Source organism: Cupriavidus alkaliphilus, assembly GCF_014191175.1.
In the GTDB taxonomy this organism is placed as follows: Bacteria; Pseudomonadota; Gammaproteobacteria; order Burkholderiales; family Burkholderiaceae; genus Cupriavidus; species Cupriavidus alkaliphilus.
In genome coordinates this window covers 1-56,554 of the sequence record NZ_JACHWE010000001.1, presented here as the reverse complement: position 1 = coordinate 56,554, position 56,554 = coordinate 1, and the positions used below count along the sequence as shown (strand labels likewise).

Here is a 56,554-nt window from a genome sequence, read left to right as displayed (position 1 = left end):
TTCTTGAAGTTTCGCCTCATGCGATGTTATACACTCATTTTTGATTCTATAACAGATCAGACCACGCCGGACGCCGGCGAGCCACCACGTCGCGAAGCATGGCTGGCCAGCGACCAATGAGGATTGAGGCAGTTCTCAAATTGCCGTCTGCTGTGTTCGCGTCCCCGTGGGACTGGGCCCCGCGCAAGTAGGGTTGCGCCGGTGTCGCGCAAACGCCAATACGTCCCGTCGTCGCCTTTACAAAAAGTGACCCCATCGGCAAACTGCCCCGATCCCAAGAAGCGGGCTCGTCTCGTCCTGCCCTGTCCGCGGACACTGCTCCAACCACTGCGCACCTGCCATGACACTCGGACTTGCCCTGGCCCAGAGCCGGCGTATCGCGCCCGCCCTGCTTGCTCAGCTGGAGCAGGCCGCGCGTGAAAAGCAATCGCAGCTGATCGACGAGATCGTCGGCAGCGGCACCATGAGCGCGCACGACCTGGCGCTGTTCGCCGCTGACAAGTACCAGTTGCCGCTGCTGGATCTGGCCCAGTACAACCTTTCCAAGGTGCCGCCGGCGCTGGCCGGCAACCGTGAATTCCATGCCCACCGGCTGCTGCCGCTGGGCCGGCGCGAGAACCGCCTGGTGCTGGCGCTGTCAGATCCGTCCAACCAGGCCGGCCTGGACGCGATCCGCGACAAGTACAAGCTGCCGGTCGAAGCGGTGGTGGTCGAGCACGACAAGCTGATGAAGCATGTGCGCGCCGCCGGCGAGGCGCTGGGGACGCTGAAGAACATCTCGCCGGTGCAGGCCGAGCGCAAGCTGATCGAATACGACCCGGTCGCCGCCGCCGCCAACCCGCGCAACCGCACCACGGCCGACAACATCGACGACGCCCCGGTGGTGCGCTTCCTGCAGAAGCTGCTGACCGAGGCCTTCCACCGCGGCGCCTCGGACCTGCACTTTGAACCGTTCGAAACCTTCTACCGCATCCGCTTCCGCGTCGATGGCGTGCTGCAGGAGGTCGCGCGCCCGCCGCTGGATATCCGCGACAAGATCGCGACCCGCATCAAGGTGCTGTCGCGGCTGGACATATCTGAAAAGCGCGTGCCGCAGGACGGCCGCATGAAGCTGCTGATCGGGCTGCCCAAGGACAAGGATGCCAAGGAAACCGTCGAGAAGGCGGTGGACTTCCGCGTGTCGACGCTGCCTACGCTGTTCGGCGAGAAGATCGTCATGCGGATCCTGGAATCATCCTCCGACAAGCTCGACATCGACCAGCTCGGCTATGAGCCGGAGCAGAAGGCGCTGCTGCTGGACGTGATCAAGCGCCCCTACGGCATGGTGCTGGTGACCGGCCCGACCGGCAGCGGCAAGACCGTGTCGCTGTACACCTTCCTGAACCTGCTGAACCAGGGCGACATCAATATCTCCACGGCCGAGGACCCGGCCGAAATCCAGCTGCCGGGCATCAACCAGGTCAACGTCAACGACAAGGCCGGGCTGACCTTTGCGACCGCGCTGCGATCGTTCCTGCGCCAGGATCCGGACATCATCATGGTCGGCGAAATCCGCGACCTGGAAACCGCCGACATCTCCATCAAGGCCGCGCAGACCGGCCACCTGGTGTTGTCGACGCTGCACACCAACGACGCGCCGACGACGCTGACACGCCTGATGAACATGGGCGTGGCCGCCTTCAACATTGCGTCGAGCGTGCTGATGATCACCGCGCAGCGGCTGGCGCGGCGGCTGTGCACCTGCAAGCGCGAGGGCGAGATCCCGCGTGAGGCCTTGCTGGAAGCGGGCTTCCGCGAGCAGGACCTGGACGGCAGCTGGCAGCCCTACCATCCGGTCGGCTGCGAGCGCTGCAACGGCAGCGGCTACAAGGGCCGCTGCGGCATCTACCAGGTGATGCCGATCACCGAGGCCATGCAGGAGATCATCCTGGCGCACGGCACCGCGCTGCAGATTGCCGAGCAGGCGCGCAAGGACGGCGTGCTATCGTTGCGCGAAGCGGGGCTGCTGAAGGTCAGGCAGGGCGTCACGTCACTCGAAGAAGTGCTGGCGACCACGAATACGTAGGGAAGCACGACATAACGTAAAGACAAGACGCAGAACAAGCGTCATTTACATCGGGGGTCGATAACATGGCGACGCGCGCACCAGCAGCGGGCGCCCGGGCGGGGGCACCGTCACGGGCCAAATCGGGGAAGGGACGCAAGGCCCCCACCCAGTACATCTTCGAGTGGGAAGGCAAGGACCGCAAGGGCAAGTCCTTCACCGGCGAGCTGCGCGCCGAAAACCAGGCCGAGGTCACCGCCACGCTGCGCAAGCAGGGCCTGACCATCGTCAAGCTGAAGAAGCGCAAGGCCGCGCGCGGGCGCAAGATCACCGAGAAGGACATCGCCTACTTCACCCGGCAACTGTCGACCATGCTCAAGGCCGGCATCCCGCTGCTGCAGTCGATCGACATCATCGCGCGCGGGCACGTCAACCCCAACTTCACCCAGCTGCTGTCCGACATCCGCTTCGACATCGAGGCGGGCAGCAGCATGGCCGCGGCGTTCCGCCGCCATCCCAGATACTTCGACACGCTGTACTGCAACCTGATCGATGCCGGCGAACAGGGCGGCATCCTGGATTCGCTGCTGGAGCGCCTGTCGCTCTACATGGAGAAGACCATCGCGCTGAAGGGACAGATCAAGTCCGCGATGATCTACCCGATCGCGGTGCTGACCGTCGCCTTTGCCGTCACGGTGATCCTGATGCTGTTCGTGATCCCGGCGTTCAAGGGGGTGTTCTCCAGCTTCGGCGCCAACCTGCCCGCGCCGACGCTGCTGGTGATCGCGATCTCGGACTTCTTTGTGCAGTACTGGTACCTGGTGATCGGCGCGCCGGTGGCCGGCATCAGCTTCTATCTGCGCGCGCTGAAGAAGTCCGAGAAGGTGCAGCGCGCCACCGACCGCACGCTGCTGAAGCTGCCGATCTTCGGCAGCCTGTTCCGCAAGGCCGTGATCGCGCGCTGGACCCGCACCCTGGCGACGATGTTCGCGGCCGGCACGCCGCTGGTGGAGTCGATGGAGTCCGTGGCCGGCGCCGCCGGCAACTGGGTCTACTACGACGCCACCCGCGAGATCGAGCAATCGGTGCGCATCGGCACCAGCCTGACCAACGCGATGCAGGCGACCCATGTGTTCGACAACATGGTGCTGCAGATGACGCAGATCGGCGAGGAGTCCGGCGCGCTGGACAACATGCTGCTGAAGGTGGCGGAGTTCTACGAGCGCGAGGTCGACGATGCGGTCGCGGCCATCTCCAGCCTGATCGAGCCACTGATCATCGTGGTGCTGGGCGTGCTGATCGGCGGCATGGTGGTGGCGATGTACCTGCCGATCTTCAAGCTGGGACAGGTGGTGTAAGCGATGCAGTTTGTGTGGTCCGCTTCCCCTTATCCGACCGGCACCGCCCCGCTGCTGCACGCGCTGGCGGCGCTGCCGCCAGTCTTCCTGGTGGCGGCAGCGGCGCTGCTGGGGCTGGTGGTCGGCAGCTTCCTCAATGTGGTGATCCACCGCGTACCGCGCATGATGGAGCGCGAAGAGGCCAACTATATCGCCGAGCTGCGCGGCGACCCGCTGCCCTACCCCGGGCGCTACAACCTGATGGTGCCGCGCTCGGCGTGCCCGCATTGCGGCCACGCCATCGCCCCGTGGGAAAACGTGCCGGTGCTGAGCTACCTGTTCCTGCGCGGCCGCTGCTCGGCGTGCAAGGCGCCGATCAGTGCGCGCTATCCGCTGGTGGAGTTGGCCTGCGGCGTGCTGAGCGCGCTGGTGGCATGGCGCTTCGGCCCGGGCGCGCAGGCGCTGGCCGCGCTGGTGCTGGTGTGGGGGCTGCTGGCGCTGACCATGATCGACGCCGATACGCAATTGCTGCCGGACCAGATCACGCTGCCGCTGCTGTGGATGGGCCTGCTGCTGAACCTGGCCGGCCTGTTCGTGGCGCTGCCCGACGCGGTGATCGGCGCAGCCGCCGGCTACCTGGTGCTGTGGCTCGCCTACTGGCTGTTCCGGCTGCTGCGCGGCAAGGAAGGCATGGGCTTCGGCGACTTCAAGCTGATGGCGGCGCTCGGTGCGTGGTTCGGCTGGCAGGCGTTGCCGGCGCTGGTGCTGCTGTCGTCGGTGGCCGGCGTGCTGTTCGGGCTGGCCAATATCGCGCTGCGCCGCCAGGAGCGCGACACGCCGTTCCCGTTCGGGCCGTTCATCGCGCTGGCGGGGGTGGTGGTGCTGCTGTGCGGCCCCGGGGTGCTGCCGCTGTTTGCATGGTGATGGCCGCGCGGGCGTGACCGGGACACGGACGAGGCGGCCAAACCGGCCGAACCGGCCGAAGCTGGTATCGTTGCGGCAACGACGTCTGACACAAACCTCACATGCTGGAAATCGGACTGACCGGCGGCATCGGCAGCGGCAAGACCCGCGTGGCCGACATGTTCGCCGCGCGCGGCGCCGCGATCATCGATACCGACCTGCTTGCGCACGAGATCACCGCCCCGGGCGGGCGCGCCATCCCGGCGCTGGTCGAAGCCTTCGGCCCCGCCTGCCTGCGCCCCGACGGCGCCATGGACCGCGATGCGATGCGTGCGCTGGTGTTTGCCGACCCCGCCGCCAAGGCGCGGCTCGAAGCCATCACGCACCCGCTGATCCGCACGCTGACCAACGAACGCGCGCAGTCGATCCGCGATGCCGGCGCGCATCCCTACCTGATTTACGTGGTGCCGCTGCTGGTGGAGTCGGGCTCATGGCGCGAACGCGTGGGACGCGTGCTGGTGGTCGACTGCACCGAAGCCACGCAGGTGGCCCGCGTGATGTCGCGCAACGGCTTCAGCCGCGAACAGGTGCTGGCGATCATGGCCAAGCAGGCGACTCGCGGCGCTCGCCTGGCATGTGCCGACGACGTCATCGACAACGATGGACCGGTCGAGGCGCTGGTGGCGCAGGTCGACCGGCTCGACCGCTACTACCGTGAACTGTCGGCGGCGGGCACGGTCCATCCATAACGCGCGGAACCGGCGCTGTGGCGCATTGCATCATGCGTGCGACATTGTCCTCGGACCCTGTCTCGCATAGAATGCGCTGGAACATGCCGGGAAATCGCCGCATAGTGCCGGTATCCCACCGCATAGATCACCCTTTCCGGTATTTCCCGGGCCTCATTCTGCACCGGGCCGCCCCTGAAGCGCCCGACGCCCTGCACGGACACAGCACTTGATTCTGTACGAATACCCTTTCAACGAACGCATCAGGACGCTCCTGCGGCTGGAGGACCTGTTCGATCGGCTGGAATACTTCCTCGGCCAGGATCATGCCCAGCAGCACCATGTCGCGCTGACCACGCTGTTCGAGATCATCGACGTTGCCGGCCGCGCCGACCTCAAGACCGACCTGATCAAGGAACTGGAACGCCAGCGCCAGGCGCTGGCGCCGCTGCGCGCCAATCCGCAGATCGACCAGGACGCGCTCGACTCGGTCATCGGCGAGATCGAGCAGGGCATCGCCATGCTCAACCAGACCGTGGGCAAGGCCGGCCAGCTGCTGACTGACAACGAGTGGCTGACCAGCATCCGCAGCCGCGCCATCATCCCCGGCGGCACCTGCGAGTTCGACCTGCCCGCGTACTATGCATGGCAGCATCGTCCCGCCGAAGACCGCCGCGCCGACATCCTGAAATGGGCGCGCCCGCTGGTGTCGCTGCGCATGGGCACCACCATCGTGCTGCGGCTATTGCGTGAAGCGGGCCAGAGCGGCAAGGTGATCGCCACCGGCGGCAGCTACCAGCAGATGCTGTCGGGCCGCAGCTACCAGCTGATGCAGGTCTACCTGGACGATTCGCTGCTGGCCTTCATCCCCGAGATGAGCGCCAACAAGTACATGCTGTGGGTGCGCTTCACGCAGCAGGACGGCGACCTGCGCCCGCGCTCGGTCGATGCCGATATTCCGTTCCTGCTGAAACTCTGCAATTTCTGAAGCCTGCGCTGAACGCCATGCCTGCTGTCGTCAAATGCCCCACCTGCGGCACCGAGGTGGCCTGGGTGCCCGACAACAAATTCCGTCCCTTCTGTTCCGAGCGCTGCAAGCAGATCGATCTCGGCGCCTGGGCGTCGGAGAAGTACGTGATCGGCGGCAAGCCGGGCGAGACCTCGCCCGACCGGTCCGAAGACGAGGACGACTGAGGGCGCGACGCCAGCGCCCCCCTCAGTGCGCCGCCGCCAGCACGCGGCGGTAGAAGCCCACGCACACCAGCACGAACACCGCCAGGCCCAGCCACTGCGCGGTCGCTTCAAACCCGCCCCCGACCACGGCCAGCGGCGCATCGCTGCCTGACAGGCCGATCACCGCGGCCAGCATCACGCCGACCAGGCTTTCGCCGACGATCAGGCCGGACGCCAGCAGCGTGCCGCGCCGCTCGGCGTGCTCCAGTGCCAGTTGCACGTCATCCCCGCGCGCGGTGGCGCGGCGGCGCTCGGCGCGCAGCAACAGCCACGACAGCACCGCACCCACCACCAGCGCCGAACTGATCGTCGGCGGCAGGTAGATGCCGATGCCGACAGCCAGTACCGGCAGGCGCGCCGCGCCGCCGCGGCGGCGCAGGATTTCGTCGATGGCGATCAGCACCACGCCCAGCCCGATGCCGATCAGGATCATGTTCCAGTTGAGCTGGTGGGTGAAGATGCCGGTGGCGATCGCGGTCATCAGCGTCGCCTGCGGCGCGGCCAGCGCCTGGTTCGGGTCCATGCCCGCACGCGGCAGCGCGCCGGCGAAGCCATAGGCGCTGTAGAGCAGTTCCAGCACGGGCGGGATCACCGCGGCGCCGACCACGCAGCCGATCAGCAGCGCCACCTGCTGGCGCCACGGCGTCGCGCCGACCAGCCAGCCGGTCTTCAGGTCCTGCAGGTTGTCGTTGGCAATGGAGGCCACCGCCACCACCGCGGAGGTGGTGAAGATCGCCAGCGCGATCGCGAACTTGCCGCCCTCTGGCGTGGCCAGCAAGCCATCGGCCTGGCCCGCCAGCAGGATCAGCAGCGACACCAGGATCACCGCGATGATGCCGATGCCCGAAATCGGGCTGGCTGACGAGCCCACCAGTCCGGCCATATAGCCGCACGCCGCCGCCACCAGGAAGCCGAAAATGAACGCGAACACCACCGCATAGACCACCAGGCGCCAGCGCGCCCCGCCATCCAGCGGCGCAGGCGCAAGGAACCACGCGAACACCGTCACCAGCACCGCCAGCAGCGCCAGCATCACCAGCCCGATCCACTTCGCGGGCATGTCCTGCTGCGTGCGCGGCACGCTGCCCTGCCCAGCCGGGCCGGCCTGCAGCGCGCCGAACGAGGCGCGAATGCCATAGAGCATCGGCCTGGCCAATGACAGCAGCGTCCAGATCGCGGCGATGCCGATGGTGCCGGCGCCGATAAAGCGTGCGTGCTGGCTCCATACCATGGTGCCGAAGGCCGACAGCGTGGCGCCGTCCGGGCGCGGCGTGACCGCGGTCAGCCACGGCACCGCGACGCCCCAGGTCAGCACCAGCCCGAGCAGCATGGCCAGCCCGCCGACGATGCCGACCAGGTAGCCCGCGCCCACCAGCGCCAGCGAAAAGCCCATCGACAGCCGCACCACCGAGGCGCCCGCCGACAGCCAGAAATTGGCGCCCTCGGCCAGCACGCGCAGCCCGCCGGCGGCGAAGCTGAACAACCCCGCGACCAGGCCCCCGGCCATCAGGTCGGCGAGTCCGGTCGCCTGCGGCTTCCGGCCCGGCGTGGCTTCGGCCGGCGCGGCGCTGCCCACGCGCAGGATTTCCGCCGCGGCCACGCCCTCGGGATAAGGCAGCTCGCTCTGCACCACCATGGCATGGCGCAGCGGGATGCTGAACACCACGCCCAGCATGCCGCCGGCCGCGCAGATCGCCAGCGTCTGCCAGAACGGGAAGCCCTGCCAGTGGCCCAGCATTACCAGGCCGGGCAGGATAAAGATGATCGACGACAGGGTGCCCGCGGCCGAGGCCTGCGTCTGCACCATGTTGTTTTCCAGGATGTTGGCGCCGGGGAAGAGCCGCAGCACGGCCATCGAGATCACGGCCGCGGGGATCGCCGACGAGAAGGTCAGGCCGACCTTCAGGCCCAGGTAGATATTGGAGGCGGTGAACACGACCGTGATCAGCGCACCGAGGATGATGCCGCGCAGGGTCAGTTCAGGCAGGGAAACGTCGTCGGCGATACGATCGACACGTAGCATGCAGGTTCCTTTCCTGTGGACCGGGCCGACCAGCCCGGGCGGCGCACAAGCGGGCGCCGCGGCCGCTTGTCAGCGACGCGGACGGCAGGATCAGCCGTTGCGCGATTCCTCGTCCAGCCACGCCACCACGGGAATGGTGGCCGGCAGCAGCGGCCCCACCGTCACCGGCGTGCCCTGCCACGAGAACGCCTGGCCTTCGCGGCCGACGGGTTCGCCCTGCCAGGCCGTGACCTTGCAGAAATGCAGCCGCACATAGGCGTGCGGGTAGTCATGTTCCAGGATGTGCCAGCGCTCGCATTGCGTGACATCAAGCCCAAGTTCTTCGTGCAGCTCGCGCGCCAGCGCCGCCTCTACGGATTCGCCCGGCTCCAGCTTGCCGCCGGGGAATTCCCAGTAGCCCTCGTAGGGCTTGCCGGCCGGGCGCTGCGCCAGCAGGAAGCGGCCGTCGGGCTGCACCAGCACGCCGACCGCCACCTCGGTCACCTTGCGCGGCGGGTTGCCGCCCGTGGCTGCGGGGTTCTGCGTCGCCGCGCTCATGCCTTGGCGTCCCCGGCAACATCGGCGATGTACGGCTTGCCGTGCTTGCCGCCCCAGTCGCGCGCGAACTGCCAGGCCACGCGGCCCGAACGCGAGCCGCGCTCCAGCGCCCACACCAGCGCGTCGCCGCGCGCGGCGGCGATGTCCTCGTCGGTGCAGCCGAAGTGCCGCAGCCAGTGGCCGACGATAGCCAGGTACTCGTCCTGCTTGGGCGGGTAGAACGACAGCCACAGGCCGAAGCGCTCGGACAGCGAGATCTTCTCTTCCACCACTTCGCCGGGGTGGATCTCGCCGTCGTCGGTGTGGCGGTAGCTCTCGTTGTCCTTCATGTACTCCGGCAGCAGGTGCCGGCGGTTGGACGTGGCGTAGATCAGCACGTTGTCCGACTGCGCCGCGACCGAACCATCCAGCGCCGACTTCAGCGACTTGTAGCCCGACTCGCCTTCCTCGAACGACAGGTCGTCGCAGAAGATCACGAAGCGCTCGGGCCGCTGCGAGACCAGCTCGACGATATCGCCCAGGTCGCCCAGGTCATCCTTGTCAACCTCGACCAGCCGCAGCCCGTCCTTGACGAAGGCATTGAGGCAGGCCTTGATCAGCGACGACTTGCCGGTGCCGCGCGCGCCGGTCAGCAGCACGTTGTTGGCGGGCAGGCGCTGCACGAACTGGCGCGTATTGCCGACGATGGCGTCCTTCTGGCGCTCGATGTTCTTCAGGTCGTCCAGGTGGATCGGCGGCAGCTGGCGCACCGGCTGCAGGTAGCCGATATTGCCGAACAGGCTCTGGCGCTTGCGCCAGCGGAACGCGACCGCCTCCTGCCAGTCCGCATCGCTCAGTTGCGGCGGCAGCCATTGTTCGAGTCGGGCGAGAAAGTTGTCGAGGCGGGCGGCGAGGTCGGACATGGCGGCGGGGCGGTGACAGGCAGCGAAAATCGAGGCCCTTCCCGCGTGCGCGGGAAGGACGGACAGGCTCAGGAACGGTAGTCGGCGTTGATCGAGACGTAGTCGTGCGACAGGTCGCAGGTCCACACGGTGGCTTCGGCGCTGCCGCGGCCGAGCGCGATGCGCACGGTGATCTCGGCCTGCTTCATCACGCGCTGGCCGTCTTCCTCGCGGTAGTCGGGATTGCGGCCGCCGTCACGCGCGACCCAGACATCGTCCAGCCACAGGTTGACGCGGCCGACGTCGAGATCGTTGACGCCGGCATAGCCGACCGCGGCCAGGATGCGGCCCAGGTTGGGGTCCGAGGCATAGAACGCGGTCTTGACCAGCGGCGAATGCGCCACCGCGTAGGCGATCTGGCGGCATTCCGCCACGTCCTTGCCGCCTTCGACGCGGATGGTCATCAGCTTGGTCGCGCCTTCGCCGTCGCGCACGATCATCTGCGCCAGCTCCTGCGCCAGGCTGGTCACCGCCTCGCGCAGCGCTTCGAAGGCCGGGCCTTCGGCGCGGTCGACCACGGCGCCGGACTTGCCCGAGGCGATCAGCACGAAGGAGTCGTTGGTCGAGGTATCGCCGTCGATGGTGATGCTGTTGAACGAGTGGTCGGCGGCGTGCGTCACCAGGCCCTGCAGCACCGGCTGCGCCACCGCGGCATCCATGGCGATGAAGCCCAGCATGGTCGCCATGTTGGGGCGGATCATGCCGGCGCCCTTGCTGATGCCCGACATCGTCACGGTCTTGCCGTCGATCTGCACCGTGCGCGACGCGACCTTGGGCTGGGTGTCGGTGGTCATGATCGCTTCCGCCGCGGCCAGCCAGTTGTCGGCGCCGGCGTTGGCGATGGCGGCGGGCAGGCCGGCCAGCAGGCGGTCCATCGGCAACTGCTCGAGGATCACGCCGGTCGAGAACGGCAGCACCTGCGCGGCATCGATGCCCAGCTGCGCGGCCAGCGCGTCGCAGGTGGCGCGGGCGTTGGCCAGGCCCTGCTCGCCGGTGCCGGCGTTGGCGTTGCCGGTGTTGACCACCAGCGCGCGAATGCCCTTGCCCGGCTTGTCCGCAACCGCGAGGTGCTCGCGGCAGACCTGTACCGGCGCGGCGCAGAAGCGGTTGCTGGTGAAGACGCCGGCCACGGTGCTGCCTTCGGCCACGCGCACTACCAGCACGTCCTTGCGGTTGGCCTTGCGGATGCCCGCCTCGGCCCAGCCGAGCTCCACGCCGGCGACGGATTTCAGGTTCTCTGCCTGGGGCAGCGGAAGATTGACGGGCATGCAGGACTCCTCGATGTTGCTGCTAGCGACTTGCTTGTCTCAGACGAACATGCCCGCGATGGGCGGGCATGTTCGATTCCTCTTGCGCCACTCCCGTGCTGCGGGAAGCGGCGTCATACCGGATGCCCGGCCTGACTCAGTTCAGCTGAGCTTGCCGTGGCACTGCTTGAACTTCTTGCCCGAGCCGCACGGGCACGGATCGTTGCGGCCGACCTTGGGCATGCCCGCCAGCGCCAGCTCGGCGGCGGCCATGGCCGTGCCGGTGCGCGGCGACGGCGCCTCCTCGACCGGCTCGCGGCCTTCGGCGAACTCGTCGTGCTTGTACTGCACGTTCTCCAGGTGCGACAGGCCTTCCTCGATCTGCTCCGAGGCCTGCTCCAGCTCTTCCGGCGACTGGATCTGCACGTTGAAGGTCACGCGCGTGACTTCGTTCTTGATCACGTCCAGCAGGCGCGCGAACAGCTCGAACGACTCGCGCTTGTACTCCTGCTTGGGGTCCTTCTGCGCGTAGCCGCGCAGGTGGATGCCCTGGCGCAGGTGATCCAGCGCGGCCAGGTGCTCGCGCCAGTGCGTGTCGATGCTCTGCAGCATGACCGAGCGCTCGAAGCCGGCGAACGACTCGCGGCCGACCATCGCCACCTTGCTGTCGTAGCGCTCGGCCGCCGCCTTCATGATCAGGTTGAGCAGCTCTTCGTCCTCGATGCTCTGCGCGCCCTCGATGGTCTGCGCCAGCGGCACCTCCAGGCCCCAGTCCTCGCGCAGGCGCGTTTCCAGGCCGGCGATGTTCCACTGCTCTTCCATGGTGTCGGCCGGCACGTGGTCGCGGAACAGCTCGATCAGCACGCCCTCGCGCAGGTTGACCACCATCTCGCCGACGTCGTTGGCCTCGAGCACGTCGTTGCGCAGCTTGTAGATTTCCTTGCGCTGGTCGTTGGCGACGTCATCGTACTGCAGCAGCTGCTTGCGGATGTCGAAGTTGCGGCCTTCCACCTTGCGCTGCGCCGATTCGATCGAACGCGTGACGATGCCGGCTTCGATCGGCTCGCCCTCGGGCATCTTCAGGCGCTCCATGATGGCGCGCACGCGGTCGCCGGCGAAGATGCGCAGCAGCTGGTCGTCCAGCGACAGGTAGAAGCGCGACGAACCCGGGTCGCCCTGGCGGCCGGCACGGCCGCGCAGCTGGTTGTCGATGCGGCGCGACTCGTGGCGCTCGGTGCCGACGATATGCAGGCCGCCCGCGGCCTTGACCTGCTCGTGCAGCGACTGCCATTCATCCTTGAGCTGCTGGATGCGCGCGGCCTTGTCGGCGTCGGACAGGCCGGCGTCGGCCTCGATGAAGCCGGCCTGCTTCTCTACGTTGCCGCCCAGCACGATGTCGGTGCCGCGGCCCGCCATGTTGGTGGCGATGGTGATCATCTTCGGGCGGCCGGCCTGCGCCACGATCTCGGCTTCGCGCGCATGCTGCTTGGCGTTGAGCACCTGGTGCGGCAGCTGTTCGCGGTCGAGCAGGCCCGACAGGTATTCCGAGGTCTCGATCGAGGTGGTGCCCACCAGCACCGGCTGGCCGCGCTCGTAGCAGTCGCGGATATCACGCACCACGGCGTCGTAGCGTTCCTTGCCGGTCTTGTAGATCTGGTCCTGCAGGTCCTTGCGCTGGGTCGGGCGGTTGGTCGGGATCACCACCACTTCCAGGCCGTAGATCTCCTGGAACTCGTACGCTTCGGTGTCGGCCGTGCCGGTCATGCCGGCCAGCTTCTCGTACATGCGGAAGTAGTTCTGGAACGTGACGGTCGCCAGCGTCTGGTTTTCCTGCTGGACGGTGACGCCTTCCTTCGCTTCCACGGCCTGGTGCAGGCCGTCGGACCAGCGGCGGCCGGTCATCAGGCGGCCGGTGAATTCATCGACGATCACGACTTCGTCGTTCTGCACCACGTAGTGCTGGTCGCGGTGGAACAGGCTGTGCGCGCGCAGGGCCGCGTACAGGTGGTGCATCAGCGTGATGTTCTGCGGCGCGTAGAGCGATTCGCCCTCGCCGATCAGGCCCAGCTGCGACAGGATCTCTTCGGCCTTTTCATGGCCGGCCTCGGTCAGGTAGACCTGGTGGCCTTTCTCGTCGACGTAGTAGTCGCCCGGCTTCTCGACCCCGGTGCCGTCGGCCTTTTCCTCGCCGATCTGGCGCTCGAGCAGCTTGGGAATGCCGTTCATGCGCTGGTACAGGTCGGTCTGGTTCTCGGCCTGGCCGGAGATGATCAGCGGGGTGCGGGCCTCGTCGATCAGGATCGAGTCCACCTCGTCGACGATGGCGTAGTGCAGCGGCCGCTGCACGCGCTGCGACGGGTCGTAGACCATGTTGTCGCGCAGGTAGTCGAAGCCGAACTCGTTGTTGGTGCCGTAGGTGATGTCGGCGTTGTACGCTGCCTGCTTCTGGTCGTGCGCCATCTGCGACAGGTTCACGCCCACCGACAGGCCCAGGAAGTTGTACAGCCGGCCCATCCATTCGGCATCGCGCTGCGCCAGGTAGTCGTTGACGGTGACCACGTGCACGCCCTTGCCGGTGATGGCATTCAGGTACACGGCCAGCGTCGCGGTCAGGGTCTTGCCTTCGCCGGTGCGCATTTCGGCGATCTTGTTGTCGTTCAGCACCATGCCGCCGATCAGCTGCACGTCGAAGTGGCGCATCTTCATGACGCGCTTGCTGGCCTCGCGGCACACGGCGAAGGCTTCGGGCAGCAGCGCCTCGAGCGATTCGCCGCCGGCGTGGCGCTGCCGGAAGGCCTCGGTCATGCCGCGCAGCTCGTCGTCGGAGAGCTGCTCGAACTTCGGCTCCAGCGCATTGATCTGCGCCACCGTGCGGCGGTATTGCTTGATCAGCCGCTCATTGCGGCTGCCGAAGACTTTCTTGAGAAGGCCCGTGATCATCGATTGCTTTCACCTGCGCGGAACCGGGTGGCATCCCCAGGGAAGGCGGACTGCCCCGGCGGCCGGGCGCGGTAATGGATAGATTGGCGCAAAACGCCGAGTTTATCATGTGCCGGGGTCACGGCCGGCGGCGCGGGGCGCCGGCGCAGGCCCTGCCGCAAGCAGTTTGGGATGGTTGCGCCGGCTTCAATCCGGCCGCCCTCGCTTTCGGCCGGCGCTGCCTGCGTGCCCGCGCCGCCCCTTGCTAGAATGGACCCATGCGCCGCTTCACCCATCCCGCCCTGCAGACCCCCGCCGCCAAGCCGCTCAACGACTGGCTGGACAAGGCCGGCCCGGTGTCGACGCTGCTCCAGACCGCGCGCCAGCTGTCGGTGCTGGAGGCCGAGGTGCTGGCGTTGCTGCCGGCCGGCATGCGCGCGGGCCTGGCCGTGGCCGGCATCAAGCGCGACCCGTCCGACCCCAACGGCCAGGTGCTGCTTTTGCTGGCGGCCCATGGCGCGGCCGCGGCGCGGGTGCGCCAGGTCGTGCCGACGCTGCTCGCGCGCCTGCAGCAGCGCGGCTCGCCCGTCACCTCGATCCGCGTGCGGGTGCAGCCCGAGGTGCAGCGCCATTCCGACTGGGAGGTGGAGCCGGTGGCACGGCCGCGCACCGGCGGCCGCATGACGCCGACCGGGCTGGCCAATCTCGACCAGCTCGCGCGCAGCCTGCCCGATTCGCCTCTGCGCGACGCGCTGAATACGCTGCTATCCCACCACCGCTGAGCGACCGCGCTGCGTCCAAAAGCAAAAGAGCCGACCTGTGCAGGTCGGCTCTTTCTCTATGCGAGGAACTCAGGCGAAGGCTGGCTGGGCCTGCGGCAGGAACGCCGCCGGGGCTTCCTCGACGCGGTCGAATGTGACCAGTTCATACGCTTCCTGGTCTGCCAGCAGCGCGCGCAGCAGTTGGTTGTTCAGGCCGTGGCCGGACTTGTTCGCCACATAGGCGCCGATCAGCGGATGGCCGACCACGTACAGGTCGCCGATCGCATCCAGGATCTTGTGGCGCACGAACTCGTCGCCGTAGCGCAGTTCCTCGTTGTTGAGCATGCGGTGCTCGTCCAGCACGATCGCGTTGTCCAGGCTGCCGCCGCGCGCCAGGCCCATTTCGCGCAGTGCCTCGACCTCGTGCGCAAAGCCGAAGGTGCGGGCGCGGGCAATCTCGCGGACATAGCTGGTGTCGGCGAAATCGATCGAGAAAGTCTGGCCGGTCTTGTCGACCGCCGGGTGGCGGAAGTCGATGGTGAACGACAGCTTGAAGCCGAAGAACGGCTCCAGCCGCGCGAGCTTGTCGCCCTCGCGCACTTCCACCGGCTTCTTCACGCGGATGAAGGTCTTGGGCGCGTTCTGTTCTTCGATGCCGGCCGACTGCAGCAGGAACACGAAGGACGCCGCGCTGCCGTCCATGATCGGGATTTCCTCGGCGTCGACGTCGACATAGAGGTTGTCGATGCCCAGGCCGGCGCAGGCGGACATCAGGTGCTCGACGGTGGAAACGCGCGCGCCATCCTTCTGCAGCACCGACGCCAGGCGCGTGTCGCCGATGGCCGACGCGGCCACGGGAATCTCGACGGCCTCGGGCAGGTCGACGCGGGTGAAGACGATGCCGGTACCAGCCGGCGCCGGACGCAGCGTCAGCGTGACCTTGCGGCCGGAGTGCAGGCCGATGCCGACGGTCTTCACCAGGGATTTGATCGTGCGCTGTTTGAGCATGACAGCCTCAACAATTATTAAAATCTATCATGTTATCTTTTTGATTAAGGGATTTTACCACCACATCCGGGACGCTGCAGCCGGGTTTTGTTTCCGGCTGTTAACACGCCCGTCACAAGTTACGTATTATCCACGTTTACCCGGATGACTGTGTCAGCCACGCAACGCCGCCAGCACGGCCTCGGCGCTGCTGACGCGGAATTCGCCCGGCGCCTCGACGTCGAGCCGGGTCACCACGCCATCCTCGATCACCATGGCAAAGCGCTTGGCGCGCACGCCCATGCCACGCGCGCTCAGGTCCTGGTCCAGGCCCAGCGCGCGGGTCCACTCGGCGCTGCCGTCGGCCATCATCCGCACCTTGCCAGCCACCTGCTGCTCGCGGCCCCAGGCGCCCATCACGAAGGCGTCGTTGACCGAGACGCACCAGACCTCGTCCACGCCGGCGTCGCGCAATGCCCCGGCATGCTGCACGAAGCCCGGCACATGCTTGGCCGAACACGTCGGCGTGAAGGCGCCGGGCAGGCCGAACACCACGATCTTGCGGCCGCCGACCAGGTCCGCCACCTTGAACGCATTGGGGCCGAGCGCGCAGCCGTTGCTTTCGGTCTCGAAAAATTCCTGCAGCGTGGCGTCGGGGACGCGGGAACCGACAGTGATCATGGCTTTCTGGTTTTCCTTGGGTGTCTGAACGGGTCTATGAAGGATAGGACGGATGCGGGGCCGCATGGCGGCGCGTTGGCGCAGTGCAACCCAACGATCATAGGCGCCCGGCCGGCGCTGCCAAAGCCGGATCACATCCCGTGACATTCGGACGAATTTCGATACAGCTGAAGACGCTACAAAGACGTCCGCGCGGCGCACCTTTTGGGTGCGCCGCGCGGACGGCGATACATCCCGACCGGGAAGGCGGGAAACCAGTCCGGGGAGGCGGCCAGCGGCACGCCCGTCCCGGCGACGGGATGCGGGTGAAGCGCTGTCCGGCGCAAGGCGCGGCGCCGCCAGCAGCCCGGCGGTTCACGTCAGTCCATGCAAGGCACGCGCGGATGGGGAGCGCACGTGCATCGCGACCAGGCGACGCGTTCCGTCAGGCGGCCGGTGGAGGCACCGATGCCGCGCCAGGCAGGCTTCAGTCTGCCTGCTTGCGCAGGAAGGCCGGGATATCGTACGTATCCACACCCTTTTCCTGCAGCGCCGCCACGTGGGCCGATGCCGACTCACGCGAGCTGCGCCACACTGCCGGCGTATCCAGGTTGCTGTAGTCCGGCGAGCTGTGCTGCGCGGCGGTGGCGGCCATGTTGGCCATCATCTGCACCGGCATGTTGTCGGTGCCGGTCTTCAGCAGCGTCATCGGCTGTTGCTTCTTGGCCGAGCGGCCCAGGCCGGTCGCGACCACGGTCACGCGCAGCGCATCGCTCATCGAATCGTCGTACACCGTACCGAAGATCACGGTGGCATCTTCCGCGGCGTAGCTGCGGATGGTGTTCATGACTTCCTTGGTTTCCGACAGCTTGAGCGAACGGCTGGCGGTGATGTTGACCAGCACGCCGCGCGCGCCGGACAGGTCAACGCCTTCCAGCAGCGGGCTGGCCACGGCCTGCTCGGCCGCCAGGCGGGCGCGGTCGACGCCCGACACGGTGGCCGTCCCCATCATGGCCTTGCCCTGCTCGCCCATCACGGTCTTGACGTCTTCGAAGTCGACGTTGACCAGGCCGTCAACGTTGATGATCTCGGCAATGCCGGCCACCGCGTTGTGCAGCACGTCGTCGGCGCACTGGAAGCACTTGTCCATCTCGGCGTCGTCGCCCATCACCTCGAACAGCTTCTCGTTGAGCACCACGATCAGCGAGTCGACGCTCGATTCCAGCTCGCTGGAACCGTGCTCGGCCACCTTGGCGCGGCGCGCGCCTTCGAAGTCGAACGGCTTGCTGACCACGCCCACGGTCAGGATGCCCATCTCCTTGGCGACCTGCGCAACGATCGGCGCGGCGCCCGTGCCGGTGCCGCCGCCCATGCCGGCAGTGATGAAGACCATGTGCGCGCCACGCAGGGCGTCGGCGATCTGCTCGCGGGCCTGATCGGCGCAACCGCGGCCGACTTCCGGCTTGGCGCCGGCGCCCAGACCCGTATTACCGAGTTGCAGCACGCGCGAAGCGGTCGAACGCTTGAGCGCCTGGGCATCGGTATTCATGCAGATGAATTCCACGCCCTGTACGCCGCGGCTGATCATGTGCTGCACGGCGTTACCACCCGCACCGCCCACGCCAACCACCTTGATGATGGTGCCGTCCATCACTTCCGTTTCGATCATGTCAAAGTCCATCACTGCCTCCGAGAAAAATCAGTCCCCAGACGATGCGGCCTCCCCGCCGCAACCCCTGGTTTCTGAACAAGAAACCAAAAAAAGAAAATCTGAAAACTCTCACCTGACACGCAGGCCTGTCCGGTAGACCGTCCTGCCTGCGCACCGTTGCATCGTCAGCGCGTCAATTTCCGCATCGATCAGAAATTGCCGACAAACCATTCCTTCATGCGGGTCCACACCTGCTTGACCGACCCGCTCTGCACCGCCACCTTGCGCCCGCGCATGCGTTGCACGCGGCCTTCCAGCAGCAGGCCCATCACCGTCGCGTAGCGCGGGCTCTTCACCACCTCGTGCAGGTTGCCGCGATACTCGGGCACGCCGACGCGCACGGGCTTGAGGAAGATGTCCTCGCCCAGCTCGACCATGCCCGGCATCATCGCGGTCCCACCGGTGATGACCACGCCCGACGACAACAGTTCTTCATAACCCGACTCGCGCACCACCTGGTGCACCAGCGAGTACAGCTCTTCGATGCGCGGCTCGATCACCGCGGCCAGCGCCTGGCGGCTGAGCGTGCGCGTGCCGCGGTCGCCCACGCCCGGCACCTCGATCATGTCGTCCGGGTCGGCGATCGCCTGCTTGGCGATGCCGTACTGGATCTTGATGTCCTCTGCGTCCGGCGTCGGCGTGCGCAGCGCCATCGCGATATCGTTGGTGATCTGGTCGCCGGCGATGGGGATCACGGCCGTATGGCGGATCGCGCCCTCGCTGAAGATGGCGATGTCGGTGGTGCCGCCGCCGATGTCGACCAGCACCACGCCCAGTTCCTTCTCGTCCTCGGTCAGCACCGCCAGGCTCGACGCCAGCGGCTGCAGGATCAGGTCGTGCACTTCCAGGCCGCAGCGGCGCACGCACTTGACGATGTTCTGCGCGGCGCTGACCGCGCCGGTGACGATATGCACCTTCACTTCCAGGCGGATGCCGCTCATGCCGATGGGCTCGCGCACGTCTTCCTGGCCGTCGATGATGAATTCCTGCGTCAGGATGTGCAGGATCTGCTGGTCGGTCGGGATATTGACCGCCTTGGCGGTCTCGATCACGCGCGCGACGTCGGTCTGCGTGACCTCCTTGTCCTTGATCGCCACCATGCCGCTGGAGTTGAAGCTGCGGATATGGCTGCCGGCAATGCCGGTGAAGACCTCCGAAATCTTGCAGTCGGCCATCAGCTCGGCCTCTTCCAGCGCCTTCTGGATCGACTGCACGGTGGCCTCGATGTTGACCACGACCCCTTTCTTCAGACCCTTGGACTCAGACTGGCCCATCCCGATCACCTCGTAGCTGCCGTCGGGGCGCAGTTCCGCCACCACGGCCGCCACCTTCGAGGTGCCGATATCGAGACCGACCAACAGGTCCTTGTATTCCTTGCTCATCGGGTTTTCTCCGCGTTCTTGCTCTTCAGTCGCGTCGGATTGTTGTTGGATGTACCTGAAACCGTTGCGGCCGCCCCCGGCCTGGCGGCGCTGGTCGCCGCACTCGTCGCCGCGCTCGCCGCCTTCGCCTTGGCCGCTCGCTCCGCCTTTTCCGCCCGCACCGCCGCCGCGATCTGCGCCTCGGTCAGGAAGCGCGCGTTGGCGGCGCGGATGGCGAAGCCGTTGGGATAGCGCAGGTCGGCGTACTCGATCTGGCTGCCCCATTGCTGCGTAACCTGCGGCCAGGCCGCGACGAAGCGGCGCACGCGCTGGTCCATCGCGGTGCGGTCCTCATCGTTCTGCTCGCGGCCCAGCTCGACCTCCATGCCGTTGGACAGGCGCGCGCGCCAGGCGTAGCGGCCGGACAGGGCCACCGCCAGCGGCTCGGCCTTGAGCGGCTTGAACCACTGGCGCATCACCTCGAGCTTTTCGATCACGTCGGCTTCGCTGTCCGGCGGCCCGTCCAGCGCCAGCAGCTGCGCGTCTTCTTCCGCCTCGGCGGTGTTGGCGACAAAGATCTCGCCATAGGTGTTGATCAGCCGGCCGCTGTCGGGCGCGCCCCAGGTGCCCAGCGCCTCGTGCTCCTCGACCTCGACCGCGAGGCCGTTGGGCCATTCGCGCCGTACGCTCGCGCGCCGCACCCACGGCACCGACTCGAACGCCTGGCGCGCCGCGTTGAGGTCCAGCGTGAAGAAGTTGCCGGTCAGCTTGCCCAGCGCGCTGGCGCGCACGCTGGGCGCGTTCACGTGGCGCAGGGCGCCGCCGTCCATCGGGCCGATCTCGACGTGCGTGATGGCAAACACCGGCCGCTGCGCCAGCCACAGCAGGCCCGCCGCGAGCGCCATCAGCGCCACCACGGCATACAGCGTGGAGGCGATCAGGTTGAGCAGGCGTGCGTTATGCCACATGGTCCGGTGCGGTCCTGTCGGGTGAAGTTATTCGGGTTTCCAATGCTCGTTGGGATGCAGGTCCAGCGTGGCGGCGGCCACCACCTGCAGCACGAAGTCCTCGTAGCTGATGCCGACCGCGCGCGCCGCCATCGGCACCAGCGAATGGCCGGTCATGCCGGGCGAGGTATTCATCTCGAGCAGGTAAGGCGTGCCGTCGGCGCGCAGCATCACATCGGCGCGCGCCCAGCCGCGGCAGCCCAGCACGCGGTAGGCCTGCACCGCCAGCGCCTGCACCTGCCGTTCGACTTCGGCATCCAGGCCCGACGGACACAAGTACTGGGTATCGTCAGTAAAGTACTTATTTTGATAGTCGTAGTTGGCCTCGGGCGCGACGATGCGGATCACCGGCAGCGCTTCGGCGCTGTCGCCCTCGCCTACCACCGGGCAGGTCAGCTCGGCGCCGTCGACGAAAGTCTCGGCGATGACGTCGTTGTCCAGCGCCGCGGCCTTGTCGAAGGCGGTGCGCATCTGGTCCGCCGCGGTGACCTTGGTCAGACCGATCGACGAGCCTTCGCGCGCCGGCTTGACGATCAGCGGCAGGCCCAGGTCGGCCACCACCGCGTCAAAGTCGGTGTTTGCCTGCAGCATGGCGAAGCGCGGCGTGGCCAGGCCGTGCGTCATCCACAGGCGCTTGGTGGCCTGCTTGTCCATGGCCAGCGCCGACGCCAGCACGCCGCTGCCGGTGTACGGCACGCCCAGCTGCTCGAGCAGGCCCTGGATGGTGCCGTCCTCGCCGTAGCGCCCGTGCAGCGCGATGAAGACGCGGTCAAAACCGGCCGCCGCCAGCTCGGCCACACCCTGCAGGCCGGGGTCGAAGCCGTGCGCGTCCACGCCGCGCGACTGCAGCGCGGCCAGCACGCCGTTGCCGGACATCAGCGAGATTTCCCGTTCGGCCGAGCGGCCGCCCAGCAGCACGCCGACCTTGCCCAGGGACTTGGGATCGATATTGGGATGGGCGACGAAGCTCATGCCTGGCTCCCTTGCTGCAGCGGTTGCTGGTGCGACACCAGTTGTCCCGGCACGCCGCCGATCGAGCCCGCACCCATGGTCACGACCACATCGCCGGGCCGTACGGCGTTCAGGATGGCCTGCGGCATCTCTTCCATCTGCTCCACGAAAACAGGTTCGACCTTGCCCGCCACGCGCAGCGCGCGGGTCAGCGCACGGCCGTCGGCGGCGACGATCGGGGCCTCGCCGGCGGCGTAGACCTCGGCCAGCAGCAAGGCATCGACCGTGCCCAGCACCTTGACGAAGTCTTCAAAGCAATCGCGCGTACGGGTAAAGCGGTGCGGCTGGAACGCCAGCACCAGGCGGCGCCCGGGAAAGGCGCCGCGCGCGGCGGCCAGCGTGGCGGCCATTTCCACCGGGTGGTGGCCGTAGTCGTCCACCAGCGTGAAGGTGCCGGCGCCGTCGGGCGTGGCGACTTCGCCGTAGCGCTGGAAGCGGCGGCCGACGCCGTGGAATTCACGCAGCGCCTTGACGATGGCGGCATCCGGCACTTCCAGCTCGGTGGCAATGGCGATCGCCGCCAGCGCGTTCTGCACGTTGTGCATGCCGGGCAGGTTCAGCACGATCTCCAGCGGCGGCTCGGCATGCTGGTTCAGCTGGCGCAGCACGGTGAAGTGCATCTGGCCGTCGACCGCGCGCGCATCCACCGCGCGGATCTGCGCATCTTCGGCAAAGCCGTAGCGCACCACCGGCTTGGACACGAACGGCAGGATCTCGCGCACATTGGGGTCGTCCACGCACAGCACCGCGATGCCGTAGAACGGCAGCCGCTGGGTGAATTCGATGAACGCCTGCTTGAGCCGGGCAAAGTCGTGCCCGTAGGTGTCCATGTGGTCGGCATCGATATTGGTGATGACCTCGATGACCGGGAACAGGTTCAGGAACGAGGCATCCGATTCGTCGGCTTCGGCGACGATGAAATCGCCGGTGCCCAGGCGCGCGTTGGCGCCGGCGGAGTTGAGCCGGCCGCCGATGACGAAGGTGGGATCGAGGCCGCCTTCGGCCAGCACCGATGCCACCAGGCTGGTGGTGGTGGTCTTGCCGTGCGTGCCGGCAATGGCCACGCCCTGCTTCAGCCGCATCAGCTCGGCCAGCATCACCGCGCGCGGCACCACCGGGATGCGCTGGCTGCGCGCGGCCAGCACTTCGGGGTTGTCACCGCTGACCGCGGTCGACACCACCACCGCGTTGGCGCCGCTCACGTTGGCGGCGTCATGGCCGTGCATGACGGTGGCGCCCAGCGACGCCAGGCGCCGCGTGGCGGCATTGTTGCCCACGTCCGAGCCCGAGACCTTGTATCCCAGGTTCAGCAGGACCTCGGCGATGCCGCTCATGCCGGCGCCGCCGATGCCCACGAAGTGGATGTTCTTGACGATATGCTTCATTGGATTGCTGCTTCGCTCACTTCAGTCCCTGGCCAGCTCGCTGCATACCTCGGCGACGCGCCGGGTTGCCTCAGGCCTGGCCAGTCCGCGCGCCAGGCGCGCCATGTCTTTCAGCTGCGGCCGGGTCAGCCTGGCAATGGTCTGCGCCAGGCCCTCGGCCGTCAGGTCTTTTTGCTGCACGAGCAGGGCCGCGCCCTGGCTCGACAAAAACTGTGCGTTGGTGGTCTGGTGGTCGTCCACCGCATGCGGGAACGGCACGAACAGTGCTGCCACGCCCGCCGCGGCCACTTCCGACACCGTCATCGCGCCGGCGCGGCAGATCACCAGGTCCGCGTCGGCGTAGGCGCGCGCCATGTCGTCGATGAACGGCAGCGTCTGCGCCGGCACCTGCGCCGCGGTGTAGTTGGCGCGCAGCGTATCGATCTGCCTGGCGCCCGCCTGGTGCGTCACCACCGGGCGCTGGTCCTGCGGCAACAGCGCGATGGCCTTGGGCACCACCTCGTTGAGCGCGGCGGCGCCCAGGCTGCCGCCCACCACCAGGATGCGCAGCGGGCCGTCGCGCCGGTCGTAGCGCGCCCCGGGGGCATCCAGTTGCGCCAGTTCCTCGCGCACCGGGTTGCCGGTCCATTCACTGCCGGGCAGTGCATCGGGGAACGCGCACAGCACGCGGTCCGCCACCCTGGCCAGCACCTTGTTGGCCAGCCCGGCGATCGAGTTCTGCTCGTGCAGCACCAGCGGCCGCCCCAGCAGCGACGCCATCATGCCGGCCGGGAAGGTGATATAGCCGCCCATGCCCAGCACCACGCTCGGACGCACCCGCCGCAGCGCGGCGATGCTCTGCCAGAACGCGCGCAGCAGGTTCAGCGGCAGCAGGAACTTGGTCACCAGCCCCTTGCCGCGCAAGCCGCCGAACTGGATGAACTCCATCGGGATGTCGTGCTTCGGCACCAGCGTGGCTTCCATGCCGGTGCGGTTGCCCAGCCAGACCACGTTCCAGCCCTGCGCGCGCAGCGCCTGTGCGACCGCCAGCCCGGGGAACACATGTCCCCCGGTGCCACCGGCCATCACGAGCAGGGTGCGCGGCTGCGTCATACCTTCCCTCCGCGCATCAGCACCCGATTTTGGCTTCGGCCGCTGCGCTTAACTTCCTGCTGACGCAGGAAGTTAGCCTTCGCCGAAACCGTGTATTGCTGCGCTCCGGTCATACCTTCCCTCCGCGCATCAATACACGGTTTTCATAATCAATGCGCAGCAGGATCGCCAGCGCCACGCAATTCATCAGGATGCCCGACCCGCCATAGCTGACCAGCGGCAGCGTCAGCCCCTTGGTCGGCAGCAGGCCCAGGTTCACGCCCATGTTGATAAAGGTCTGCCAGCCGATCCAGACACCGATGCCCTTGGCCACCAGGCCGGCAAAGGTGCGGTCCAGCTGCAGCGCGGTGCGGCCGATATTGAAGGCGCGGCGCACCAGCCAGTAGAACAGCACGATCACCACCAGCACGCCGATAAAGCCGAATTCCTCGCCGATCACGGCGAGGATGAAGTCGGTATGCGCCTCGGGCAGGTAGTGCAGCTTTTCGATGCTGCCGCCCAGCCCCACGCCGGTCCATTCGCCACGCCCGAACGCGATCAGCGAGTGCGTCAGCTGGTAGGCCTTGCCGAGCGCATTGCTCTCTTCCCACGGGTTCAGGTAGGCGAAGATCCGCTCGCGCCGCCACGGCGACGCGGTGATCAGCAGCGCGAACGCCCCGATCGCCACCCCGACCAGCCCGGCGAAGAGCTTGCCGTTGATGCCGCCCAGGAACAGGATGCCCATCGCCACCGCGGCGATCACCAGGAACGCGCCCATGTCGGGTTCCAGCAGCAGCAGCAAGCCCACCACCACCACCGCCACGCCCATCGGCAGGAAGCCCTTTGAGACGGTCTGCATCCACTCCTGCTTGCGCACGGTGTAGTTGGCGGCATACAGCACCACCGCCAGCTTCATCAGCTCGGACGGCTGGAAGTTCATCACGCCCAGCGGAATCCAGCGCCGCGCGCCGTTCACGCCCTTGCCGACGAACGGCACCAGCACGATCACCAGCAGGATCAGCGCCACGATGAAGAGCTTGGGCGCGTAGCGGTCCCATACCTTGACCGGCACCTGGAACGCGGCCAGCCCGACCGACAGCCCGATCCCCAGCGCGAACGCATGGCGCAGCAGGAAGTGGCTTTCACGGTAGTTGGCGTAGCGCGGCGAGTCCGGCAGCGCGATCGAGGCCGAGTAGACCATCACCAGGCCGAGCGCGAGCAGCACGATCGAGACCCACAGCATGGGCTGGTCGTACTCCATCATGCGCGAGCGGGTCGGCTTGACGCCCGACACCGCGTCGCGCAGGCCACCCCAGGCATTGCCGATGGTGGCGCCGATAAAACCGCTGCGCTTGACCTGTGCGTCACTCATGGCAGGATCCCCCGGGACAGGGCCAGTTCTTCCACCGCGCCGCGGAACACCTCGGCGCGATGCACGTAGTTGCGGAACATGTCGAGGCTGGCGCACGCCGGCGACAGCAGCACCGCGTCGCCGGCCTCGGCCAGCGCGGCGGCCTGCGTCACCGCCTCTTCCAGCGTGGCCGCGTCGACCAGGCTGGCGCCGCTGCCCTGCAGCGCATCGCGCAACTCAGCCGCGGCGCGGCCGATCAGCACCACCGCGCGCGCGTACTGCGCCACCGGCGCGGCCAGCGGCGAGAAATCCTGCCCCTTGCCCTCGCCCCCGGCGATCAGCACCACGCGCTTGTCCAGGCCCGACAGCGCGGCCACGGTGGCGCCCACGTTGGTGCCCTTGCTGTCGTCGAAGTACTCGACGTCGTCGATGGTGGCGACCCACTCGACGCGGTGCGGCTCGCCGCGGTATTCGCGCAGGCCGTGCAGCAGCGCGTTCAGCGGCAGGTCGATGGCACGGCACAGCGCCAGCGCGGCCATTGCGTTGGTGGCGTTGTGCATGCCGCGGATGTGCAGCGCGTCGGCCGGCATCAGGCGCTTGTGGCGCACCGGCACCGCTTCCGGCGCGGCCTCGGCCGCGGCCTTGCGGCGGCGCGGCTTGCCCTCCCCTTGCGCGTCGGGATCGGGCTCGGCCAGCACCAGCCAGGGCATGCCGCCCTCGCGCAGGATGCCGAAGCTGCCCGGCACTTCGGGCAGGTCGATGCCGAAGGTCACCGGCGTGGTGCCGGGGCGTGCCATGTCCAGCGTCAGGCGGTCGTTGCGGTTCAGCACCTGCACGCACGCGTGGCCGGCCGGGCCGAAGATGCGCGCCTTGGACGCGGCATAGGCTTCCATCGAGCCGTGCCAGTCGAGGTGGTCCTGCGTCACGTTGAGCACGGTGGCGGCATGCGGCGCCAGCGTATGGGCGGTTTCCAGCTGGAAGCTCGACAGCTCCAGCACCCAGACCTCCGGCAGCGACGCCGAGGCGATGCAGGCCGACAGCTTGTCCAGCGCCGACGGGCTGATATTGCCCGCCACCGCCACGCTCTTGCCGGCGCGCTCGACCAGGCGGCCAGTCAGCGCGGTGGTAGTGGTCTTGCCGTTGGTGCCGGTGATCGCGAGCAGCTTCGGCGCATAGCCGGACTCGGCCTCGAGGTGGCGCAACGCGCGCACGAACAGCTCGATCTCGCCCCACACCGGGATGCCACGCGCCTGCGCCGCGGCCAGCAGCGCGCCGGTGGCGGCTTCCAGCGGCGACAGGCCGGGGCTGATCGCCACCAGGCCGATGCCGTCGAGCAGATCCTCAGTGAACGGGCCGCCGACGAATTCGGCCGAAGTCAGTTCGGCCTGCAGGAACACAAGGTTGGCAGGCGCCTCGCGCGTGTCGGCCACGCGCACCGCGCAGCCGTTCAGGCCACACCAGCGCGCCATGGCCAGCCCCGACTCGCCGAGGCCCAGTACCAGCACATGAGGTTTTTGCAGCTCGCCGAACACTTCGATTTCCTGCCCTTGGTTTCCCGTATCTATATAAAGCGCGCCGCGGGTCTCAGCCCCGGCGCAACCATCAACGCAGCTTCAGCGTCGACAACCCGATCAGCACCAGCAGCATGGTGATGATCCAGAAGCGCACCGTGACCTGCGTTTCCTTCCAGCCGCCCAGTTCGAAATGGTGATGCAGCGGCGCCATCCGGAACAGCCGCCTGCCCTCGCCATAGCGGCGCTTGGTAATCTTGAACCAGGTGACCTGCGCCATCACCGACAGCGTTTCCACCACGAAGATGCCGCCCATCACGAACAGCACGATCTCCTGGCGCACGATCACCGCCACCGTTCCGAGCGCGCCGCCCAGCGCCAGCGCGCCCACGTCGCCCATGAACACCTGCGCCGGGTGCGCGTTGAACCAGAGGAAGGCCAGCCCTGCCCCGCCCAGCGCCGAGCAGAAGATCAGCAGCTCGCCCGCGCCCGGGATATGCGGGAACAGCAGGTACTTGCTGTAGACCGCGTTGCCCATCACGTAGGCAAACACGCCCAGGCCGCCGCCGACCAGCACCACCGGCATGATCACCAGGCCGTCCAGGCCGTCGGTCAGGTTGACGGCGTTGCTCGAGCCCACGATCACCAGGTAGGTCAGCACGATGAAGCCGGCCACGCCCAGCGGATAGCTGATCTCCTTGAAGAAGGGCACGATCAGGTTGGACTTGTACGGCATGTCCAGCGACAGCCCGCCCTCGACCCAGTTCAGGAACAGCTCCCAGACCCGCACGTTGCTGCTCTCGGACACCGAGAACGCCAGGTAGACCGCCGCCACCAGGCCGATCAGCGTCTGCCAGAAAAACTTCTCGCGGCTCGACATGCCGCGCGGGTCGCGATACACCACCTTGCGGTAGTCGTCGACCCAGCCGATCGCGCCATAGCCGAAGGTGACCAGCATCACCACCCAGATAAAGCGGTTGCCCCAGTCGCACCACAGCAGCGTCGACACCGCGATCGACACCAGCACCAGCACCCCGCCCATGGTCGGCGTGCCGGACTTGACCAGGTGCGTCTGCGGGCCGATGGTGCGCACCGCCTGGCCGACCTTCAGCTCGGTCAGCTTGCGGATCACCCACGGCCCGAACGCCAGGCCGATCACCAGCGCGGTGAGGTTGGCCATCACCGCGCGGAAAGTCAGGTAGTTGACGACCCGGAGGAAGCTGTAGTCGTTTTGCAGCCACTGGGCCAGAGCCAATAACATCGTGTTGTCTTATTTAGTGTGCGGAAGTGTCTGCGACCAGCGCCGCGACCATCCGTTCCATGCGCATGAAGCGCGATCCCTTCACCAGCACGGCGCCCGCTTGCGCCACCATGCCCCCGCTGTCTTCCTCCAAGGCCCTGGCCAGGTCTTCCGCGCTGCCGAAATGGCGGCCGTTGGCGCCGAACGCCTGCACCGCATGCACCGCCAGCGCGCCAATGGCCCACAGTGCGTCGATGCCGCGCGCCTGGGCGTAGGCACCGATCTCTTCGTGGAACGCCGGACCCTGGTCGCCCACCTCGCCCATGTCGCCCAGCACCAGCACGCGCGGCGCGGCAAAGCCGGCCAGCACGTCGATGGCGGCGCGCATCGAGTCGGGGTTGGCGTTGTAGGTATCGTCGATCACCACCGTGCCGGCCGGCGTGTACTTGACCTGCAGCCGCCCCTTCACGGGCTTGAACTCCTCCAGGCCCGCCTGGATTGCCGGCACGTGCACGCCCGCGGCGAGCGCGCAGGCGATCGCCGCCAGCGCATTGCGCACGTTGTGCTCGCCCAGCAGCGCCAGCCGCACCGCGAAGGCATGGCCCGGCGCCCGCACCTGCATCACCTGCACGCCGTCGATCAGTTCCACGGTGGCATGCACGTCGGCCTGCTGCGAGGTGCCGAACGACAGCGCACGGCGCGTGGCCGCCGCCGCGCGCCACACCGGGGCGTAGGCGCCGCCGCTTTCCGCGTCGAGCGGGAACACCGCCACGCCGTCGGCCGGCAGCGCCGCGATCGCAGCGGCGTGCTCGTGCGCCACGGCTTCCACGCTGACCATGAACTCCTGGTGCTCGCGCTGGGCGTTGGTGATCACCGCCACGGTGGGCTGGGCGATGCCGGCGAGGTAGACGGTCTCGCCGGGATGGTTCATGCCAAGTTCCAGCACCGCCAGCTCGTGCGCGGCGCGCAGGCGCAGCACCGTCAGCGGCAGGCCGATATCGTTGTTCAGGTTGCCGCCGGTGGCCAGGCGCTGGTCCTCGCCGACGGCCGCGGCGAAGATCGCCGCGATCATTTCCTTGACCGTGGTCTTGCCATTGCTGCCGGTCACCGCCACCGCCGGCAGCGTGAACTGGCGGCGCCAGCCGGCGCCCAGCTCGCCCAGCGCAATGCGCGTGTCCGGCGCGACGATGGCCGGCACCGCGGCATCGACCTCGCGGCTCACCAGCACCGCGGCGGCGCCCCGCGCAACCACGTCGGCAATAAAGTCGTGCGCGTCGAAGCGCTCGCCCCGCAGGGCCACGAACAGGTCGCCGGGTTCGACGCTGCGGCTGTCCGTATGCACGCGCGCGAAGCGCACGGCGCCGTCGCCGGAAATACGCGCGCCGGCGATCCAGCCGGCGGCTTGCTGCAAGGTGGTCATGGTGGTCTGGCTCATGCCGATACTCCGCGCGTGGCCAGTGCCAGCCGTACGTGTTCGCGATCCGAGAACGGGCGCTTGCGGCCCTGGATCTCCTGGGTGGCCTCGTGGCCCTTGCCCGCCACCAGCACCACGTCGGCCGGGGCCGCGTGCCGGACCGCATAGAGGATGGCGGCGGCGCGGTCTTCGATCTGGCGCCCGCGCGCGCGCTCGGCCATGCCGTCGGCAATCGCGTCGAGGATGTCCTGCGGATCTTCGCTGCGCGGGTTATCGCTGGTCAGCACGACTTCGTCGGCCAGGCGCTCGGCCACGGCGCCCATCAGCGGGCGCTTGATCGGGTCGCGGTCGCCGCCGCAGCCGAACACGCACCACAGGCGGCCGTTGCGCGCCTGCGCCACCGGGCGCAGTGCGGCCAGGGTCTGCTCGAGCGCGTCGGGGGTGTGGGCGTAGTCGACCACGGCCAGCGGCGCCTGCGCGGCGTCGTGGCCACTGCCGGCACCGAACAGCTCCATGCGCCCTTCCACCGGCGCGAGCGCGCGCAGCGCGGCAATCGCCGCGTCCCACGCCACGCCGTTGGCCAGTGCCGCGCCCAGCACCGCCAGCAGGTTGCTGACGTTGAAGGCGCCGATCATCGGCGTCGCCATCTCGGCGTGGCCGAAGCTGCCGTCGATATGGAAGGCGGTGCCGGTCGCCGTGGCGCGCACGTTGGTGGCGCGCAGCCATGCGCCACGCGGCCCGCGCACCGTGGCGGCGGCGGGGCCGTCGATGCCGTATTCGATCACGTGCGGCGCGGCCACGGCGGCGGCGTCGGCCGCCAGCAGGCGCTGGCCCATGCCGTCGTCGCGGTTGATCACCGCAGTGCGCAGGCCGTCCCAGCGGAACAGGCGCGCCTTGGCGGCCTCGTACTCGGCCATCGAACCGTGGTAGTCGAGGTGGTCCTGGGTCAGGTTGGTCAGCACCGCCACCGAGAAATGCGTGCCGGCCACGCGCTCCTGCTCGAGGCCGTGCGACGACACTTCCATCGCCACGGCGCGCGCGCCGGCATCGTGCAGGGTGGCCAGGCTGGCCTGCAGCTGCACCGCGTCCGGGGTGGTGAAGCCGGTTGCCTGCAGTGCGTCCGGGAAGCCGGTGCCGAGCGTGCCGATGGCCGCGCAGGGCGTGCCGGCGGCCTGCAGCACGCGCGCCAGCCACTGGCTGCACGAGGTCTTGCCGTTGGTGCCGGTGATGCCGGTCACGACCAGGCCGCGCGCCGGGTTGCCGTGCCAGCCGGCGGCGATCGGGCCGGCCAGCTGGTGCAGGCGGCTCACGGCCAGGTGCGGCACCGCGTCGCCGAAGGGCCAGTCGAAGCCGTCGGCCTCGTAGACCACGGCGCCGGCGCCGGCGGCAATCGCCTGCGCGATATAGGGCCGGCCGTCGGTGGCAAGGCGGTCGTTGCCCAGCACGTAGGCGAAGAACACATCGCCGCGCGCCAGGCGCCGGGTATCGCCGCTCAGCTGCGCCGCGGCGGCCACGTTGGTACGCAGCCAGGCCAGCGCGTTGCTGGCCTGGGCGGTGACCTCGAGGGGGAGCAGGGGCTTGGCCGTCATCGGGTCGATCTCATTGGGTCGAACTCCACGGTTCGCTTTCCTGCACCTTGTCGCTCACCACCAGCTGGCGGATCGGCGAATCGGGCTGGACATTCAGCGCGCGCAGCGTGCCGCCGGTGATGGCCGCGAACGCGGGGCCGGCCACCAGGCCGCCGTAGTGGCTGCCGGCGGTGGGCTCGTCCACGCTGACGGCAACGATGATGCGCGGGTTCGACATCGGCGCCAGGCCGATGAACGAGGCGCGGTACTTGCTGCGGTTGTAGCCGCGCCCTTCATGCTTGTAGGCGGTGCCGGTCTTGCCGCCGACGCGGTAGCCCATCACCTGCGCCTCGGGCGCGGTGCCGCCGGGCGCGGTCACGGTTTCCATCATCGCGCGCACGTCGCGCGCCACCTGCGGCGACAGGATGCGCTCGCCGGTAGCAGGGCCGTTGGTGCGGAACATCGTCACCGGGATCAGCTCGCCGTCATGGGCGAAGATGGTGTAGGCATGCGCCATCTGGAACAGCGACACCGACAGGCCGTAGCCGTACGACATGGTGGCCTGCTCGATCGGGCGCCAGCTCTTGTACGGGCGCACGCGCCCGGCCACCGCGCCGGGGAAGCCGATCTTGGGCGCCTGGCCCAGGCCGATGCTGGTGTACATGTCCCACATTTCCTGCGGCTTCATCATCATCGCGATCTTGGTCGTGCCGATGTTGGACGACTTCTGGATCACGCCGGTGACGGTGAGCGCGCCGTAGTTGTGGGTATCGGTGATGGTGGCGCCTTCGAAGTTGTACTTGCCGGTGGTGGCGATCACCGTCGACGGCGACACGCGCTTGAGCTGCAGCGCCAGCCCCACCGTGATCGGCTTCATCATTGAGCCGGGCTCGAAGGTGTCGGTCAGCACGCGGTTGCGCAACTGCTCGCCCGAGAGCCGGGTACGGTCGTTGGGGTTGTAGGTGGGCCAGTTGGCCAGCGCCAGCACCTCGCCGGTCTGGGCGTCGAGCACCACCGCGCTGGCGGCCTTGGCCTTGTGCTTGTCGACCACGGCCTTCAGCTCGTTGTAGGCCAGGTACTGGATCTTGGCGTCGATCGACAGCTGGATGTCCTCGCCGTCGCGCGGGGTCTTCAGCACGCCGATGTCCTCGACCACGCGGCCGAGCCGGTCCTTGATCACCTGGCGCGCGCCGGCACGGCCGGCCAGGCCGCTCTCGCGCGCGAGCTCGACGCCTTCCTGGCCGCGGTCCTCCACATTGGTGAAGCCGACGATATGCGCCATCGCCTCCCCTTCCGGGTAGAAGCGTTTGTACTCGCGAGTCTGGTGGATGCCGTCGATCTTCAGCGCGGCGATCTTGTCGGCGACGTCGGGCAGCACCTGGCGCTTCAGGTAGACAAAGCCCTTGTCTTCGGACAGCTTCTTGCCCAGCTCCTTCTCGGACATGCCGAGCAGCCGGGCGAGCTGGCGGATCTTGCCGGCCTCGACCTGGTTGGGCACGTCCTCGGGCACCGCCCAGATCGCCTTGACCGGCAGGCTGGTGGCCAGCACCAGGCCGTTGCGGTCGAGGATCTTGCCGCGCGTGGCCGGCAATTCGAGCGTGCGCTGGAAGCGCTTCTTGCCCTCGGCCTCGTAGAACTGGTTGCCCGGCCCCTGGATCCACGCCGCGCGCACGGCCAGCGCGACGAACGCGGCGAACATCAGGAACACCACCAGCTTGGAGCGCCACATCGGCAGGCGCAGGCCCAGCACCGGGCTGGCGGCGAACTGGCCGCTGCGCGGGCGCGAGGCGGTGCCGTTGCGGTCACGGCGGGGCGGGTTGGGGCGGGCCATGCTCATCAGCGCGCCTCCGCTGCGCTGGCCGGCGCGGACGGTGCCGGCGGCAGCACGATGCCGGACAGGTACTGGGTCTTGCCGGGGTTGACCGGTGCCATCTTCAGCTGCGCGCGCGCCGCATCGGCAATGCGCGCGCTCTTGCCCAGCGCGCTCTGCTGGTATTGCAGGCGCGACCAGTCGATATCGAGCTGCTTCTCTTCCGCCTGGGCCCGCTCCAGCGCGACGAACAGCGTGCGCGCCTGGTGCTGCGCGCTCACCAGCGACAGCGCGCACAGGATCAGCGCGGCCAGCAGGAAGAAGGTCAGGCGGTTCATGCGCGCGCACCTCCGCCGGCGGTCGACACGGCAGGCGCCAGCTTCTCGGCCACGCGCATCACCGCCGAGCGCGCGCGCGGGTTGGCGGCCACCTCTTCGGCGCCCGGCTTGTAGCGGCCGAGCAGGCGCAGCGTCGGTTGCGGCAGGTCGGCCGCGCGCAGCGGCGCGCGGCGCAGCGCCGGGTCGGCATCCTGCTGGGGACGGGCGTGCGCCGCCATGAACCGCTTGACGATGCGGTCCTCCAGCGAATGGAAGCTGATCACCACCAGGCGTCCCCCTACCTGCAGCAGGTCATAAGCCGCCTTCAGCCCTCTTTCGAGGTCCTCAAGCTCTTGATTGATGTGAATCCGTAGAGCCTGAAAGGTGCGGGTCGCAGGGTCCTGACCCTTCTCGCGTGTTTTGACGGCTTTCGCCACGAGCGCGGCAAGGTCGGCAGTAGTGGCGACGGGTCCGCCATCGCCGGATTCGCTCCGGCGAGCAACAATCGCCTTTGCAATCTGTACAGCAAACCGTTCTTCCCCATAGTCTCGTATCACCCTGGCAATGTCCTGCTCATCCGCCTGCGCCAGCCACTGGGCGGCAGTGATGCCGCGCGTGGTGTCCATGCGCATGTCCAGCGGGCCCTCGAAACGAAAGGAAAACCCCCTCGCCGCTTCATCGATCTGGGGCGAGCTGATCCCCAGGTCGAGCAGCACGCCGGCGACATGGCCGCGCCCCGCCAGGCGTTCGGCCATGGCCGCAAAGCTCGCGTGCTCAATGGAGAAGCGGGCATCCTTGATGGTGCCCGCTTCTGCGATTGCTGCTGGGTCCTTGTCGAACGCAACCAGGGCCCCGTCTGGCCCCAGCCGGGCCAGTACCGCCCGGCTGTGCCCTCCCCTGCCGAAGGTGCCGTCGACATAAACCCCGTCGGGCCGCCAGACCAGCGCGTCGACGGCCTCGTCCAGCAGCACGGTGCGATGGTGCAGGGCGGGGGTTGCCGGGGTTCCGGTAGGACTCATGACCTCTTCAGAAAGAGAAATTCTTCAATGCTTCGGGCATGCCCTGCGCCATCGCCTGCTGTTCCTTGGCGGCGTAGGTTGCGGCATCCCACACTTCGAAATGACTGCCCATGCCGAGCAGCATGACTTCCTTGTCGAGCATGGCGGCACTGCGCAGCTCCGGTGCAATCAGCACGCGGCCCGCGCCGTCCATCTCCACGTCGGCGGCGTTGCCCAGGAAGATGCGCTTCCACCAGTGCGCATCCATCGGCAGCGCTGCAATGCGCGTGCGGAAGGTTTCCCACTCGGGCCGGGGAAACAGCAGCAGGCAGCCATCCGGGTGCTTGGTCAGCGTCACCCGGCCCTCGGCCTGCTGTTGCAGCGCTTCGCGATGCCGGGACGGAATCGACATCCGACCCTTGGCATCCAGCGACAGCGCCGATGCTCCCTGAAACAAGCTTGCTCCCGGTCCATGCCGGCCCTGCGAACGCTTCGCCGGCCGGCATGCGCGTGAATCCTTCCGTTCCGGCTATAGCGAGAATCATCCCATGGCCGGGGCCCAATTTCACACAAAAATACACTTCCTCACACTATTTCCCACTTTAGAGGAAGCGATATGGGCGGTCAAGGCTGCAGGCGGGGCAGCAAACGAGATTTTTTTAATCAGAACAATGACTTAGCGCGCACACCTCACGCACCGGAAAAGTGAATCCTTAATGAAATGAAGATCTTAGGGAGGAAAGCAGAGAAACCACCTGAGAACCACTTGCGGAGGAACTGCCGACCGCGCGGGAAAGACCTGTCCCGGCGCGCGCCCCGAGGATACAACAATTGCCCGCCAGCCCTGCTGAATTCAGGGCTGGGTGGGAGACGCCCGATTCCGGGCGGCGGACCTCAGATGCGGTAGGCGGCGGTGGTCATCACGCGCGAGGCACCGCGCATCAGGGCCCGCACCGGCGCGGGCAGGGGCATGCCGCCGGCCTCGCGCGCGGCGTCGCCATGGCGGATCTCGTCGTCGCGCATCTGCTCGAGGATGGCGCGGGAGCGCCCGTCGGACTCAGGCAGGCGGTCCAGGTGTCCGCCGAGGTGGTGCTCGACCTGGCGCTCGGTCTCGGCAACGAAGCCGAGGCTGACGCGATCGCCAGCGCGGCCGGCGACCCAGCCGATGGCGAAGGCACCGGCGTACCAGAGCGGATTGAGCAGGCTCGGACGCGAGCCCAGCTCGCGCAGGCGCTCGGCGCACCAGGCCAGGTGGTCTTCCTCTTCGCGCGCGGCGGCGTCCATCTGCGCGCGCACGGCGCCGTTGCGCGCGGTCAGCTTCTGCGCCTGGTACAGGGCCTGGGCACAGACCTCGCCGACATGGTTGATGCGCATCAGGCCGGCCACATGGCGGCGCTCCTCGGCGCTCATCTGTTCGGTGTCCGGCGCCAGCCGGTCAGCCGGGTTGGCGCGCGCCGAACGCGTGGCGCCGGCAATGGCGCGCAGGGCCACGTCGAATTCTTTGATCAGGTTGTCCATGTCGCGGAGGCGGTTGGAATCGGTGCCCGGGCAAGCCCCTGCCATGGTGGGGTGCGCGGTCGCGGCGCGGCACGCCGGGGCGCCATCGGGATTACCCGTATTGTAGCTTGCCTCTAATCGCCGCCAGCCCGCATCCCGCCTTGCGTTGATACGCCCGGCTACTCAGAAACCCTGAGTTGTTAAAACAAGACAAGGGGTTGGGCCCCAATGGTGAACGAAAAGTTGTTTGTTACAGTACTTCGCAACTTCCAAGGAAGTTTGACGCACGGGAGATGGAGACCATCAGGAGGTTCTTCCGCGCCGTCACCAATAATTCTTACAGTGGAGATCAACGAGCATGAAGAAATCGCTTCTGGCGCTGGCAGCGCTTGGCGCATTTGCTGGGGCGGCGCAGGCCCAATCGAGCGTGACCCTGTACGGTGTGGTGGATGCCAACATCGAATACGTGAGCAACATGTCCAGCGTCACGCCGTCGGCCGCCAACGGCCTCGCAACGGGCCCGGCGGAAAACGTCTTCCGCCTGACCTCGGGCGGCCTGTCCGGCTCGCGTTGGGGTCTGCGCGGCGTGGAAGACCTCGGCAGCGGCATGAAGGCGCTGTTCGTGCTCGAAAGCGGTTTCGGTCTCGATGATGGCCGGTCGCAGCAAGGCGGCCGCCTGTTCGGTCGTCAGGCTTATGTCGGCCTGGAAAGCAATCAAGTTGGCCGCTTCACCTTCGGTCGCCAGTACACCACGCTGTTCGACATGATGGCCAACTTCTCGCCGACCGGCTACGCCACCCAGTATGAGCCGGTGGTAGCGCAGCTGGGCCTGAACTTCCGCTCGGACAACACCGCCAAGTACACCGGCAAGTTCGGTCCGGTAACGGCAATCGCCCACTGGTCGTTCGGCAACGGCGTGGCCGGCGCCGGCGAGGTCCCGGGCCAGTTCCGCCGCGACACCGGCTACGGTGCCGGCCTGGCGTGGGCAGCGGGCCCGTTCGGCATTTCCGCGGCCTACGACCAGTACAACCCGACCCTGAACGCCGCCGGCGGCACCGGTGACTTCAAGAAGGCCGCCGTTGCAGCGAGCTACGCCTTCGGCCCGGCCAAGCTGATGGCCGGCTACCGCTGGGGCATGAACAAGGCCCCCAACGACAGCACCATCCTGAAGGACAACTACTACTGGGTGGGTGCCAACTACCAGGTCACCCCGGCGCTGGGCCTGACGCTCGCCTACTTCTACGACGACGTCAAGAACCTGAACCTGGCCGCTACCGGCACCACCAACAACATCAAGAACCCCTGGCAGATCTCGTTTGTCGCGGACTACAACCTGTCCAAGCGCACCGACGTCTACCTGACCACCGCCTACTCGAAGAACGCCGGCGTCAACTTCGACACCTCGGCCATCAGCTTCGCCAACGGCTACTTCCTTGGCACCGGCAAGGACAACATGGTCGGCGTCGCGGTGGGCATCCGCCACAAGTTCTGATCCGCCTCCCAAGGCCGATCCTGCAAGGCACCTTCGGGTGCCTTTTTTCATTGCGGCCCCCTGCGTGCACGCCATAGGGCATCACCTCATCGGCGCCGCCGCGGGTGCCGACTAGAATGCACTCACCATACGTACCGTGGGCTATCCAGCGGGCCACAACAGGAGACCAAGCATGCAACCCACTCGCCGGCGCGTCGTTGCGCTGCTGCTGTCCGCCAGCCTCGGCGCGCTTGCCAGCCAGCCGGCGCTGGCCGCCGATCCGTATCCGGCCAAACCGATCCGGCTGGTGGTGCCCTTCGCCGCCGGCGGCACCACCGACATCCTGGCGCGCGCGGTTGCGGCCGAACTCGGCAAGCTGCCAGGCTGGAACGTGGTGGTCGACAACAAGCCCGGCGCCGGCGGCAATATCGGCGCCGACATCGTCGCCAAGGCCGCCCCCGACGGCTACACGCTGCTGATGGGCACCGTCGGCACCCACGGCATCAACCAGTCGCTGTACGGCAAGCTGCCGTTCGACCCGATCAAGGACTTCGCGCCGATCACCGAGGTGGCGGCGGTACCCAACGTGCTGGTGCTCAATCCGGCGTTTGCGCAACAGAACAAGATCGACAGCGTCAAGGACCTGATCGCCTATGCACGCGCCAATCCCGGCAAGATCAACATGGCCTCGAGCGGCAACGGCACTTCGATCCACCTGGCCGGCGAGCTGTTCAAGACGCAAACCCGGACCTTCATGGTGCACTTCCCGTACAAGGGCAGCGGTCCCGCGCTGACCGACCTGGCGGGCGGCACCATGCAGGTGATGTTCGACAACCTGCCGTCGTCGATGGCGCTGATCAAGAGCGGCAAGCTCAAGGCGCTGGCAGTGACCAGCGCCAAGCCGTCGCCGGCGCTGCCGGGCGTGCCGACCATCGCCCAGGCCGCCGGCCTGCCGCAGTACGAGGCCAGCTCCTGGTTCGGCATGCTGGCGCCGGCCGGCACGCCGCCGGAGGTGATCCAGCGCATCCATCAGGAAGTGGCCAAGGCCCTGGGTGCCCCGGCGGTGCGCGAACGGCTGCAGGCGCAGGGCGCCGAACCGGTCGGCAACACGCCGGAGCAGTTCGCCGCCTTCATCCGCGCCGAAACCGCGAAATGGGCCAAGGTGGTCAAGGATTCGGGCGCCAAGGTGGATTGATGCCGGATTGCGCCGGATCGCCTTGAATTGATCGCGGGCAGGGCCGCGGCGCACATCGCGCATATACTTGAGGCATCAAATGTCGGCCGCCCGCAGTGTGGGCGGCCCCTGGCGGCGCTTGCCGCACACCTGCCACCCCAGGCCGCACCGAAGATGCCAAACCTGTCTCCTGCGGCCGGCGCCGAGAGCGCGCCGGTCGACCTCGAAACCCGCGCCGACCACACCGAGCACGAGGCCCTGCGGCTGTGGCTGCGGCTGCTGACCTGCACCAACCTGATCGAAGCCGATATCCGCTCGCGGCTGCGCCAGGACTTCGCCTGCACCCTGCCCCGCTTCGACCTGATGGCCCAGCTCGACCGCCATCCCGAAGGGCTCAAGATGGGCGAGCTGTCGCGCCGCATGATGGTGACCGGCGGCAACGTCACGGGCATCACCGACCAGCTGCAGCAGGAAGGGCTGGTCTCGCGCGAGGCCCTGCCCACCGATCGGCGCGCCTATCTGATCCGCCTGACGCCGGCCGGGCGCGCCGCGTTCTCGCGCATGGCGCGCGCGCATGAGGACTGGATCGGGCAACTGTTCTCGGGCCTGGCCGAGACCGACCGGCGCGCCTTGTTCCGACTGCTGGGCCGGCTCAAATCCGGCCTGATCTCGCCATGAAACCGCTTGCCATGCTTACCCTGTGCGGCCTGCTGCCGGTGCTGGCTGCCTGCAGCAGCACACCGCAGCCCCCGCAGGTTACCCCGGTGAACGCCACCATCAAGCTGGGCCGCGTCACCGAAAGAGTGTTCCTGACCCGCCTGGACGTGGCCCAGGTGCCCCCTTACTACGGCGGCGGCACCAGCGTCGGCGTGGGTGCCGCCAGCGGCGGACACGGCGGCGGCGGCGTCGGCGTGGGCTTTGCCTTCGACCTGAGCCGGCTGTTCAACAAGCCCGCGCCGGTGCAGCAGGTGGACCTGTTCCAGTACAAGGTGCGCACCCTGGATGGCGCGATGGTGACAGCCAACGCACCGGCGGCGCCAGGGCTGGAGCCGGGCGCCTGCGTGCGCGTGATCTACCCCGACGGCGGCCAAGAGGCGCGGCTGGCGCCATCGAACGAGTGCTGAGCCTGAACGACCCCGCCTGAATGCACAACGGCCTCCGAGGAGGCCGTTGTCGTCTGCCGTCGCAGGGACGGGGTTCAGGCTGCCGCGCGGCTGTCGCGCAGCTCGCGGCGCAGGATCTTGCCGACGTTGGTCTTCGGCAGCTCGGTGCGGAACTCGACGTACTTGGGCCGCTTGTAGCCGGTCAGGCGCTCCTTGCAGAACTCGATCACGTCGGCCTCGGTCAGCCCCGGGTCCTTCTTCACCACGAACAGCTTGACCACCTCGCCCGAGTGCGTGTCCGGCACGCCGACGGCCGCCACTTCCAGCACGCCCGGGCACTCCGCCACCACGCCTTCGACTTCGTTCGGATAGACGTTGAAGCCCGACACCAGGATCATGTCCTTCTTGCGGTCGACGATCCGGGTATAGCCGCGCTCGTCCATCATGCCGATATCGCCGGTCTTGAAGAAGCCGTCCGGGGTCATGACCTTGGCGGTCTCGTCCGGGCGGTTCCAGTAGCCGGCCATCACCTGCGGGCCGCGGATGCAGATCTCGCCGGGCTGGCCCAGCGGCACGTCGTTGCCGTCGTCGTCGCGGATCACGACTTCGGTCGACGGCAGCGGCATGCCGATGGTGCCCGAGAACGCATCGGTGTCGGTCGGGTTGCAGGTGGCCGACGGCGAGGTCTCGGACAGGCCGTAGCCTTCGATGATGGGGCAGCCGGTCTTGGCCAGCCATTGCTTGGCCACCGCCTCCTGCACCGCCATGCCGCCGCCGTTGGCCACGCGCAGGCCGGAGAAGTCGACCTTGCCGATCTCCGGGTTGTTGAGCAGCGCGTTATACAGCGTGTTGACGGCCGGGAACATGTTGAACTTGTACTTCTGCAGTTCCTTGATGAAGCCCGGGATGTCGCGCGGATTCGGGATCAGCACGCTGGTGCCGCCGCTGCGCATGCCGAGCAGGCAGCAGACCGTCAGCGCGAAGATGTGGTACAGCGGCAGCGCCGTGATGGTGATGGGCTGGTCGATATGGGCGCCCTTGTTCAGCGCCGGCTGCATCCACGCCTCGGACTGCAGCACGTTGGCGACCACGTTCCGGTGCAGCAGCACCGCGCCCTTGGACACCCCCGTGGTGCCGCCCGTGTACTGCAGGAAGGCGATGTCGTCGGGCCCGGTGGTGGCCGGCTGCAGCGTCAGCTTGCGGCCTTCGGCCAGCACGCTGTTGAAGCGCACGCAGTTGGGCAGCTCCCACGCGGGCACCATCTTCTTGACGTTGCGCACGACGAAATTGACGATGGCGCCCTTCAGCCCGCCCAGCATGTCGCCCATGCTGGCCACCACCACGTGCTTGACCGGGGTCCGCGGCAGCACCTGCTGCAACGTCGCGGCGAAGTTCTCCAGGATCACGATGGCTTCGGCGCCGCTGTCCTTGAGCTGGTGCTCGAGCTCGCGCGGGGTATAGAGCGGGTTGACGTTGACCACCACGAAACCCGCGCGCAGCACCGCGGCCAGCACCACCGGGTATTGCAGCACGTTGGGCATCATGATGGCCACGCGCGCGCCGGGACGCAGCCCGCGCGATTGCAGCCATGCGGCAAAGTGGGTCGAGAGCCGGTCCAGTTCGCCGTAGGTGATGGCCTTGTCCATGCAGATAAAGGCCTTGCGGTCGGCATAGGTGTGGAAAGACGCCTCGAGCAGCGCAGCGAGCGAGCGGAACTGGCTGGCATCGATCTCGGCAGGGACGCCGGCCGGGTAGTGTTTCAGCCAAATTCTTTCCATAGCACCGTCTCCTGAATTTCTGAATGGTCGTTCGATTTTTCCGAGATGCTAAACGTGCGCCCCGGTTAAAACAACAACTTAGACGAAGTCCTCAGGGTCGTTCGCCAATCCTGGCCGCCCCTGGCGAGCATTATGCGCCACCGATCGGACATAGGCAGCGGGATAACCCCTAGGTGCCCGCGCCGCGCTCAACCGTCGCTGGGCAGCGCCAGCTTCATCATGCTGGCCGCGAGCTCGTGCGCCAGGGTCTCGGGGTCGGTGCGCCCGGGTTCGTGCCAGGTGTAGAGAAACCCGACCACGCTGCCGATCGCATGCGCGGTCACGCGTGCGTCGCCAAAGGCAAACACGCCCGCGCGCTTGCCTTCGTCCAGCAGCGCATAGAGGTCGCGATAGAAGTCCCGCGCCATGCTGTCGAGCCAGGACACGGTGTCCGGGCGCAGGTATTGCCGGTCGCGGAAGCTCAACGTGGCCGGCACGTGGCAAGCGATGCAGCGCCGCGCCATCTCGAGCAGGCAGGCGTGCAGGCGGGCCTGGACGGGTTGCGCCGGGTCGGCGGTCTCGCGGATCACGGGCAGGCAGGTCTGGGCCGACTCGCGGCACAGGATGTCGAAGATCTCGTACTTGTCAGTGAAGTAGTAGTACACCGCCGGCTTGGTCACGCCCAGCGCGCGGCATAGGTCGTTCATGGTCATGCCGGGGTAGCCCTTGCTGTAGAACAGCTGCGCGGCGGTATCGAGGATCTGCCGGCGGCGCGCCTCCTGGCGCTCGGCAATATGCGGGCGGGCCGGCTGGGGCTCCGGCAGCGCGCCCGAGGGCGGCGCCAGCGGTTCGGATCTGGGAGCAATCGACATGACGGCATTCTCGCACGGGGCGCGGGGGGCGCAGCCCCGTGGTTACCCGCCCGAAGCCCGCCTGCGGCCTAGTTGGCCGCGGCCTTGCCGCCCGCGGTCAGCGTGTCGGTGCGGGTCGCCGGCGGCGCCAGCCGGCGCAATGCCGCCTCGCGCTCGCCGGCGGGCAGCGCGCCGATGCGACGCGCCTCGGTATAGAAGCGCTGCCAGTCGCCGTCGCAGCGCGCCAGCAGCGCGGTAAAGGCCGGCACCCATTGCTGGTAGGTCGCCACCGCGGCCAGGTGGGCGTTGGTCAGCGGCTGGTCGAACCAGCGGTCATAGCCGCTGTACCCGCCCCACTCCGCCCGCAGCCGCGCATAGCCGGCGCGCAGGTCGGCAAAGATCTTCGCCTTGCCCTCGCGCTTGGCGGCGTCGTCGAGCGGGGTCTGGTACAGCGCCACCAGCCGGTCGCGCGTGCCCAGCAGCAGCGCGCGGAACTGCTGGCGCCGGGCGTCGTACTGGCGATAGCTGGCACGCGCGTCCTCCGACGCATCCTGGTCCAGCCAGCGTTCCACGCCGGCGGCTTCCACCGCGGTGGCGAAGGACTCGTTGAACGCGGTGTCGTTGCGCACGTACACCACCTGGTGCGCCAGTTCATGGAAGATCAGCCGCGCCAGTTCGCCCTCGGGCAGGTAGACGAAGGTATTGAGCAGCGGGTCATCGAAATAGCCCAGCGTCGAATAAGCGGGGACGCCGGCCACGTAGGTCTCGAGCCCGTCGCGGCGCAGATCTTGCGCATACTGCTCGGCGTCGGACTGGGCGTAGTAGCCGCGGTAGCTGATGCAGCCGACGATCGGGAAACACCACTTGCGCAGTTCCATCGACAGCTCCGGCGTGGCGAACACGCTCCACACCACGTAGGGCCGGTGCAGGTTGGCGTAGCGGCGGTAGCTGCCGTTGTCGGGCAGCTTCAGCTCGCGCGAGGCAAAGTCGCGCATGCGGCCGGCCAGCGCCAGGCGCTGGGCCAGGCGCGCATCGTTGGCGTCGCGCGCGCTGGCGATCGCGTCCGTCAGCGGTTGCGCCTGGGCCATCACGCCGAGATGCCCGCCGATCGACTGCGCGTAGTAGCCGACCGCCTCGCATCCCGCCGTCAGCAGCACCAGGGCCGCCAGCGCCGCCGCCCCCACGAGTGCCGCCCAGCCGCGGCGGCCGCGCGGCCGCGTCATGCCGCCTCGACTGCCCCTTGCGCGCAGGCCTCGACCTGCACCAGGCAGTCGTAGAACACCGGCGCGCGGCCCAGGTCGGTCAGGCGCTGGCTGGTCAGCTCATTGGCGTTCTTGCCGTCGGGCGCGAGCTTCTTCCACCAGATCGACAGCCCCACCACCAGGCCGCGCCGAGCGCGATCGGTGACGCGCGCGCGTGCCACCATGCTGCCGCGGTCATTGAAGGCGCGCACCAGCGCGCCGTGCACGATGCCGCGTTCGGCGGCGTCGGCCGGATGGATGTCCAGGTGCGGCTCGCCCTCGGTGGCGCGCAGGCTGTCGACGTTGACGAACGAGCTGTTGAGGAAATTGCGCGCCGGCGGCGAGATCATCGCCAGCGGATAGCGCGCGGCCAGTTCCGGCGCGGTCTGCGGCGCTTCGTACTGCGGCACGTAGTCGGGCAGCGGGTCGAAGCCATCGCGCGCCATCGGCTCCGAATAGAACTGGCACTTGCCCGAGGGCGTCGGAAAGCCGCCCTCGGCGAACGGCGCCGCCGGCAGCGCCAGCTTCTGCCAGCCCTGCGCTTTCAGCGAATCCCAGCTGATGCCGGCGGCGCGCGCATCGTCCGGCAGGATGGCCTGCGCGGCGATGGCCTCGTCGCTGTCGGTAAAGCAGGCGTCGGTAAAGCCCATGCGCTGCGCCAGCCGGCGGAAGATCTCGGTGTTGGGCAGGGCCGCGCCCAGCGGCGCGATGGCGGCGTTGTTGGCCAGGAAATAGGTATGGCCGTAGGCCTTGTGCACGTCGGTGTGCTCGAGCTGCGTGGTGGCGGGCAGGATGATGTCGGCATAGTCGGCGGTGTCGGTGCGGAAATGCTCCAGCACCACCGTGAACAGGTCCTCGCGCGCGAAGCCGGCGGCGACCTTGCCGGATTCCGGCGCCACTGCCACCGGGTTGCTGTTGTAGACCACCACCGCCTCGATGCGCGGCGCGCCGGGCGCGGGCTCGGCCAGCAAGGCATCGCCGATGGTGCTCATGTTGACCAGGCGCGGCAGCTGTTGAGGCCATCCCGGCAGCAGGTCCGGGCGCTGCAGCGCGGCTTCGTTGACGGGGAAGAAGCCCGAGGTCGACAGCTGCAGCCCACCCGCCGGATGGCGCCACGCGCCCACCAGCGACGGCAGGCACGCCACCGCGCGCACCGCCTGGCCGCCGCCGTGCACGCGCTGCATGCCGTAGTTGAGCCGGATCGCCACCGGCTGGCGCTCGCGCACCGCCAGCTGTCCGTAGAGCCCGGCCAGCCATTCGATGTCCTCGACCGGGATGCCGCAGATCTCGGCGGCGCGCGCCGGCGGATAGGCCTGCGCGCGCTCGCGCAGCGCCTCGAAGCCCACGGTGTGGCGCTCGATGTAGTCGTGGTCGAGCAGGCCGTCGCGGATCAGCACGTGCATCATCGCCAGCGCCAGCGCGCCGTCGGTGCCGGGCATCGGCGCGAGATGGCGGTGGCACTTCTCGGCGCTCAGCGAGCGGTACGGGTCGATCGCCACCAGCGTGGCGCCGCGCCGCTTGGCCTCCTGCGCGCGGGTCCAGAAGTGCAGGTTGGAGGCGATCGGGTTGCCGCCCCAGATGATCACCAGCCTGGCATCGACCACGTGCTCCATGTCCATGCCCACGCTGGCGCCGTAGGTGTAGCGCAGCGCGGTGGCCCCGGCGCTGGCGCAGATGGTACGGTCCAGCCGCGACGCGCCCAGCTTGTTGAAGAAGCGCGCGGCCATGCTCTCGCCCTGCACCAGCCCCATGGTGCCGGCATAGCTGTACGGCACGATCGCCTGCGGATCGCGCGCGGCGATCGCCTGCAGGCGCGTGGCGATCGTATCCAGCGCCTCGTCCCACGAGATCGGCGCGAACTTGCCCTCTCCCTTCTTGCCGACGCGCTTCATCGGCGTCAGCAGGCGGTCCGGGTGGTAGGTGCGCTCGGTGTAGCGCGACACCTTGGTGCAGAGCACGCCCTGCGTGCCGGGATGGTCAGGATCGCCCGCTACCTTGACGGCGCGTCCGTCCTCGACGGTGACGAGCAAGGCACAAGTATCGGGGCAGTCATGCGGGCAGGCGGCGCGGACGATGCGGGAAGCCATGGGGTCTCCGGGCGGGGGATGTGTTGTTTTCGTTCGGTCGTACGGAACGGGAGATGCCGGCGCAGGCGGCGGGTGGCGGCGCCTGCGTCGCGCCGGCGGGCGGCGCATTCCCCGTGCGTGCGGCGCGACGGCGGGGAGTATCTCGTCCCGATTGTATTCGATTATGATGTGCCGGCGCGCTCGCGGCACAGACCGGGACGCGCACCATGCCGCTCGATTTTTGGAACTCGCCGGCGCAGACCGGCCGACGCGGCGAACGGGTAACCGAACCATCATTCGCGGGGGGTTTATGTTTTTCCGATCCGGGGTCAATGGCCGGCTTGCCGGCCTGCTGGTGGCGTGCGCCATCGGCACGGGCGGCGCGTCCTGCGCCGCCTTGGCGGCGAACACCGCAGCCACTGCCGCCTCATCCGAGCAAGGCGTCACCGCCGACACCATCCTGCTGGGCCAGTCCGCCGCGCTGACGGGCCCGACCGCCGTGCTGGGCAAGCAGATGAACTCGGGCGCGCGGCTGTATTTCGACCACATCAACCAGCAGGGCGGCATCCACGGGCGCAAGATCCGGCTCGAGGCGCTCGACGACTACTACGAGCCCGAACCGGCGGCCAAGAACACCCGGAAACTGATCGAGGAAGACCGCGTCTTCGCCCTGTTCGGCTATGTCGGCACGCCCACCAGCCAGGCCGCGCTGCCGCTGGCGATCCAGGCCAGGGTGCCGTTCTTCGGTCCGTACACCGGTGCGCAGTCGCTGCGCGAGCCGCGCAGCCGCTACGTGTTCCATGTGCGCGCCGGGTACAACGAGGAAACCGCGGCCATCCTGCGTCAGATCCAGACCACCGGGCTCAAGCGCGTGGCCGTGGTCTACAACGAGGATGCCTACGGCAAGGCCGGCCTGGACGGGCTCGAGCGCGCGCTCAAGGCCGCGCCCGACAGCGGCGTGCAGATCGTCGCGCGCGAGCCCGTGGTGCGCAACACCACCGAGATCGGCGACGCCATGCAGGGCTCGATGAAGGCGAAGCCCGATGCGGTAGTGATGATCAGCGCGTACCGCACCGCCGGCGCGTTCGTGAAGGAAGCGCTGCGCCGCGGCTACAACGGCCAGTTCTACAACGTCTCCTTCGTCGGCACGCAGGCGCTGGCCAACGTGGTCGGCGCGCAGGGCAGCGGCGTGATCATCTCGCAGGTGATGCCGCACCCGGGCAACGCCACGCTGCCGATCGTGCGCGAATACCTGCGCCTGCTGCAGGCCGCCGGCAGGCCCAGCGAATTCGACTACGCCAGCATCGAGGGCTTCATCGCCGCCAAGACCTTCACCGAAGGCCTGCGCCGCGCGGGCAAGGACCTGACGCGCGAGAAGCTGGTGACCGCCTTGGAATCGATGCGCAACTACGACCTGGGCGGGTTTATCGTCAATTTCACGCCGGAGAACCATGTCGGTTCGAAGTTCGTGGAGATGACGATCATCAATTCGAAGGGGCAGGTGATTCGGTGAAGCGCTGAGCGAAACCGCATGTTTTCTCCCCTCTCCCGCTTGCGGGAGAGGGGCCGGGGGAGAGGGCAGGCGCTTGGCAAGCATCGAGGCGCCTCACTCCGTCGAGACTCCTGCCCTCTCCCCCGCCCCTCTCCCATAAATGGGAGAGGGGAGCAAACCAGCGCGAGTTGAGACGCCCTACTTCATGTCATTCAAATGGCATGCCGAGAACCGCAGCGGCGCGATCTCCTTGAGCAGCGGCTGCTCTTCGCGGCAACGCGGCATCGCGTGTGGGCAGCGCGGATGGAAATGGCAGCCGCTCGGCGGGTGCAGCGGCGACGGAATCTCGCCGCGGATCGCGACATAGGTCTTGCGCGCCACCTCCAGCTTCGGCGCCTCCGCCAGCAGCGCCTGCGTATAGGGGTGGTTGGGCGTGGCGAACACGTCTTCGGTCGGCGCGGACTCGACCACCCGTCCCAGGTACATGATCACCACCCGGTCGCTGATGTGCTTGACCACGCCCAGATCGTGGCTGATGAACAGGTAGGTCAGGTTCAGCTCTTCGCGCAGGCGCATGAACAGGTTCAGCACCTGGGCCTGGATCGACACGTCCAGCGCCGCCACGGATTCGTCGCAGACCAGGAACTCGGGCTTCACCGCCAGCGCGCGCGCAATGCCGATGCGCGCGCGCTGGCCGCCCGAAAACTGGTGCGGAAAGCGGCGCAGCACGGTCGGGTCCATGCCCACGCGCACCAGCATGTCCTCGACATAGCCCTTCTGCGCGCCGCGCCCGACCAGGCCGTGCACCACCGGCGCCTCGCCGACGATGTCGAGCACACGCAGCCGCGGGTTCAGCGAGGCATACGGATCCTGGAAGATCATCTGGATCGCCAGCTGCCTCTCGCGGCGCTTGTCCGGCGGCAGCTGGTCCAGATTGGTGCCGCGCCACAGCCGTACGCCCTCGGTCAGCGAGTGCAGGCCCACGGCCATTCGGCCGAGCGTGGATTTGCCACAGCCGGATTCACCCACCAGCCCCACCACCTCGCCGGCGCGGATGCTCAGGTCGACGCGGTCCACCGCATGCACCACCTCTTCGCGCGCATGCGCGCCGAACAGGTTGGCGATGCGCGCGGCGGCATCGAGCGACTTGACGAAGCGCTTGGACACGCCGCGCAGTTCGAGGATCGGCGCAGCGGGCGTGGCGCCTTCCTTTACGGCAGGTTCGGTCATCGGTCGGGATTGCAGTGCAGTGGCGTTCATGCCGCCTCCTGGTTGGCAAGCACCGGATGGAAACAACGCAGGCGGCGCCCGTCCGCGGTGGTTTCCAGCGGGGGGTCGGTCTTGCATGCAGCCGTCGCGTACGGGCAGCGCTCGCGGAACGAACAGCCGCCCGGCAGGTTCAGCAGCGACGGCGTCATGCCCGGGATCTGCCGCAGCGGCGCGCCGCGCGGATTGCGCGACGGCGCCGAGCTGATCAGGCCGTGCGTGTAGGGATGCTCAGGGTGCTCCAGCACCTGGCGCACGTCGCCGGCCTCGACAATCTTGCCGGCGTACATCACGCAGACGGAATCGGCCAGCCCCGCCACCACCGACAGATCGTGCGTAATCCAGATCAGCGCCGTGCCGGACTCGCGGCACAGGGTCTGCATCTCGTACAGGATCTGGCCCTGGATGGTAACGTCGAGCGCGGTGGTCGGTTCGTCGGCAATGATCAGGTCGGGCTTGTTCAGCAGCGCCGTGGCAATCGCCACGCGCTGGCGCATGCCGCCCGAGAACTGGTGCGGATAGGCCTGCAGGCGCTCGTCCGGCGACGGAATGCCGACCCGCGCCAGTGCATTGCGGGCGCGCTCGCGCGCCACCGCCTTGCTCACGTTCTCATGCGCCAGCACCGCCTCGATCATCTGCGTGTCGATGCGCAGCACCGGGTTCAGCGTCATCATCGGATCCTGGAAGATCATGGCGATGCGGTTGCCGCGCACGTCGCGCTGCTGCGCCGGCGTGAGCGCGCGCAGGTCGCGCGTGACGCCGTCGCGGCTGGTCAGCGCGATGCGGCCGTCGACGATCTTCCCGGGCGGGTCGATCAGGCCCATGATCGAGTAGCCTGTCATGGACTTGCCCGAGCCGGACTCGCCCACTAGCCCCATGATCTCGCCGCGGCCCACGGTGAAGGACACGTCGTCGACGGCCCTGGCGATGCCGCCGCGCGTATAGAAATGCGTTTTCAGGTGTTCGACCACCAGTGTCGGTTGTGCCATCGGGTGTGCCATCTCGTGCTCCCGGTTATTGCGTCTGCAGGCGCGGGTTCAGCACATCGCGCAGCTGGTCGGCGACCAAATTCATCGCGACGATGGTGACCACCAGCGCGATGCCCGGGAAGAAGCTGATCCAGTACTTGCCCGACAGCATGTACTGCTGGCCGTTCGAGATCAGCGAACCGAGCGACGGCTCGGTGATCGGCACGCCCAGTCCGAGGAAGGACAGCGTCGCCTCCAGCGTGATCGCCGAGGCCACCTGCAGAGCCGCGATCACGATCAGCGGCGGCAGGCAGTTGGGCAGCAGATGGCGGAACATGATGCGCGCGGGCGGCAGGCCCAGGCAGGTGGCGGCTTCGATGTATTCCTTGCGCCGTTCGACCAGCGCCGCGCTGCGCGTGGTGCGCGCGTAGTAGGCCCACTGCACCGCGACCAGCGCGATCACGATATTGCCCAGCCCGGGGCGCAGGAAGGCCAGCAGGATCAGCGCCAGCAGGATCGGCGGGAACGACAGCTGCAGGTCCGCCACGCGCATGATGAAGGCTTCGGTGCGCCCCCCGAGGAAGCCGGCCAGCAGGCCGAGCGTGGCGCCCAGCAACAGCGCGATCAGGGTGCTGACCACGCCCACGCCGATGCTGATGCGCAACCCGTACATCACCGCCGACAGGATGTCGCGGCCCTGCTCGTCCGAGCCCAGCAGGAAGGTCATGCCGGTGCCGGCCTGCTCGCCCGGCGCCAGGCGCGCGTCGAGCACGTCCAGCGTGGCCAGGTCATACGGGTTCTGCGGCGCCAGCCACGGCGCGAAGATGGCGATCAGGATGATCGTCACCAGCGTGGCCAGCCCGGCCACGGCGATCTTGCTGGCGAAGAACTCGGCGGCAAAGCGCCGCCATGGGGATTGCTCGCGCGCCGCGGCGCGCGGCGGCGTCTTGTCTTCGGGTTCGACAGTTACTGCGGTCATGGCTCAGCCCTTGTTGTCGGCAATGCGCACGCGCGGATCGAGCATGCTGTAGATGATGTCCACCACCAGGTTGATCAGGATGAACAGCGTCACGATCACCATCAGGTAGGCGACGATCACCGGCCGGTCCAGCAGCTGGATCGAGTCGATGATGAGCTTGCCCATGCCGGGCCACGCGAAGATGGTCTCGGTCACGATCGCAAAGGCGATGATCGAGCCGAACTGCAGCGCGATCACGGTGACGATGGGGATCAGGATGTTCTTCAGCACATGCACACCGACGATGCGGGTATTGGACAGCCCCTTGGCGCGTGCGAACTTGACGTAGTCCTGCAGCATCGCCTCCTGCGTGCCGGCGCGCGTGAGCCGGATCACCATGGCGATGTTGAGCAGCGACAGCGTCACCGCCGGCAGGATCAGGTGGCGGATGCCGTCCGCGGTCAGGAAGCTGAGCGGGATGCCCAGCACGCGCACGGTCTCGCCGCGGCCGTTGGACGGCAGCCAGCCCAGCTGCACCGCGAACACCATGATCAGCATCAGCCCGACCCAGAAGGTGGGCAGCGAGAAGCCCAGGATCGACACCGTCATGATCGACTTGCCGGCAATGCCCTTGGGCCGCAGCCCGGCCCACAGGCCCAGCGGGATGCCCAGCACGATCGCCAGCAGGATCGCGCAGATCGCCAGCTCCATGGTCGCCGGCATGCGCTCGAAGATCAGCTTGAGCGCCGGCGTGCCATGCGCGAACGAGGTACCGAGGTTGCCTTGCAGCGCGTTCTGCAGGAACACCCAGTACTGCTCCCATAGCGGCTTGTCCAGGCCCAGCGCCGCGATGGTGCGCTTGATGTCCTCCTGGTCGGCCTGCGGGTTGATCAGGATGTCGACGGGATTGCCGATGGCAAAGACGCCGAGGAAAACCAGCAGCGACATGACGAAGAGCACGACCAAGCTCTGCATCAGGCGCCGGATGATAAAGACCAGCATATTCAGACCACTATCCTTTCGCGCGGGAATGCGCACGCCGCCCGGGAGCGCCATGCGCTTCCAGGCGGCGCGGCAGCCATGCGCGGCACCGCGAACTCAGCAGCAGGCAGCCTGCTTACTGGGGCTTGAAGTTATGCGCGTACGTGCGCTCGTCGGTGCGCGGCACGTAGACGATGCCCTTCTGCGTGGCCCAGGTTGTCACCTGCTGGTGGATCGGGATGATACCGCCATCGTTGATCGCGATCGCGGTGGCTTCCTGCAGCAGCTTGGAACGCTCGGTGTCGTCCACCGTCGACAGCGCCTTTTCCAGCACCACGTCCATCTTCGGGTTGCAGTACTCACCCCAGTTGGTGGTGCCGAAGCCCTTCTTGCTGTCTTCGCACGCCAGCAGCGCGCGCAGCGGCGAGCTGACCTCGCCGGTCTGGGCGCCCCAGCCGAGCAGGCCGAACGACCACTCGTGCTTGATGCCCTTGGACGAGTACGTCGCCATCGGCATGCCCTCGACCTTGGTCGAGATGCCGATGCGGGTCAGGTTCTGCGCAATGGTCTGAGCGATCTTCTCGTCGTTGACGTAACGGTTGTTGGGCGTGTGCAGCGTCACGCCGAAACCGTTGGGGAAGCCCGCCTCGGCCAGCAGCTTCTTGGCGCCCTCGGGGTCATACTTGACCGTCTTCAGGTTGGGGTTGTAGCCGAACAGCGTGGGCGGCACCAGGTTGTTGGTGGGCTCGGACAGGCCTTCCATCAGCCGGTCCTTGATGCCCTGCCGGTTGATCGCCATGCTGATGGCATTGCGCACGCGCGTGTCCTTGAGCGGATTCTTGTCCAGCGGCGCGCCTTCCTTGGTGGTGACGTAAGGCGACTTGTCGCGCTTGGCATCGAAATACAGGTAGATCACGCGATGCGAGATCTTGGAGAAGAACGCCAGCTTGGGATCCTTGCGCACCTTGGGCAGGTCGGGCGTGGGCACGTTCTCGATGGCCTGCACATCGCCAGACAGCAGCGCCGCCAGGCGCGTCGCCGGGTTGGGGATAAAGCGCAGCGTGACCTTGTCCCAGGCCGGCTTGTTGCCCCAGTAGTCGTTGTTGCGCACCAGCTCGACCCGGTCGTCGCGCGCATAGCTGACGAACTTGAACGGGCCGGTGCCGATCATGCCCTTGCCCTGCGCGAAATCGTCCGAGCCCAGGCCCTGCGTGGCCTTCTTCTGCACGATGAAGATCGACGTGAGGTCGTTCAGCATCAGCGGATACGGCTGGCTGGTGGTGAGCTGGATGGTGTGCTTGTCGATGACCTTCTTGTTGACGATGGCCTTGGTGTAGACGTCGAACTTGCCCGGGCTGTTCTGGATGGTGGCGGGGCGGTCGAGCGACCAGATCACGTCCTCGGCGGTCAGCTCGGAGCCGTCGTGGAACTTCACGCCCTTGCGGATCTTGAATTCCCACGTGAGGTTGTTGACCAGCTTCCACGACTCGGCCAGGCCCGGGATGATGCGGCTGTCCGGGTCCATCTTGGTCAGCGAGTCGAAGATATGCTCGGAAACGTTGATGTTGGAGAACAGGTTGTAGAAGTGCGGATCCATCGAGGTCGGCGGCGAACTCATGGCCAGTTTGAGGTCCGCGGCCTGGGCGGTGCCGGCCAGCGCAAGGCCAAGGGCCCCCGCCACCGCGACCGCGCCAATTGCCTTCTTGAAAGTGCGAAGGGACATCGCGCAATTCTCCCTGTAGGAAGTGAAGCAGACGTTTTAGGATCGGCAATGCGCGCGCGCAGCGGGTCACGAGCGGCGCTGCTTTTTGGTGCGATGGGGCATCACAAAGCGACGGTATTGCCGGCCGGGCACTTCAAGCATGAACTGTTCCAGCAGTGCACATGCCACGGCAATGCGGGGAAACCCACCCGCGCCGGCATATTGCACTGCGCCAAGACGGCGAGCGCGCAGCAAATCGCCGCGTTTTGGCGCTTTCGCGACAGGCATCGTATGATCCGGGTATCCCATTGCTAACGCCTTCGACTCCAAGGCCGCCCGGCATCATGAAGCTCATCCCCGAAATCCTGCAGGCACAAGCCGAAATCCGCGCGATCCGGCGCGACATCCACGCCCACCCTGAACTCTGCTTCGAAGAGCAGCGCACCGCCGACGTAGTCGCGCGCAACCTGGAATCGTGGGGCATCGAAGTCCACCGCGGGCTGGGCACCACCGGCCTGGTCGGCGTGATCCGCAATGGCAGCAGCCCGCGCACCATCGGCCTGCGCGCCGACATGGACGCGCTGCCGCTGCAGGAAGCCAATACCTTCGAGCACCGCTCGCAGCACACCGGCAAGATGCACGCGTGCGGCCATGACGGCCACACCGCGATGCTGCTCGGCGCGGCGCGCTACCTGGCGCAGCACAAGCCCTTCGACGGCACCGTGCACCTGATCTTCCAGCCGGCCGAAGAAGGCGGCGGCGGCGCGCGCGAGATGATCAAGGACGGCCTGTTCGAGCGCTTTCCGTGCGACGCGGTGTTCGGCGTGCACAACTGGCCGGGCATGCCGATGGGCGCGTTCGGCACGCGCGCGGGCCCGCTGATGGCATCGAGCAACGAGTTCCGCATCGTCGTGCGCGGCAAGGGTGCGCATGCGGCCATGCCCAACAACGGCAACGACCCCGTATTCACCGCGGCGCAGATCGTGTCGGCGCTACAGGGAATCATCACGCGCAACAAGCGCCCGATCGATACCGCGGTGATCTCGGTCACGCAGTTCCATGCCGGCGATGCCACCAACATCGTGCCGGACCAGGCCTGGATCGGCGGTACCGTGCGTACCTTCACGGTGCCGGTGCTGGACCTGATCGAGCGGCGCATGGAAGAGGTGGCGCGCGCGGTGGCGTCGGCATTCGACTGCACCGTCGAATACGAATTCCACCGCAACTATCCGCCCACCATCAACAGCGAGGCTGAAACCGGCTTCGCCGTCTCGGTCGCCGCCGAACTGGTCGGCGCGGACAACGTCGACAGCCATGTCGAGCCCACCATGGGCGCCGAGGATTTCTCGTTCATGCTGCAGCACAAGCCGGGCTGCTATCTGCTCCTCGGCAATGGCGACGGCGGCCATCGCGATGCCGGCCATGGCCTCGGGCCTTGCATGCTGCACAACCCGAGCTACGATTTCAACGACGAGCTGCTGCCGGTCGGCTCGACCTTCTTCGTGCGGCTGGTGGAGAAGTGGCTCGCACCTGCCTGATGGCAGGCAGCTGATGGCATAGACCAGAGCGTGCCCGAGCACGCCTGCCTGAGCAGGGCAATACGATCAAACAAGGGGAGCTTCGGCGATGGGGCGTTCGGCGCTGGATCGCGAGACCGCGCGCAGCTTTGCGCGCGTGGCGCTGGAGAATATCCTGCGCCGTTATCCGTACAAGCTGGACCACATGATGGCGGGCGCCGGCGATCTCGCCGGACCGGCCGCCTGGCATCCGGTGTTTTGCGGCAGCTACGACTGGCACTCCAGCGTCCATATGCACTGGCTGCTGGTGCGGCTGCTGGCACTGCATCCGGACCTCGAGGACGCCCCGCGCATCCGCGCCATGCTGGACGCCCAGTTGCGTCCGGACGCCATGGCCGCCGAACTCGCGTATTTCCGCCGGCCTGACTCACGCACCTTCGAGCGCCCCTACGGCTGGGGCTGGATGCTGAAGTTGCAGGCCGAACTGCTGGCGCTGGCACGGCACGACCCGCATGCCGGCGCCTGGGCGGACGCCTGCGCGCCGCTGGCCTCGCATTTATCGCAGCAACTCGCGGATTTCCTCGATGCGGCAGTGTTCCCGGTACGCACCGGCACCCACTACAACAGCGCCTTCGCGCTGGTCATGGCGCTGGCCTATGCGCGCAACCATCAGGACCTGGCCTTGCGGCGCGCCATCGTAAGGCGCGCCCACCGCTGGTTCGGCCACGACCAGAAGTATCCGGCCCGCTACGAGCCCGGCGGCGATGAATTCCTGTCCGGCGGACTGACCGAGGCCGTGCTGATGCACGCGGTGATGGACGGCTGCGCGTTTTCGGAATGGTGGGAGCTGTTCGTGCCGGGCCAGGCCGAGCTGGCCAACTGGCTGACACCGGTCACGGTGACCAACCGCAACGACCCCAAGGCCGCGCACCTGGACGGACTGAACCTGTCGCGCGCCTGGTGCTGGCGCCTGCTGGAGCCGGCGCTGCCCGATCCGCTGCGGCCGCTGGCGATCCGCGCGTGGTCTGACCATATCGAGGCATCGCTGCCCCAGGCGCTGGAAGGCGAGTATGTGTCCACGCACTGGCTGGCCTCGTTCGCGGTGCTCGCGCTGGCCGAGCCGATCGGGGGCTGAGGCGCCCCCGGCGCGGCAATCTAGTCCAGCGCGATGTCGCCGTACCAGGCTTCGGCCTTGCTCTTGGTATTGTCGGTATCGGTCATGATGCCGACCGCGATGACCCGGCCAGGGTCGGTCCCGAACGCCTCGCGATAGTCGGCACGCAGATCGCGCTCGTGGCAACGCCACTCATTGGCGTGCTTCGTGCCGCTATCCACCACGATCATGCGCACGCGATCGGTATGCGGGTTCTTCACCACCGCGCCTTCCGCGCGCTGCCCGCCCCAGATATACATCAGCGTGGCGTACGGCATCTCGCGCCCGGTGGTCAGGCGCGCCATCTCGTACATCAACTGGTCCTTGAGTGGCAGCGCGCCCTTGTCGCCATCGAAGGCCACGAACAGCCGCAGCGGCGAATCCTCGCGCGGGCCATGGCTGTTGTCGGCGTTACGGATGATGCCGCCGGTTTTCCAGGTCCAGCGCAGCATGCCGGCATCGCGCTCGCGCAGCGGCACATAGAGGCCCGAGGCCGAGCTGTCGGCCTTGGCGTGCACCACGACCCGCTGGTCGACCTCGGCCATCGAATATGTGGTGGGAATCTTGTTGCGATTGATGGTCCACGGCTGCCAGCCCACGGGCAGGCGGTCGCGACGCGGCGAGACCGAAAACAAGGGCAATGTGGCGAGGGTGGCCGGCGAGGCGTCGGCGGATTCGCCATCGTCGCCGGCTTCGGCATCCGCCGCGAGGGTGTTGGCAGCGGCCAGGGCGTCGGGCTCGGTCACCGCGGCATCGGCCTGCGCCGCCGCGTGGGCAGCCATGCGCTCGGTGAAGGCCTGGCAATCGATGGCGGAGTTGGAAGTAACAGGCGCGGCGGGGGCCGGATGCTTTTGCGGCGCGGAAGGTTCAGGAGGAGTGGAAGCGCACCCTGCCAGCAACAGCGCGCCGGCGGCGCCAGTCAAAACCAGCCGAAACATCTTGGCCGTCATGTAACCCCTCGAAACCCGAAATCGCGGCCCTGCTCTGTCGGCATCGGCCCGCTCTATTGCTCACTGCTTGCTGCAAACACGTGTTGCAACCGCCTTCGTGCCACCCGTTGGCACTTGAGGGTCGAACATAGCAGAAGGTGGACCCGGCAGGAATGCGCCGCGACCCGCAATGCGGCATGAAAACAACGGGGATCGGCGTGCGGGCGACTGGCGCAGCGTTTTCGCCGCGCCAAAGACAAAACCCCTCGCAGCACACGCTGTCGAGGGGTTTTGCAGAATAAGAGCCTGGCGATGACCTACTTTCACACGGGAATCCGCACTATCATCGGCGC

At 67.7% G+C, this 56,554-nt stretch carries 48 protein-coding genes; 14 read left to right on the top strand and 34 right to left on the bottom strand.

The genetic code is table 11. From position 1 onward, the window contains the following. Window positions 1-340 precede the first annotated feature (340 nt). The 6 genes from pilB (at window position 341) to FHX60_RS00215 (ending at window position 6,206) form a co-directional block, all read left to right on the top strand. The gene (gene pilB / locus FHX60_RS00240; protein WP_092306237.1) at window positions 341-2,065 is read left to right on the top strand and encodes a type IV-A pilus assembly ATPase PilB; all 1,725 of its coding nucleotides are present in this window, start codon (window positions 341-343) and stop codon (window positions 2,063-2,065) included. A gap of 65 nt (window positions 2,066-2,130) precedes the next feature. Further along, window positions 2,131-3,402 (top strand): type II secretion system F family protein, encoded by a 1,272-nt coding sequence (locus FHX60_RS00235; RefSeq protein ID WP_092306235.1) that lies wholly within the window; start codon window positions 2,131-2,133, stop codon window positions 3,400-3,402. A gap of 3 nt (window positions 3,403-3,405) precedes the next feature. Next, window positions 3,406-4,305 carry a prepilin peptidase gene (locus FHX60_RS00230; RefSeq protein WP_092306233.1) on the top strand — a complete coding sequence of 300 codons (900 nt, stop codon included), beginning with the start codon at window positions 3,406-3,408 and terminating at the stop codon, window positions 4,303-4,305. Window positions 4,306-4,406: 101 nt separating this feature from the next. Continuing rightward, complete coding sequence (gene coaE / locus FHX60_RS00225; RefSeq protein WP_183282230.1) at window positions 4,407-5,033, top strand: dephospho-CoA kinase; 627 nt, start codon at window positions 4,407-4,409, stop codon at window positions 5,031-5,033. 208 nt (window positions 5,034-5,241) lie between these two features. Beyond that, a complete protein-coding gene (gene zapD / locus FHX60_RS00220; protein ID WP_012353939.1) occupies window positions 5,242-6,000 on the top strand; it encodes a cell division protein ZapD in 759 nt (252 codons plus the stop codon). A 17-nt stretch (window positions 6,001-6,017) separates the two neighbouring features. Next, window positions 6,018-6,206, top strand: coding sequence for a DNA gyrase inhibitor YacG (locus tag FHX60_RS00215; protein ID WP_018006248.1), 189 nt, complete (start codon window positions 6,018-6,020; stop codon window positions 6,204-6,206). A gap of 22 nt (window positions 6,207-6,228) precedes the next feature. Here FHX60_RS00215 and FHX60_RS00210 read toward each other — a convergent pair whose 3' ends face one another. The 5 genes from FHX60_RS00210 to secA all read right to left on the bottom strand — a co-directional run bounded on the left by FHX60_RS00210 (window position 6,229) and on the right by secA (window position 13,933). After that, entirely contained in the window at window positions 6,229-8,268 is a 2,040-nt protein-coding gene (locus FHX60_RS00210; protein WP_112776879.1) for an OPT family oligopeptide transporter, read from the bottom strand. A 90-nt stretch (window positions 8,269-8,358) separates the two neighbouring features. After that, complete coding sequence (locus FHX60_RS00205) at window positions 8,359-8,805, bottom strand: NUDIX domain-containing protein (RefSeq protein WP_092306226.1); 447 nt, start codon at window positions 8,803-8,805, stop codon at window positions 8,359-8,361. Then, the gene (locus FHX60_RS00200) at window positions 8,802-9,707 is read right to left on the bottom strand and encodes an ATP-binding protein (RefSeq protein WP_092306224.1); all 906 of its coding nucleotides are present in this window, start codon (window positions 9,705-9,707) and stop codon (window positions 8,802-8,804) included. The genes FHX60_RS00205 and FHX60_RS00200 overlap by 4 nt, the downstream gene beginning before the upstream one ends. A 68-nt stretch (window positions 9,708-9,775) precedes the next feature. Next, on the bottom strand, window positions 9,776-11,014 hold the full coding sequence (gene argJ, locus FHX60_RS00195; protein ID WP_112776880.1) for a bifunctional glutamate N-acetyltransferase/amino-acid acetyltransferase ArgJ: 1,239 nt from the start codon (window positions 11,012-11,014) through the stop codon (window positions 9,776-9,778). A 141-nt stretch (window positions 11,015-11,155) separates the two neighbouring features. After that, window positions 11,156-13,933: a preprotein translocase subunit SecA gene (gene secA, locus FHX60_RS00190; RefSeq protein ID WP_092306221.1), complete on the bottom strand. Its 2,778-nt coding sequence runs from the start codon at window positions 13,931-13,933 to the stop codon at window positions 11,156-11,158. Window positions 13,934-14,190: 257 nt separating this feature from the next. Between secA and FHX60_RS00185 the strand changes: the two genes are divergently transcribed. After that, window positions 14,191-14,694, top strand: coding sequence for a DciA family protein (locus tag FHX60_RS00185; protein ID WP_092306219.1), 504 nt, complete (start codon window positions 14,191-14,193; stop codon window positions 14,692-14,694). Between the two features lie 69 nt (window positions 14,695-14,763). Here the strand turns inward: FHX60_RS00185 and lpxC are convergent, their stop codons facing one another. The 18 genes from lpxC to coq7 form a co-directional block, all read right to left on the bottom strand. Next, a complete protein-coding gene (gene lpxC / locus FHX60_RS00180; protein ID WP_012353947.1) occupies window positions 14,764-15,681 on the bottom strand; it encodes a UDP-3-O-acyl-N-acetylglucosamine deacetylase in 918 nt (305 codons plus the stop codon). 153 nt (window positions 15,682-15,834) lie between these two features. Continuing rightward, the gene (locus tag FHX60_RS00175) at window positions 15,835-16,341 is read right to left on the bottom strand and encodes a peroxiredoxin (RefSeq protein WP_183282229.1); all 507 of its coding nucleotides are present in this window, start codon (window positions 16,339-16,341) and stop codon (window positions 15,835-15,837) included. A gap of 466 nt (window positions 16,342-16,807) precedes the next feature. After that, window positions 16,808-18,001, bottom strand: coding sequence for a cell division protein FtsZ (gene ftsZ, locus FHX60_RS00170; protein ID WP_092306216.1), 1,194 nt, complete (start codon window positions 17,999-18,001; stop codon window positions 16,808-16,810). A gap of 179 nt (window positions 18,002-18,180) precedes the next feature. Beyond that, window positions 18,181-19,413: a cell division protein FtsA gene (ftsA, locus tag FHX60_RS00165; RefSeq protein WP_010814765.1), complete on the bottom strand. Its 1,233-nt coding sequence runs from the start codon at window positions 19,411-19,413 to the stop codon at window positions 18,181-18,183. After that, entirely contained in the window at window positions 19,410-20,360 is a 951-nt protein-coding gene (locus FHX60_RS00160; RefSeq protein WP_112776883.1) for a cell division protein FtsQ/DivIB, read from the bottom strand. Before FHX60_RS00160 ends, ftsA begins: the two co-directional genes overlap by 4 nt. A 27-nt stretch (window positions 20,361-20,387) precedes the next feature. Further along, entirely contained in the window at window positions 20,388-21,371 is a 984-nt protein-coding gene (locus FHX60_RS00155) for a D-alanine--D-alanine ligase (protein WP_183282228.1), read from the bottom strand. Then, window positions 21,368-22,795 (bottom strand): UDP-N-acetylmuramate--L-alanine ligase, encoded by a 1,428-nt coding sequence (gene murC, locus FHX60_RS00150; protein ID WP_092306212.1) that lies wholly within the window; start codon window positions 22,793-22,795, stop codon window positions 21,368-21,370. The genes FHX60_RS00155 and murC overlap by 4 nt, the downstream gene beginning before the upstream one ends. A gap of 21 nt (window positions 22,796-22,816) precedes the next feature. Then, complete coding sequence (gene murG / locus FHX60_RS00145) at window positions 22,817-23,887, bottom strand: undecaprenyldiphospho-muramoylpentapeptide beta-N-acetylglucosaminyltransferase (protein ID WP_183282227.1); 1,071 nt, start codon at window positions 23,885-23,887, stop codon at window positions 22,817-22,819. Between the two features lie 109 nt (window positions 23,888-23,996). Continuing rightward, a complete protein-coding gene (ftsW, locus tag FHX60_RS00140; RefSeq protein ID WP_092306208.1) occupies window positions 23,997-25,238 on the bottom strand; it encodes a putative lipid II flippase FtsW in 1,242 nt (413 codons plus the stop codon). Beyond that, on the bottom strand, window positions 25,235-26,749 hold the full coding sequence (gene murD / locus FHX60_RS00135) for a UDP-N-acetylmuramoyl-L-alanine--D-glutamate ligase (protein ID WP_112776885.1): 1,515 nt from the start codon (window positions 26,747-26,749) through the stop codon (window positions 25,235-25,237). Before murD ends, ftsW begins: the two co-directional genes overlap by 4 nt. 70 nt (window positions 26,750-26,819) lie before the next feature. Beyond that, window positions 26,820-27,989: a phospho-N-acetylmuramoyl-pentapeptide-transferase gene (gene mraY, locus FHX60_RS00130; protein ID WP_092306204.1), complete on the bottom strand. Its 1,170-nt coding sequence runs from the start codon at window positions 27,987-27,989 to the stop codon at window positions 26,820-26,822. Window positions 27,990-28,002: 13 nt separating this feature from the next. Next, a complete protein-coding gene (locus FHX60_RS00125; protein WP_183282226.1) occupies window positions 28,003-29,403 on the bottom strand; it encodes a UDP-N-acetylmuramoyl-tripeptide--D-alanyl-D-alanine ligase in 1,401 nt (466 codons plus the stop codon). Then, the gene (locus FHX60_RS00120) at window positions 29,400-30,971 is read right to left on the bottom strand and encodes a UDP-N-acetylmuramoyl-L-alanyl-D-glutamate--2,6-diaminopimelate ligase (protein ID WP_112776887.1); all 1,572 of its coding nucleotides are present in this window, start codon (window positions 30,969-30,971) and stop codon (window positions 29,400-29,402) included. The genes FHX60_RS00125 and FHX60_RS00120 overlap by 4 nt, the downstream gene beginning before the upstream one ends. 10 nt (window positions 30,972-30,981) lie before the next feature. After that, entirely contained in the window at window positions 30,982-32,787 is a 1,806-nt protein-coding gene (locus FHX60_RS00115) for a peptidoglycan D,D-transpeptidase FtsI family protein (RefSeq protein ID WP_092306198.1), read from the bottom strand. Then, window positions 32,787-33,098: a cell division protein FtsL gene (gene ftsL, locus FHX60_RS00110; protein WP_092306196.1), complete on the bottom strand. Its 312-nt coding sequence runs from the start codon at window positions 33,096-33,098 to the stop codon at window positions 32,787-32,789. The genes FHX60_RS00115 and ftsL overlap by 1 nt, the downstream gene beginning before the upstream one ends. Then, a complete protein-coding gene (gene rsmH, locus FHX60_RS00105) occupies window positions 33,095-34,096 on the bottom strand; it encodes a 16S rRNA (cytosine(1402)-N(4))-methyltransferase RsmH (protein ID WP_112776888.1) in 1,002 nt (333 codons plus the stop codon). The genes ftsL and rsmH overlap by 4 nt, the downstream gene beginning before the upstream one ends. Before the next feature lie 7 nt (window positions 34,097-34,103). Beyond that, on the bottom strand, window positions 34,104-34,532 hold the full coding sequence (gene mraZ / locus FHX60_RS00100) for a division/cell wall cluster transcriptional repressor MraZ (RefSeq protein ID WP_010814778.1): 429 nt from the start codon (window positions 34,530-34,532) through the stop codon (window positions 34,104-34,106). A gap of 437 nt (window positions 34,533-34,969) precedes the next feature. Then, window positions 34,970-35,593, bottom strand: a complete 624-nt coding sequence (coq7, locus tag FHX60_RS00095) for a 2-polyprenyl-3-methyl-6-methoxy-1,4-benzoquinone monooxygenase (protein WP_092307317.1) — start codon at window positions 35,591-35,593, stop codon at window positions 34,970-34,972. 337 nt (window positions 35,594-35,930) lie between these two features. Between coq7 and FHX60_RS00090 the strand changes: the two genes are divergently transcribed. The 4 genes from FHX60_RS00090 (at window position 35,931) to FHX60_RS00075 (ending at window position 39,341) form a co-directional block, all read left to right on the top strand. After that, window positions 35,931-37,064: a porin gene (locus tag FHX60_RS00090; protein ID WP_183282225.1), complete on the top strand. Its 1,134-nt coding sequence runs from the start codon at window positions 35,931-35,933 to the stop codon at window positions 37,062-37,064. A 172-nt stretch (window positions 37,065-37,236) separates the two neighbouring features. Then, complete coding sequence (locus FHX60_RS00085) at window positions 37,237-38,238, top strand: Bug family tripartite tricarboxylate transporter substrate binding protein (protein ID WP_116600852.1); 1,002 nt, start codon at window positions 37,237-37,239, stop codon at window positions 38,236-38,238. Window positions 38,239-38,391: 153 nt separating this feature from the next. After that, window positions 38,392-38,895 carry a MarR family winged helix-turn-helix transcriptional regulator gene (locus FHX60_RS00080; RefSeq protein WP_062801825.1) on the top strand — a complete coding sequence of 168 codons (504 nt, stop codon included), beginning with the start codon at window positions 38,392-38,394 and terminating at the stop codon, window positions 38,893-38,895. After that, window positions 38,892-39,341 carry a hypothetical protein gene (locus FHX60_RS00075; RefSeq protein WP_092306188.1) on the top strand — a complete coding sequence of 150 codons (450 nt, stop codon included), beginning with the start codon at window positions 38,892-38,894 and terminating at the stop codon, window positions 39,339-39,341. Before FHX60_RS00080 ends, FHX60_RS00075 begins: the two co-directional genes overlap by 4 nt. Before the next feature lie 74 nt (window positions 39,342-39,415). On the opposite strand, the gene FHX60_RS00070 is transcribed toward FHX60_RS00075, so the two are convergent. From FHX60_RS00070 to FHX60_RS00055, 4 genes are all read right to left on the bottom strand, one after another. Beyond that, the gene (locus tag FHX60_RS00070) at window positions 39,416-41,098 is read right to left on the bottom strand and encodes a long-chain fatty acid--CoA ligase (RefSeq protein ID WP_092306186.1); all 1,683 of its coding nucleotides are present in this window, start codon (window positions 41,096-41,098) and stop codon (window positions 39,416-39,418) included. A gap of 188 nt (window positions 41,099-41,286) precedes the next feature. Next, window positions 41,287-41,949, bottom strand: a complete 663-nt coding sequence (locus FHX60_RS00065) for a TetR/AcrR family transcriptional regulator (protein WP_183282224.1) — start codon at window positions 41,947-41,949, stop codon at window positions 41,287-41,289. Window positions 41,950-42,017: 68 nt separating this feature from the next. After that, window positions 42,018-43,151: an aminopeptidase gene (locus tag FHX60_RS00060; RefSeq protein ID WP_183282223.1), complete on the bottom strand. Its 1,134-nt coding sequence runs from the start codon at window positions 43,149-43,151 to the stop codon at window positions 42,018-42,020. Further along, on the bottom strand, window positions 43,148-45,256 hold the full coding sequence (locus tag FHX60_RS00055; protein ID WP_183282222.1) for a molybdopterin-containing oxidoreductase family protein: 2,109 nt from the start codon (window positions 45,254-45,256) through the stop codon (window positions 43,148-43,150). Before FHX60_RS00055 ends, FHX60_RS00060 begins: the two co-directional genes overlap by 4 nt. 289 nt (window positions 45,257-45,545) lie before the next feature. On the opposite strand from FHX60_RS00055, the gene FHX60_RS00050 reads away from it, so the two are divergent. Then, entirely contained in the window at window positions 45,546-46,748 is a 1,203-nt protein-coding gene (locus tag FHX60_RS00050; RefSeq protein WP_183282221.1) for an ABC transporter substrate-binding protein, read from the top strand. A 177-nt stretch (window positions 46,749-46,925) separates the two neighbouring features. Here FHX60_RS00050 and FHX60_RS00045 read toward each other — a convergent pair whose 3' ends face one another. The 6 genes from FHX60_RS00045 to FHX60_RS00020 form a co-directional block, all read right to left on the bottom strand. After that, complete coding sequence (locus tag FHX60_RS00045) at window positions 46,926-47,957, bottom strand: ABC transporter ATP-binding protein (protein ID WP_183282813.1); 1,032 nt, start codon at window positions 47,955-47,957, stop codon at window positions 46,926-46,928. Window positions 47,958-47,983: 26 nt separating this feature from the next. Further along, window positions 47,984-48,982 (bottom strand): ABC transporter ATP-binding protein, encoded by a 999-nt coding sequence (locus FHX60_RS00040; RefSeq protein ID WP_112776898.1) that lies wholly within the window; start codon window positions 48,980-48,982, stop codon window positions 47,984-47,986. Window positions 48,983-49,007: 25 nt separating this feature from the next. After that, window positions 49,008-49,940, bottom strand: coding sequence for an ABC transporter permease (locus tag FHX60_RS00035; protein ID WP_112776899.1), 933 nt, complete (start codon window positions 49,938-49,940; stop codon window positions 49,008-49,010). 3 nt (window positions 49,941-49,943) lie between these two features. Then, window positions 49,944-50,921, bottom strand: coding sequence for an ABC transporter permease (locus tag FHX60_RS00030; protein ID WP_183282220.1), 978 nt, complete (start codon window positions 50,919-50,921; stop codon window positions 49,944-49,946). A gap of 115 nt (window positions 50,922-51,036) precedes the next feature. Further along, window positions 51,037-52,623: an ABC transporter substrate-binding protein gene (locus FHX60_RS00025; RefSeq protein ID WP_112776900.1), complete on the bottom strand. Its 1,587-nt coding sequence runs from the start codon at window positions 52,621-52,623 to the stop codon at window positions 51,037-51,039. A 66-nt stretch (window positions 52,624-52,689) separates the two neighbouring features. Next, on the bottom strand, window positions 52,690-52,890 hold the full coding sequence (locus FHX60_RS00020; protein ID WP_141693700.1) for a hypothetical protein: 201 nt from the start codon (window positions 52,888-52,890) through the stop codon (window positions 52,690-52,692). Window positions 52,891-52,946: 56 nt separating this feature from the next. Here FHX60_RS00020 and FHX60_RS00015 point away from each other — a divergent pair, with 56 nt between their 5' ends. Next, a complete protein-coding gene (locus FHX60_RS00015) occupies window positions 52,947-54,140 on the top strand; it encodes a M20 aminoacylase family protein (protein ID WP_183282219.1) in 1,194 nt (397 codons plus the stop codon). A gap of 88 nt (window positions 54,141-54,228) precedes the next feature. Then, window positions 54,229-55,254: a DUF2891 domain-containing protein gene (locus tag FHX60_RS00010; protein WP_183282218.1), complete on the top strand. Its 1,026-nt coding sequence runs from the start codon at window positions 54,229-54,231 to the stop codon at window positions 55,252-55,254. Between the two features lie 20 nt (window positions 55,255-55,274). On the opposite strand, the gene FHX60_RS00005 is transcribed toward FHX60_RS00010, so the two are convergent. Beyond that, window positions 55,275-56,222, bottom strand: a complete 948-nt coding sequence (locus FHX60_RS00005) for a DUF3047 domain-containing protein (protein ID WP_183282217.1) — start codon at window positions 56,220-56,222, stop codon at window positions 55,275-55,277. Between the last annotated feature and the right edge of the window lie 332 nt (window positions 56,223-56,554).

Excerpts from the sequence above, each read along its gene's own strand:
- pilB (WP_092306237.1), top strand. The coding sequence starts at position 341 with ATGACACTCGGACTTGCCCTGGCCCAGAGCCGGCGTATCGCGCCCGCC.
- FHX60_RS00235 (WP_092306235.1), top strand. The coding sequence starts at position 2,131 with ATGGCGACGCGCGCACCAGCAGCGGGCGCCCGGGCGGGGGCACCGTCA.
- FHX60_RS00230 (WP_092306233.1), top strand. The coding sequence starts at position 3,406 with ATGCAGTTTGTGTGGTCCGCTTCCCCTTATCCGACCGGCACCGCCCCG.
- coaE (WP_183282230.1), top strand. The coding sequence starts at position 4,407 with ATGCTGGAAATCGGACTGACCGGCGGCATCGGCAGCGGCAAGACCCGC.
- FHX60_RS00215 (WP_018006248.1), top strand. The coding sequence starts at position 6,018 with ATGCCTGCTGTCGTCAAATGCCCCACCTGCGGCACCGAGGTGGCCTGG.
- FHX60_RS00210 (WP_112776879.1), bottom strand. The coding sequence starts at position 8,268 with ATGCTACGTGTCGATCGTATCGCCGACGACGTTTCCCTGCCTGAACTG.
- FHX60_RS00205 (WP_092306226.1), bottom strand. The coding sequence starts at position 8,805 with ATGAGCGCGGCGACGCAGAACCCCGCAGCCACGGGCGGCAACCCGCCG.
- FHX60_RS00200 (WP_092306224.1), bottom strand. The coding sequence starts at position 9,707 with ATGTCCGACCTCGCCGCCCGCCTCGACAACTTTCTCGCCCGACTCGAA.
- argJ (WP_112776880.1), bottom strand. The coding sequence starts at position 11,014 with ATGCCCGTCAATCTTCCGCTGCCCCAGGCAGAGAACCTGAAATCCGTC.
- secA (WP_092306221.1), bottom strand. The coding sequence starts at position 13,933 with ATGATCACGGGCCTTCTCAAGAAAGTCTTCGGCAGCCGCAATGAGCGG.
- FHX60_RS00185 (WP_092306219.1), top strand. The coding sequence starts at position 14,191 with ATGCGCCGCTTCACCCATCCCGCCCTGCAGACCCCCGCCGCCAAGCCG.
- lpxC (WP_012353947.1), bottom strand. The coding sequence starts at position 15,681 with ATGCTCAAACAGCGCACGATCAAATCCCTGGTGAAGACCGTCGGCATC.
- FHX60_RS00175 (WP_183282229.1), bottom strand. The coding sequence starts at position 16,341 with ATGATCACTGTCGGTTCCCGCGTCCCCGACGCCACGCTGCAGGAATTT.
- ftsZ (WP_092306216.1), bottom strand. The coding sequence starts at position 18,001 with ATGGACTTTGACATGATCGAAACGGAAGTGATGGACGGCACCATCATC.
- ftsA (WP_010814765.1), bottom strand. The coding sequence starts at position 19,413 with ATGAGCAAGGAATACAAGGACCTGTTGGTCGGTCTCGATATCGGCACC.
- FHX60_RS00160 (WP_112776883.1), bottom strand. The coding sequence starts at position 20,360 with ATGTGGCATAACGCACGCCTGCTCAACCTGATCGCCTCCACGCTGTAT.
- FHX60_RS00155 (WP_183282228.1), bottom strand. The coding sequence starts at position 21,371 with ATGAGCTTCGTCGCCCATCCCAATATCGATCCCAAGTCCCTGGGCAAG.
- murC (WP_092306212.1), bottom strand. The coding sequence starts at position 22,795 with ATGAAGCATATCGTCAAGAACATCCACTTCGTGGGCATCGGCGGCGCC.
- murG (WP_183282227.1), bottom strand. The coding sequence starts at position 23,887 with ATGACGCAGCCGCGCACCCTGCTCGTGATGGCCGGTGGCACCGGGGGA.
- ftsW (WP_092306208.1), bottom strand. The coding sequence starts at position 25,238 with ATGAGTGACGCACAGGTCAAGCGCAGCGGTTTTATCGGCGCCACCATC.
- mraY (WP_092306204.1), bottom strand. The coding sequence starts at position 27,989 with ATGTTATTGGCTCTGGCCCAGTGGCTGCAAAACGACTACAGCTTCCTC.
- FHX60_RS00125 (WP_183282226.1), bottom strand. The coding sequence starts at position 29,403 with ATGAGCCAGACCACCATGACCACCTTGCAGCAAGCCGCCGGCTGGATC.
- FHX60_RS00120 (WP_112776887.1), bottom strand. The coding sequence starts at position 30,971 with ATGACGGCCAAGCCCCTGCTCCCCCTCGAGGTCACCGCCCAGGCCAGC.
- FHX60_RS00115 (WP_092306198.1), bottom strand. The coding sequence starts at position 32,787 with ATGAGCATGGCCCGCCCCAACCCGCCCCGCCGTGACCGCAACGGCACC.
- ftsL (WP_092306196.1), bottom strand. The coding sequence starts at position 33,098 with ATGAACCGCCTGACCTTCTTCCTGCTGGCCGCGCTGATCCTGTGCGCG.
- rsmH (WP_112776888.1), bottom strand. The coding sequence starts at position 34,096 with ATGAGTCCTACCGGAACCCCGGCAACCCCCGCCCTGCACCATCGCACC.
- coq7 (WP_092307317.1), bottom strand. The coding sequence starts at position 35,593 with ATGGACAACCTGATCAAAGAATTCGACGTGGCCCTGCGCGCCATTGCC.
- FHX60_RS00090 (WP_183282225.1), top strand. The coding sequence starts at position 35,931 with ATGAAGAAATCGCTTCTGGCGCTGGCAGCGCTTGGCGCATTTGCTGGG.
- FHX60_RS00085 (WP_116600852.1), top strand. The coding sequence starts at position 37,237 with ATGCAACCCACTCGCCGGCGCGTCGTTGCGCTGCTGCTGTCCGCCAGC.
- FHX60_RS00080 (WP_062801825.1), top strand. The coding sequence starts at position 38,392 with ATGCCAAACCTGTCTCCTGCGGCCGGCGCCGAGAGCGCGCCGGTCGAC.
- FHX60_RS00075 (WP_092306188.1), top strand. The coding sequence starts at position 38,892 with ATGAAACCGCTTGCCATGCTTACCCTGTGCGGCCTGCTGCCGGTGCTG.
- FHX60_RS00070 (WP_092306186.1), bottom strand. The coding sequence starts at position 41,098 with ATGGAAAGAATTTGGCTGAAACACTACCCGGCCGGCGTCCCTGCCGAG.
- FHX60_RS00065 (WP_183282224.1), bottom strand. The coding sequence starts at position 41,949 with ATGTCGATTGCTCCCAGATCCGAACCGCTGGCGCCGCCCTCGGGCGCG.
- FHX60_RS00060 (WP_183282223.1), bottom strand. The coding sequence starts at position 43,151 with ATGACGCGGCCGCGCGGCCGCCGCGGCTGGGCGGCACTCGTGGGGGCG.
- FHX60_RS00055 (WP_183282222.1), bottom strand. The coding sequence starts at position 45,256 with ATGGCTTCCCGCATCGTCCGCGCCGCCTGCCCGCATGACTGCCCCGAT.
- FHX60_RS00050 (WP_183282221.1), top strand. The coding sequence starts at position 45,546 with ATGTTTTTCCGATCCGGGGTCAATGGCCGGCTTGCCGGCCTGCTGGTG.
- FHX60_RS00045 (WP_183282813.1), bottom strand. The coding sequence starts at position 47,957 with ATGACCGAACCTGCCGTAAAGGAAGGCGCCACGCCCGCTGCGCCGATC.
- FHX60_RS00040 (WP_112776898.1), bottom strand. The coding sequence starts at position 48,982 with ATGGCACAACCGACACTGGTGGTCGAACACCTGAAAACGCATTTCTAT.
- FHX60_RS00035 (WP_112776899.1), bottom strand. The coding sequence starts at position 49,940 with ATGACCGCAGTAACTGTCGAACCCGAAGACAAGACGCCGCCGCGCGCC.
- FHX60_RS00030 (WP_183282220.1), bottom strand. The coding sequence starts at position 50,921 with ATGCTGGTCTTTATCATCCGGCGCCTGATGCAGAGCTTGGTCGTGCTC.
- FHX60_RS00025 (WP_112776900.1), bottom strand. The coding sequence starts at position 52,623 with ATGTCCCTTCGCACTTTCAAGAAGGCAATTGGCGCGGTCGCGGTGGCG.
- FHX60_RS00020 (WP_141693700.1), bottom strand. The coding sequence starts at position 52,890 with ATGCCTGTCGCGAAAGCGCCAAAACGCGGCGATTTGCTGCGCGCTCGC.
- FHX60_RS00015 (WP_183282219.1), top strand. The coding sequence starts at position 52,947 with ATGAAGCTCATCCCCGAAATCCTGCAGGCACAAGCCGAAATCCGCGCG.
- FHX60_RS00010 (WP_183282218.1), top strand. The coding sequence starts at position 54,229 with ATGGGGCGTTCGGCGCTGGATCGCGAGACCGCGCGCAGCTTTGCGCGC.
- FHX60_RS00005 (WP_183282217.1), bottom strand. The coding sequence starts at position 56,222 with ATGACGGCCAAGATGTTTCGGCTGGTTTTGACTGGCGCCGCCGGCGCG.